Source organism: Caballeronia jiangsuensis (genome assembly GCF_046030135.1).
In the GTDB taxonomy this organism is placed as follows: domain Bacteria; phylum Pseudomonadota; class Gammaproteobacteria; order Burkholderiales; family Burkholderiaceae; genus Caballeronia; species Caballeronia jiangsuensis.
This window is the reverse complement of record NZ_JAQQDB010000050.1, coordinates 1-56,228: the sequence shown is the minus strand read 5'-3', so window position 1 is coordinate 56,228 and position 56,228 is coordinate 1. Positions and strand designations below refer to the sequence as shown.

The window sequence follows — 56,228 nt, the reverse complement described above, 5'->3', positions numbered from 1 at the left end:
CTCGCGGCATTGAAGGGACTCGATCTGAATATCCAGCGCGGCGAGTTCATCGCGCTGCTCGGGCCATCGGGCTGCGGCAAGTCGACCGCGCTGAACTGCATCGCCGGATTGCAGCCGCTGACGGGCGGCGGCATCTGGCTCGACGACAAGCGTATCGACGTGCTGCCGCCCGAAAAGCGCGGCTTCGGCATGGTCTTTCAGAACTACGCGCTGTTTCCGCATATGTCGGTGCTGGATAACGTCGGCTTCGGCCTGAAGATGCGCGGCATGCCGAAGGCGGAAGCAACGAAGCGCGCGAAAGCCGCTTTGCAGCTCGTGCAACTGATCGGCCACGACGCCAAGCTTCCCGGTCAGCTTTCGGGCGGCCAGCAGCAGCGCGTGGCAATTGCGCGCGCGATCGTCATCGAGCCGCCGCTCGTTCTGATGGACGAGCCGCTCTCGAACCTGGACACCAAGCTGCGCATCGAGATGCGCGCCGAAATTCGCCGCATCCACGGCAAGCTGGAGCGCGCGACCATCTATGTGACGCACGATCAGGACGAAGCGCTGTCGATGGCCGATCGCATCGTCGTGATGAAAGAGGGCGTCGTCCAGCAGGTGGCCGCGCCGAAGGAAGTGTATTCGCGGCCAAAGAATCTGCACGTCGCGCGCTTCATGGGTTTCCGCAATGTCGTGCAGGCAACGCTCGAAGGCACGCAGGGCGAAGCCGTCGCGGTGAACGCGAGCGGCGTGCGCCTGCTCGGCACGCCGATGGAAGGTTTCGACAGCAAGCGCGTGGCCGTCGCGCTGCGTCCCGAAGACATGGAACGCGCGGCGCCCGGCGCCGAGAACGCGTTCGATGCGCACGTCGAAGTCGTCGAATATGGCGGCCGCGATTCGCTCATCATCGTCAATACGGCGTTCGGCAAGCTCTGGGCGCGCATCGCGGGCGAATGCAGCGAAGGCGAGCGCATCTCGCTGCGCGTCGTGCCTTCGAAAACGCTCGTGTATGGAGAGGAAAAATGATCGCGCTTCCCGCGCAGCCACGCGATCCGAAGGGCTGGCTCGTCACGCCGGCGCTCTTCTTCATCATCGCGCTGTTCATCTATCCGTTCGCCTACGGGCTGATGCTGTCGTTCAGTCCGATGAACGGCGGCAGCGTCTGGGCGAACTACATCACGTTCTTCACCGATTCGTCGATGTGGCCGACGATCGTCGTCACGCTCAAGCTCGCCGTGCCCGCGACGATCATCAACGTCGGCGTGTCGGTGCCGGTGGCCTTCGCGTTGCGTCGCACGTCGCCGTGGCAGAAGTTCGTCACGACGCTGCTCGTCGTGCCGGTGACGCTCGGCACCGTGCTGATCGCCGACGGCATGCTGACGTACTTCAGCCCGAACGGCTGGTTTCCGCAGGCATTGCAGGCGCTGCATCTCTATGGCGATGAAGTGCGCCTCACGCACAACTACTGGGGCGTGCTGATTTCGCTGATCGTGTCGGGCTTTCCGTTCGCGTTTCTGCTGACGCTGTCGTATGTGACCGGCATCGACCCGACGCTCGCGCGCGCCGCCGCGACGCTCGGCGCGAGCCCGTGGCAACAGTTCCGTCAGATCTATCTGCCGCTGCTGCTGCCCGGCCTCACGATGACCGCCTGTCTCTCGTTCGTGCAGGCGTTCTCGGTGTTTCCGTCGGCGGTGCTGCTCGGCGCGCCCGCCGGTCCGACGCGCGTGATCTCGATCGCCGCGTCCGAAGCCGCGTTCGAAAACTACGACTACGCGCTCGCATCGACGATCGCGATCGTGATGGGCTTTGTGCAGTTGCTCGTCGTGGGCGGCATGCTCGGCGCGCGTCGCTTCTTCTATACGGGTCCGGTGACGGGAGGCAAGGGATAATGACGACCGATAACCGCGCGGCGTCCGGCTGGCAGGCCGGCGCGCTGACCGAAACCACGAACGGCACCGGCAAGCACATGAAACAGCAAGTGAGCCTGCGCGACAGGCTATGGAAGTTCTTCGTCTGGGCGACGATGGGCTTCTTCCTCGTCAATGTGTTGCTGCTGATCGCGACCGTCGCCGTGAACTCGGTGGCGACGCGCTGGTTCGGCACGCTGTTGCCGCAGGGCTTCACGCTGCACTGGTACGCGCAGGCATGGAGCGACTTCCAGCTTTCGAGCGTGCTCCTCGTGACGCTCGAAGTGGTGGGCGCGGTGGTGCTGCTGTCCATCGTGCTGGGCGTGCCGGCCGCGTATGCGCTCGCTCGCGTGCAGTTCCCCGGCAAGCGCTTCGCGATGCTCGTGTTCCTGCTGCCGCTGATGGTGCCGCCCGTGACCTACGGCATCCCGATGGCGACGGTCATGTACAAGTTCCATCTCGCGGGCACGCTGACCGGCGTGATCCTCGCGAATCTGGTGCCTGCGCTGCCGTTCGTCATTCTCGTGATGACGCCGTTCATCGAGCAGATCGATCCGAATCTGGAATCGGCCGCGCGCATCTTCGGCGCGAACACGTTCCGCTACTTCCGCTACGTGCTGCTGCCTCTGCTCGTGCCCGGCATGCTGGCGGCCGGCCTGCTCGTCCTGGTGCGCACCATCGGCATGTTCGAGCTGACGTTTTTCACCGCGGGGCCGACGACTCAGACGCTCGTCGTCGCGCTGTATTACGCCGTCTTCTCCACGGGCGTGCGCGCGCCGCAGTCCATCGACGCGATGGCGATGATCTACATGGCCATCACGATGGTCTGGGTGCTGATCGCGTTGCAGTTCGTGAGCCCGACGCAACTCGTGTCGCGCGTGAAGGAGCAGAAGCAGTGATGTTCACCCGCGCCTGCGCGCGGGTTCTTTTCAATTCGAAGCCGTGTCGTGACGAAATTTCGTGAAGTCGTACCTTTGGACGCCGCGCCGCGCCTGAGCATTTCGAGCGGGCCGCATGTCATCGAGATCGCGCCGGCGGCGGGCGGGCGCATCACGCGCTTCGCCACGCAAGGCGCGCGCGGGTTGCAGGACTGGCTCGTGCCGGTGACAGCCGCCAGTTGGCCGTGCGATGCATGGCCCAAGGGCGGCAGTTATCCGCTCGTGCCGTTTTCCAATCGCGTGCGCGATGCGCGCTTTGCCGCGCCGGACGGTTCCATCGTCGAGATCGCGACGTTTCCCGGCATGGCGCACGCGCTGCATGGTTTCGGCCAGTTCGCGGCATGGAGCGTCGAGCTTCAGGAGGCGGATTGCGTCGTCTTGCGTTACGTGCACGGCGAGGGCGAGCATGGCTGGCCGTGGGCTTTCGAGGCCGTGCAGTTGATCGAAGCGAATGCAGATGGCGCGCGGCTGTCGATGCGGATCGCGAACCGGTCGTCCGGCCCGATGCCCGTCGGCCTCGGTTTTCATCCTTACTTCGGCGCGCACGAAGCCGAACTTCATGCGACGACGCACTGGCGTCACGAAGCGGAGATCGCGATCGAGCCGACGGCCGAGCCGCCAGCGCATCGGCATGTGCGGGAAGCGGAGGGCTACACGCGTTATCTGAGCGGCTGGGACGGCCGCGCCACGCTGCGTTACGCGGACGGCCGCACGCTCGAACTGGAAGCCGGCGACACGCTGAACCACGTCGTCGTGCATTGTCCGGCGGGCGCGGGTTATCTGTGCGTCGAACCGGTGTCGCACGTGAGCGACGGCTTCAACCTCGCGGCGCAAGGGCTGCCCGGGACGGGCATCGCGGTCATCGAGCCAGGTAGTGAAATACGGGCGTCGCTCGTGATGGCAGCCGGCGCGACCCCGGTCCGGTACGACGGCGGCGGCGCCTGACGCGCGCCTCGACACCGGCGCGTTCGCGAACCGGGGGACAGCGCGACGCATTCGCCGGCAACGTCCCCCCGGCGATGAGGCATGCATCCCTGTTCATGGCGGCACCTCCAGATTTGCGTATCAGCGCGTGAGCGGCATGGAAAAGAACGATTCCACGAGATCGACGATGCGCCAGGTCGCGCAAGGCCGACGGCAGTGGGCGTCGAAACCGGCTTCCTTGAGCGTCTGAACCGGATCGGCCGGCCACACGTTGCTCATCGCGACGAGGAGCCGCCCGGTGACGTCGGCGTCCATGCGCAGCGTGCGCAGAAAGACGTACCCGGAATCGTTGTCGAGGCGGGTATCGAGCAGCAGCGCCTGCGGCTGCCAGCTATGCACCAGCGCGCGCACGGATTTCAGATCCTGCGAATGGATGACCTGCAAGCCTTTGAGCCGAAGTTGCACGGCGAGGGAATCGCCGATCGACTTGTCCTTGTGGGCGATCAGCACACGGCGCGATGCGTCTCCGGCGCGGGCCCGCTTGATACGCCACAACGCGAATTCGCGTTCGTTGTCGGCCAGACGGCTTGACATCTCATCCTCCATTCTCGTATTGCATTACGTGGTTGAATCGACTGCGACCAGTGTCGACGGAACGTGCCGGTCGCTAAACCCGGCACGGGAGGGGGATGCGGGGAATTTTGGGGGACTGCCGAATGTATCCCTGCGAAAGGGGGGTGGAAGTCGCGCAGGGCGCGCGTAATATCGGAACCGTTCTCGGAGCGTCGCAATGGAAAATGGCTATTTCAAAACAGTGTTGCTAGTAGAGGACGAAGGGCTCACCAGGAGCGCCATGAAAAGCCTCATCCTGGCGAACGAGCCTTTGCTCGAGATCGACGAAGCCGACGGGTTTGAGCAGGCGAAAGCCAAGCTTTCCGCCAATACCTACGATCTGATGTTCCTCGACTACCACTTGCGCGGCAACGCCACAGGCATGGACCTGCTCAACTGGATTCGCGAGGAAGAGCGCGAGATCCAGACGATCATGCTTTCCGCGCAGGACGACCGCGACACCGTGCTCGAATGCATCAAGAACGGCGCGTGCGGCTTCATCTCGAAGGGCAGCGAGCAGGGCGCGGGCGTGTTCCGCGAAGCGCTGAAAACCATCCTCAACGGGCGCGTCTATCTGCCGAACACGGTGCTCGGCAAGGGCGGCCACAGCCCGAAGCCGGTTTCGCCGCACGCGGGCGTGACGGTCGAATCGCTCGATCTGCCGCCTCGCCTGACCGAGACGCTGCGCTATTTGCTGCAGGGGCTGTCGAACAAGGCCATCGCGCGCAAGATGAATATCAGCGAAAACACCGCCAAGGAATATTCGAGCGATCTGCTCGCGCGCTTTCACGTCACGCGGCGAACGTTCCTGATCGTCGAGATGGCGCGGCGCGGGATCGAAATGCCGATGAGCAATACGTCGTCGGCGTCCTGAGCCGTCAAAGTCACCTTCTTTTCGACGCGGGCAGCCCGAAAGGCGCCCGCGTCGTCGCATCTGCGCCGCGGTTTTTTCATCGTTCCGAGGAATGCGCCCGGGGATGGTAAGGTATAGCCCGGACTATATTTGAGATGGAGTCAGCGTAGGTGATTCGCAGGATGACGTTCACAAAAATGCAAGGCGCCGGCACGGCCATCGCGGTGACAGCGGCGCTGCTTCTCGGCGCATGCGCGCCGCTTCCGCAGCAGAACGACACCGACGCAGCCGCGGCGGCGTCGGCGTCGGCGGCATCGGCCGCGCAAGCGGCTCAAGTTCCGGTCAAGCCAGCACCGCCGGCGCCGCCGGGCGAGCGGCGCATCATGGTCGGCTCCGCGAACGGCTACCATCTGATGCTCAAGACGACTCCCCCATCGCAAGTCTGCGACGATGGCGCATTCGCCGACGGCGTGCGCTACGGCTACGCGCTGACCTGGAACCGCCTCGTCAGCGAGGACGTGCGCAATGGCGGCAAGGCGAAGCGCAAATTCGACGCATCGACGGTCCATTCCCTCGACGATCAGTACAAGATCCAGTGGGACGGCAAGGAACGCGTCAACGCGTGCGCATCGGACGGTTATCTGATCGGACGCGTCGTCGGGACGCATCTGGCCGGCGTCGACATGCGCAACGGCAAGCCTTCCTGATCGGGAAAACGGGGGCTCAATCGCACGTGTGCGTCGCCGTGACGTAGCGGCCGGCGGCTGCGACGTCCCCGTAGAGCGTGTAGCCCGTGCCGTTCGCGGACGCCTGCGCGATCACCAACACCACCGACTGACTCGTCATGCCGCCGCTGGGCACGGAAACGGCCAGCGTATCGGAGCTCGGCGAGTATTCGCGCACACGCGGCGCGATCGGCGTCCATTTTTCCTTCACGCATCGGATGAAGTCGTAGGGCTTGTACTGCGACGTGCCGGACCCGAAGGGCACGGTTTTGAGCAGGGCGTCGTCGGTTGCAACGCACGCGCTCAACATGGAAGCGCCAATTGCGACAAACAAGATTGCGATGTTTTTTCTCATGATTCCGATGCCTTTTTTTGTAGTATCCGCTTAAGCTAGCGTCCCGTGCTCGTTCGACGCCAGCAAGCCTCGTGGCCGTCGATCCTACCCGCTCTCCTGACAAACCGTAAAGCGCGCGTGATCGGTCATTCGTGCCGGTTTAGCCGTCCGGAAAACCGCGCCAGATCTGATTGCAAGCTTTCGATCCGTAGTTTTCCCAATATTAGTCAAGTCGGGTCAACCGCCGCCGTTATATAGGCGTTTCATGCCTTAAAGCCTTTTGTATGGCGCGAGCGCGGGCGGCGGGAGCCGAAGTGGCGCTCTCCGACCGCGTGTGGTGCGCGGGTCCCGATAAACCGTGTTGTACCGTTGCCATCGATCGCTTGCGGCCGGTGTGCAGCGGTTGCCAGTTTGATAGAACGCATGTCTCGCACAAAGTTGCTTGCCCGGCTTCGCGCCATTTCCCCGACCGGACGTTCGTCCGGCGGCATCGATCTTCAGCGGTTCGCCGCGCCCGTGCTCACGGTCGTCATCTGCGTGCTGCTGCTGGTGGTCTTCCAGCATCTTTCGCGCTCGGTCGATTACAAGTCGGTGATCCACTCGCTGCGTCTGATGACGCCGCAAGCCTGGATGGCCGCGCTGTTCGCGACCGCGCTCAGCTTCGCCGCGCTCGTCGGGCGCGACGCGGTCGGGCTGCGTCACATCGGCGTCGCGGTGCCGCGTTCCCTGCTTTGGGTCGGCGCGACGGTCGGCTCCGCGCTCGGCAACGTGACGGGCTTCGGCGCTCTGACGGGCGGCGCCGTGCGCTGCCGCGTGTACGGCGCGGCCGAGGTCACGCCGGCGCAGGTCGGCCGCCTGACGATTTTCACGAGCGTCACGCTGGCGCTGTCCCTCGCTTTCATGGCCGCCGCCGGCATGCTGTTCGGCGCGGGCACGCTCTCGGGCATGATGCACGTGCCGCCGGCCGTGCTGCGCGTCACCGGCGCGGCGCTTCTCGCTTTGTTCTTGGCGATGGTCATCGTCTGCGGCCGCGCGCCGCGCACACTGCGTTCGCGCTGGACGTGGCTTTCGTTCACCGTGCCGGCGCGCCGCGATTTCGTCGCGCAGGCCGCGCTCGCGGTCGTCGATGTGCTCGGCGCCGGACTCGCGCTCTGGGCGCTCCTGCCGAACCCGCAAGTCGGCTTCGGCGAATTCATGACGGTTTTCTCGGCGGCGATGCTGCTCGGAATGATCGGCCATACGCCCGGCGGCGTCGGCGTGTTCGAGGCGGCGATGGTGTTCGCGCTCGGCAACAGCGCCCAGACGCCGGACGTGCTCGCCGCGCTGCTCGCGTATCGCGCGATCTATTTCGGCCTTCCGCTGATCCTTTCCGCCGGCGTGATGGCCGCGTTCGAAGGCCGCGCGCTCAAGGGCCGCTTCGGTCTGCTGAGCCCGCGTCACGTATCGCAGCTCGCGCCGTTGTTCCTCTCGATCGTCACGTTCGCGGCGGGCTCGATGCTCGTCATCTCGGGCGCGACGCCCGCGTTCAAGATGCGCATCGCGCTGCTGCAGACCATCGTCCCGCTGTGGGTGCTGGAAAGCTCGCAATTGCTCGGCTCCGTGCTGGGCGTGCTGCTGCTCTTCGTCGCGCGCGGCCTGATGCGCCGGCTCGACGCCGCCTGGTGGCTCGCGCTCGTGCTGGCCGTGGCGAACCTCGCGCTGTCGCTCGCAAAGGGTCTCGCGTTCGTCGAAGTCGGCGTGCTCGCGTTTCTCGTCGTGCTGCTCGTTCTGACGCGCGAGCGCTTCAATCGCCGCTCGTCGCTCTTCGCCGAGCGCTTCACCGCGACGTGGCTGATTTCGATCGGCGTCGTGATGGCGTTTGCCGTGTGGATCATGCTCTTCGCCTTCCGCGACGTGCCGTACAGCGGCGATCTCTGGTGGCAGTTCGCCTTCGACGAGCGCGCCCCGCGTGCGCTGCGCGCCACGCTCGCGGCGGCGGTGTTCGCGTCGGCGTTCGGCGTTTGGCAACTGCTGCGCCCGGCGGCGGGCCGCTTCGTGAAACCCGCGCCGCAGGATCTCGCCGATGCCGCGCGCATCTTCCGCGCGCAGGAACGCAGCGACGCCGGCCTCGCGATGATGGGCGACAAGAGCTTCCTCTTCTCCGAGTCGCGCGAAGCATTTCTGATGTACGCGAAGCATGGCCGCACGTGGGCCGCGCTTCACGATCCGGTCGGTCCGCGCCGCGAGTGGGCGGAACTGATCCGCAAATTCGTCGAGCTCGCGCACGCGCACAACGGCCGCGCGGCGTTCTATCAGGTCCGCGCCGATGCGCTGCCGCTCTATCTCGACGCCGGCCTCACGCTGATGAAGCTCGGCGAGGAAGCGCACGTCGCGCTCTCCGAATTCGATCTGAAGGGCTCGCACCGGTCGCATCTGCGCTATGCGCTCAAGCGCGGCGAGCGCGATGGCTTCGATACGGAAGTGATCGGGCCGGCGCACATCGCCGAAAGCATGCCGATGCTGCGCGCGATCTCCGACGACTGGCTCGAAAGCCGTTCCGCGCGCGAGAAGAGCTTCTCGGTCGCGGCGTTCAACGAGGAATACCTCGCGGCGCAGTCGGTGCTGCTCGTGCGCCAGCAGGGCGAGCCGGTCGCGTTCGTCACCTTCATGACGACCGACATGAACACCGAAGCGACCGTCGGCGTGATGCGCCATGTGTCGGCCGCGTCGCCTTATGCGATGGAGTATCTCTTCACCAAGCTCGCGCTGCATCTGAAGGAAGCGGGGTTCAAGTCGCTGTCGCTTGGTATTGCGCCGCTGTCGGGCATGGAACCGACGCCGCTGGCATCGCACTGGCATCGACTCGCGGGGCTCGTCTGGCGTTTCGGCGGCCGTTTCTACAACTTCCGCGGACTGCGCGGTTTCAAGAGCAAGTTCCAGCCGCGCTGGGAGCCGCGTTATCTGGCGGCGTCCGGTTCGGTCGGCGTATTTTTCACTTTGGCGGATCTTTCGCTCCTCGCGGGCGGTTGGCGTTCATGAAATTCCTTTGCAAGAAAGCGGCGGCGCTCGTGGTGGCCGCCGTCTGTGGTGTGTCGTTGTTCAACGCGGCGCATGCCGCCGAATCGATTCCCGGCGGACGTTACGGCCAGGTGACGCTCACGAAGCCCACCGGCGGCATGACCGGCTTCGTCGTGCTGTTCTCCGAGAAAAGCGGCTGGACGCCGGCCGATCAGGAAGCCGCCGATGCGCTCGCCGCCAAGGGCGCGATGGTGATCGGCGTCGATACGCCCCGTTACGCAGCGCGTCTCGTGGCCGACAAGACCGAGAAGTCCTGCCATAACCTCGTCGGCGATGCGGAGAACATGAGCCATCAGCTCGAACGCACCGTGCAGTCGAATCATTATTTCTCGCCGATTCTGGTCGGCACGGGGCAGGGCGCGACCGTCGCGGAAAGCTCGCTGAAGCAGGCGCCCGACAACACCGTCGCGGGCGCCGTGTCGCTCTCGGCCGACGCGCAACTCGACGCACGCTTCAAACCGTGCCCGCCGGACCCGACCATCATCCACGCGAAGGGTTTGCCCGGCTTCATGGAGCGCACGGCGCTGCAACCGGGTCAGACGAAGGCCGCCGCGCTCGTCGCGATGACGGCGCCGCGTCTGAAGAAAATCGAGCCCGCGACCGACAGCGACGTCTCCGATCTCCCGCTGATCGAACTGCGCGCCGCGCAACCGACCGATCTGCTCGCGATCGTCATTTCCGGCGACGGCGGCTGGCGCGATCTCGACAAGACGATGGCGCTCGCGCTGCAACGCGATGGCGTGTCGGTCATCGGCATCGACTCGCTGCGCTACTTCTGGAGCGAGAAGACGCCGCAGCAGACGGCCAATGACATCGCGCGCGTGATCCGCGCTTATAACGCGCGCTGGCATACGAGCCATGTGGCGCTCGTCGGCTATTCGTTCGGCGCGGACGTGATGCCGTTCGCGTACAACCGTCTGCCGGACGCGGTGCGCGAGCAGGTGTCGTATATCTCGCTGATGGGATTCTCGCCCGACGCGGATTTTCAGATCCGCGTCACGGGCTGGCTCGGCATGCACGCGAGCGAAAAGGCGCTCAAGGTGCGACCCGAATTCAACAAGCTGCCGCCGTCGATGGTGCAATGCATTTACGGCGAGAAGGAAGAGGACACGCTCTGCCCGCAACTGACGAAGACCGGCATCGAAGTGGTGAAGCTGCCGGGCGATCATCACTTCGGCGGTGACTACGACGCGCTCGCGCGTCGAATTCTCGCGGGCTGGCGCAAGCAGATCGCGGCGCGGCAAGGATAGTTCTCACACGCGTCTTCATTTGGCCGCTCGATCGTCCGATCGAGCGGCTTGTCAAATGCCACGTTCAATCAACGTGCGCGACCCGCATCACAACCTCACTTGAGCGGCCCGAGAAAATCCCGCTTGCCGATCGGCGCGCCGAGGTGGCGCAGGATGTCGTGCGTCGTGACGACGTGAAAATAGAAGTTCGGCAGCCCGAAGCCGAACAGATAATCGTCACCTGAAAACGACGGCGAAAAGTCCGGAAACTTCAACGTAACGGTGCGGGTCTCGCAGCCCGCAAACGAAGCCTTGTCGATGCTCTTCAGGAACGCGATCGTCTTCTCGATGCGCGCCTGCAGCGCTGGAAAACTGTCTTCGTCGTCCTCGAAGCGCGGTGCTTCGACGCCCGAAAGACGCGCCGCCGACAGTTTCGCCGTGTCGCTCGCGCGTTGAATCTGCGCGGCGAGCGGCAGCATGTCGGGGGCGAGGCGCGCGTTGATCACGTCGGCGTGGGCGAGGCCTTTTTCATCGGCGAAGGCGGCGCCTTTCTTCAGCAGATCCGCGCATACCTCGAGTCCGCGGATGAAGACGGGAATCGATGCGCGATACATCGTGAGAGACATGGAATTGTTCTCCTTGAGTTCTGGTTTCTACAGCGACAGGGGACACAAGCATAGCGCCGCGTACATTTGCCTGCTCGAACCGGCCGGAACGATTCACTGTGCGGCACGCCGCGCTTCCCACGCGCGCAGATCCGCCTCATAGCGCTCCAGTTCCTGTTGATACATGTCGAAGACGCACGGACTGCAACCGCTCTGGCAGCAGTCTTCCGGCAGCGGACGCTCGGGCGGCACCGGGCGCGGATCATCGGGGTGAATGGACGGATCATTCATCGCTTCATTGTGCATCGGCAACGCCTGACGGACGCGAGCGGCTAAACTTTGGCGGCGAATCGCGCTGCCCGCAATGCGATACTGCGCGCGGGGCGTCGATGCGCCCGTCATCACGTCGATCGGACCGGGGGACTCACGCGATGAATCACATCGTCAGCCTTGCGATCTCCGGCGCGCTTCTGAGCGCGTTGCTGGCCGGCTGCGTCGTGCCGCCGGAAACATCGGTCGGGCCCGGCCAGACAAGTCCGGTCGCGCAGAGCAACTGGAGCGCCGAGATCCGCCGCACGCAGGACGGCATTCCGCATATCCGCGCCGCCGATTGGGGCAGTCTCGGCTTCGGATTCGGCTACGCGCAGGCGCAGGACAATCTGTGCACGCTCGCGGACGGCTTCGTCACGTATCGCGGCGAGCGATCGGCCTGGTTCGGTCCGGATGCGCGCCCGCCAGCCACCGCGACCTTCGGTCAGCCGCGCAATATCGACGCGGATTTCTTCTTTCGTCTGGTCGGCGATCATGCGGCCGTCGAGCGTTCCCGTCAGGCGCAGCCCGCCGAACTGCGCAATCTGATCGATGGTTTCGCGAACGGCTACAACCGCTATCTCGCCGATCTGAACGCCGGCAGCTTTCCGAACGCGCACGCGGCATGTCGTGGCAAGCCGTGGGTCGACAAGATCAGCGCCGACGACATCTACCTGCGCCTGATCGCGGCCAATCTCGCGAGCGGCTCGGCGCGCTTCGTGACGCCAATCGCGATGGCGCATCCACCGAAACCGGCCACGACGGCGCCGCGCAGCGACACCGACGCGCCCGCGGTATCGGACACCGCGCAAACGGCGCTCGAATCGTTGCGCTTCTCCATCGGCGAGAATCCGGGCATCGGCAGCAACGCGCTCGCGTTCGGCGCGCCGATCACGCGCGACAAACGCAGCATTCTGTTCGGCAATCCGCACTGGTTCTGGCGCGGCCCCGACCGTTTCTATCAGGCGCAACTGACGATTCCCGGCCAGTTGAACGTGGCGGGCGTGTCGTTTCTCGGCGTGCCGCTGATCGTGCTCGGCTTCAACGAGAACATTGCGTGGACGCACACGGTGTCGAGCGCGCGGCGCTTCGGTATCTTCCAGTTGACGCTCGATCCCGCCGATCCGACGCGTTATCTCGTCGATGGCCAGAGCGAAGCGATGACGCCCGTGCCGCTCACGGTGCGTTCGCGCCGCGCCGACGGCACCTACGAATCGGTGTCGCGCACGCTGTACAGGACGCGCTTCGGTCCGGTGGTCGATCTGTCGCCGATGGCGCAGGGACTCGGCTGGAGCGCACAGCGCGCGTATGCGCTCGCGGACGTGAACATCGACAACACGCGCTCGTTCCAGAACTTCTTCGCGTGGAATCAGGCGCGCTCGCTCGCCGATTTCATGACGATCCAGAAGCGCTACGCCGCGATGCCGTGGGCGAACACCTTCGCGATCGGGCGCGGCGACGACCGTGTCTGGTTCGCCGACATCGGTCCGATCCCGAACGTGCCCGACGCGCTCGGCGAGGCGTGCACGACGCCGGCCGGCCGCGCGTTCGCGGCCCGCGTGCCGGGCGTGCCGTTTCTCGACGGCTCGAAGAGCGCGTGCGCATGGCGCGTCGATCCGGCGAGCGTGCAGCCGGGCACGCTGAGCGTCGAACAACTGCCGAACGCGACGCGTGGCGACTACGTCGGCAATTTCAACGACAGCTACTGGCTCACCAATGCGAATGCGCCGATGTCGGGCTATCCGCGCATCGCGGGCGCGACCGGCGTCGAGCAGTCGCTGCGCACGCGTTACGGGCATCTGCTCGCCGCGCGCCTGCAACGCGAGCGCGGCGGCGTGACACGCGAGGCGCTCGAATCGGCCGTGCTGGAGACGAACTCGATGTCCGAGCGGCTCTTCCGCAAGCCGCTGCTCGACGTGGTCTGCACGGTCAACGAAGCCGTCGGCCCGCTGCACGAGGCTTGCGAGGTCCTGCGCAACTGGAACGGCACCGCGGATATCGATGCGCGCGGCGCGAATCTCTGGGACGAGTTCTGGCTGCGCGCGACGCGTATCGCGCCGGAGCGCCTGTACGAGTCGGGCTTCGATCCGAACAAACCGCTCGGGACACCGGCAGGCTTCAATGCCGACAACCCCGCGGTGATTCAGGACTTGCGCCAGGCGCTGGGGGGCGCGGCGCTCGCGCTGAAGCTGAACGGCTTCGCGCTCGATTCGCGGCGCGGCGACATTCTCTACACGACGCGCAACGGCGCGCGCGTGCCGCTCTACGGCGGCTGCGACGAGGAAGGCTACTTCACGATCGTCTGCGCGCGTCGTCCGCTCGATTCGAAGGGTTATCCGATGGACATCAGCGGCCAGGGCGACAGCTACGTGCAGGTCGTCACCTTCGGCGAGAACGGCGTGGAAGCCGACACCATGCTCTCGCACGCCGAATCCGACGATCCGGCCTCGCCGCACTCGGGCGACGCCACGCGCGCGTTCGCGGCGAAGCGCTGGTTGCGCTTCCCGTTTTCCGATCAGGCGATCGATTCCGATCCAGCCGCGACGCGCGTCGTCGTTTCGGGAACGCGCGATGGCGCAGCGGGCACGCCCGCGCGCTAAAAAATCACGCAAATGGGGCAAACACGCGCCGCGGCCGCGCCAGCCGGGGGCAAAACGCGTCTATCATTGAAGTTTGTCTCGAATGGAAACACGGTCATGACTATCGGCGAAAGCACGCAACACGACGAAACGGTGCGGCTCGATTCCGCCGCGCTGCGCGAGTTCGTGGAGCGCAAATGGAACGACGAAATCGTGCCCGCGCTGACCGACTACATCGCCGTGCCCGCAAAGAGCCCGATGTTCGACAGCGACTGGGCGCGCCACGGATTTATCGAGCGCGTGGTCACGGATGCGGTCGACTGGATCAAGACGCAACCGGTGAAAGGTCTGACGGTCGAAATCGTGCGCCTGCCCGGGCGCACGCCGGTCATTTTCTTCGAAACGCCCGCCACGCGTAGCGGCAGCAACGAGACGGTCGTGCTGTATGGCCATCTGGACAAGCAGCCGGAGTTCGAAGGCTGGCGCAGCGACCTCGGTCCGTGGACGCCGAAGCTCGAAGACGACAAGCTCTACGGCCGCGGCGGCGCCGACGACGGCTACGCCACCTACGCCAGTATTACCGCGCTCGCGGCGCTGGACGCGCAGGGCGTCGAGCGGCCGCGCTGCGTGGGCATCATCGAGACGTGCGAGGAATCGGGCAGCTACGATCTTCTGCCTTACATCGACGCGTTGCGCGACCGGCTCGGCGACGTCGGCCTCGTGATCTGTCTCGATTCCGGCGCGGGCAACTACGACCAACTGTGGCTCACGACATCGCTGCGCGGTCTCGTCTCGGGCGATCTCGAAGTGCAGGTGCTGGACGAGGGCATTCACTCGGGCGGCTACGGCGGCATCGCGCCGTCGACGTTCCGTATCATGCGGCAACTGTTCGAGCGCCTCGAAGATTCGGGCACCGGCAATCTGCTGCCGGAAGGCTTCCACTGTCCGATCCCGATGCTGCGCCGGCGCGAAGCCGAAATGACCGCGCGCATCCTCGGTGACGATGTCTGGAAGAAGCTGCCGTGGAGTTGCGGCGCGGACGGCGGCAGCGTTCTGCCGACCACCACCGATCCTCGCGAAGCGCTCCTCAATTCCACATGGCGTCCGTCGCTTACGGTGACGGGCGCGTCGGGCCTGCCGCCGCTCGCGGATGCGGGCAACGTGCTTGCACCGCGCACGGCGTTCAAGCTGTCGCTGCGTTTGCCGCCGCTCGTCGACGCGGATAAGGCAGTCGTGAAGTTGCAGCGCCTGCTCGAAATGGATCCGCCGTACAACGCCAAGGTGACGTTCAAGCCCGAAGCGGGCGCCGCGACGGGCTGGAATGCGCCGGACCTCGCGCCTTGGCTGCGTTCGTCGTTGAACGAGGCATCGAAACGTCACTTCGGCGCGGATGTCGCTTACATCGGGCAGGGCGGCACGATTCCGCTGATGAACACGCTGAAGGAAGGATTTCCGCGTTCGCAGTTCATGGTGTGCGGCGTGCTCGGCCCGAAATCGAACGCGCACGGTCCGAACGAATTCCTCCACGTTCCGTATGCGAAGAAGCTGACGGCGTCGGTCGCGGAAGTGATTGCGGCGGCGCCCTGAGCTTCGGTCGCCGGTCGAAGTCATGGAAAGCCCGGTTCGACCGGGCTTTTTTGCGCGCCTTTTCAGCGATTTTGTAAAAACAAACTGGTAAGGCCAGTTGATCGTCTGTAAAGTGATAGGCCCGCGCGTGCTTCGAAAATCGAACGCGCGAGCCATTAACTACGGAGACGAGTGCCGCAATGAATGCATCCCCCACGTCCACCCCTTCCGCCACCGAACAGCGCATCGCCGCCGACACGCTGCACGCCTATGTCCGCGCGATCTGGGAATCAGCCGGCAGCGCGCCGCGCGAGGCGGAACTGGTCGCGGATCACCTCGTGATGTCAAATCTGTCGGGTCACGATTCGCACGGCGTCGGGATGATCCCGCGTTACGTCGCGTCGCTCGGCGAGGGCCAGTTGAAGCTCAACACGCACGCGGAAATCGTGCGCGATGCCGGCGCGGTGCTGACCATCGACGGCCGCAAGGGCTTCGGGCAAGTGGTCGCCTACGAAGCGATGGAGCACGGCATCGAGCGCGCGAAAAAGCTCGGCGTGTGCGCGGTGGGCTTGCGCAACGCGCATCACATCGGGCGTATCGGCCATTGGGCGGAGCAGTGTGCGAAGGCGGGGCTCGTGTCGTTCCATTTCGTGAATGTCGCGGGCGATCCGCTCGTCGCGCCCTTCGGGGGCATCGACCGGCGTTTCGGCACGAATCCGTTCTGCGCCGCCTATCCGCGCGACGGCAAAAGCCCGCTCGTGCTCGACTTCGCGACGGCCGGCATCGCTTACGGCAAGACGCGCGTCGCGTACAACAAGGGCGTGAAGGTCGCGCCGGGCATGCTGCTCGATCACGAAGGCAAGCCGACCATCGAACCGAAGGTGATGCACGAAGAGCCGTTCGGCTCGCTGACGGCGTTCGGGCTGCACAAGGGATCGGGCCTCGCCGCGCTGTGCGAGATTTTCGGCGGGGCGCTCTCGGGCGGCTATACGACGCACGAGGAGACGCTGGAGAAGTCGAGCGCGATCATCAACTGCATGACCTCGGTGATCGTCGATCCGAATGCCTTCGATGCGCCCGCCGCGCAGGCCGAAGCCGAAGCGTTCCTCGAATGGATGAAGGCCTCGCCGCGCGCCGAGGGCGTCGACGCGATCTACGCGCCGGGCGAGCCGGAAGAAGCGCGTCGCGCGGATCGCACGGCGAACGGCATCGCGATCGATCCGACAACGTGGAAGCAGATCCGCGATTCGGCAACGAAATCGGGCATGGCGGAAGCGGAAATCGAGAAGTTCGCGGCAGCGCTGAAGTAAGGCCTGAAGTCGCGTGCGCGGCAAATTGGTCAAGCCAGTTTGCCGCGCAGATCACGATTTGCGATCAGCGGACCATGTCCTTTTCGATCCATTCGATAACGGACGTGCGTTTCGGCTGCCAGCCGAGCACCTCGCGCGTGCGCTTGCTGCGCACGCGGCTATTCGAGCCGAGACCGTACGACGCCATTTCATAACCCCATTCCTCGATCGCTTCCTCGAGCGGCCAGTCTTCCGGACCGCGCAGATCGAGCGCGCGCGCCATCGCGGTGGTCATGTCGCGAAACTGCGCTTCGCCGCTTTCGACGAAGTAAAACGTGCCCGCTGGCGATTTTTCGAGCGCCAGACGGTAGATATCGACGACATCATCGATATGGACGTTCGACCAGATGTTCAGACCGCGCCCGACGTGACGCACGATGCCGCTCTTCTTCGCCTGACGCTCCAGCCGCGGCAACTGCACGCTCGTCGCATTCGGCACGGCACCGTGGCCGTAGATCAACGTGTTGCAGAGCACGGCCGAACGCACGCCGCGTTTGGCGGCGTCGAGCACGAGCGTGTCGATCGCCACGCGCGGCGCCTTGTCGGGCGTCGGTGCGGGCAGGTCGTCCTCGGAGTAGATTTTGTCCGATGCCTCGCCGCCCGACGCATCGCCGACGATGCTCGATCCGCTCGTATGCAGGAACGGCTTGTTCGTGCCTTCGAGCGCGCCGATCAGCGTCTCGACCGCGGCGCGATGATCGCTGCTCGCCGCATTGATGACGGCATCGGCGGCACGCGCTTCGGTGACCAGCAAGTCCGTGTCATCCAGACTACCGATCACCGGTTCGATATTCAGGTGCTTCAGGTCGTCGGCCTGTTCAGCGCGCCGGATGAGCCCGCGCACGCGATGACCGTCACGCGCGAGTCCCGCCGCGATTGACCCGCCGATAAAGCCGCCCGCGCCAGTAATGAAGATGTTCATGTTCGTGCTCCGTTGAATGGTCAAACTACGATGAGCACAGTATGAGGCGCTTCGACTTTCGCAAAAACGGTGATAGTCTCAAATGAAACTTGACTCGAAATCAACAATCCACCGACTGAGTTTTCCTACACCCGAACCGACGATGCCACCGATCGAAACCATCAACGCTCCCGGTCTGCCGATTCCGGCGGGACATTACAGCCACGCGACACGCGCCGGCAATCTCGTCTGCGTGTCCGGCCAGTTGCCGATCCGCCCGGACGGCACGCATACCGGCGACCTGCCATTCGAAGAGCAGGCCGAACAGACGCTATCCAATCTGCGCACCGTGCTCGAAGCGGCGGGCGCGAGTCTCGCGGACTGCATCGAAGTGACCGTGTATCTCGTCGGCGTCGAACACTGGAAGGCGTTCAACGAGATATACGCGCGCCACTTCGGCGCGTGGAAGCCGGCGCGCGCCGTCGTGCCGGTCGGCGCGCTGCACTATGGCTATTTGCTGGAGATCTCCGCGCGCGCCTGGATCGAGCGCGGCTAGCCGTTACGCGAGGTCCAGCGACTTCGTCAGGTCGCCGAGCGGCGTCTGGCCGTTCGCGGCGAACGCGCGATCCCGCGCGGCCACGCCGTCGAGCGGCGGCAGATCGTGCACGCGCGAGATGAAGCGCAGGATCGAGTTCGTGTCATACGCGGTGTGATCGACGTAGCCCTTCTTCGCGAACGGCGAGATCACGAGCGCCGGAATGCGCGAACCCGGCCCCCAGCGATCGCCCTTCGGCGGCGAAACGTGGTCCCACCAGCCGCCGTTCTCGTCGACGGTGACGATCACGACCGTGTTGTCCCACTGCGGCCCGCGCCGGATGTGCTCGATCACGTTCGAGATATGCCGGTCGCCCGACGCGACGTCCGCATAGCCCGCATGCATGTTGAGATTGCCCTGCGGCTTGTAAAACGTAACGGCGGGCAGTCGGCCCGCGTCGATGTCGGCGAGCAGCTTGTTCGTCGATGGATCGTCGCCCAGGCCCGCGTCGCGCAGATGCTGCACGCGCGCCGCGCTGCCCGGTGCGTAGTTCGCGAAGTAATTGAACGGCTGATGGTGATACTGGAAATCCGGCACCATGCCGGTATCGCGATGCTCCAGCGCGTATTGCCAGGCGCCGCTGTACCAAGCCCAATCGATATTCTTGTCCGACAGACGGTCGCCGATGGTCGCGTAAGTCTGCGGCGGCAGCACGAGCGCGTTCGACCGGTCCGCGTAACGCGGATCGCCGCCCTGCGGGGGCGGCACATTGCTCGGCTGATAGGGCGGGAACATGGTGTTGACCGCGTAACCGTCGGCGGTGAGAGCGCCGTCGCGCACGAATTTCGGGGGGCCTTCGAGCGCGGATTTCGGTGAATCCGGCGCAAGTTTCAGACGCGAGCCCGTGGGATCGTCGCCTTCGATGACCGCGAGCAGTTTGGCCGCCGGACTGCCTTTGGCATCCGGATAGAAGGGCGCTTGCGCGGAAATCAGGAAAATATGGTTCAGCCATGAGCCGCCGAACGCCGACATGAAGAAGTTGTCGCAGAGCGTGTATTGCTGCGCGAGTCCCCACAGCCTCAGCGTGTCAGGCGAGTTCTGGTAGTGGCCCATCACGAGGCCGCCCGAGTCGCCCCACGCCGCGAACTGATTGTTGCGGCCAGCGTTGATCTGCATCTGGTTCTGATAGAACCGGTGCACCAGATCCCGCGTGATGACCGAATTGGGAAGCGGCGCGCCGCTCGCGTCCATGATCTGGAAGGGCGCGTTGCTCAGATCGGTGATCTGCTGCTCGGTAATCGCAAAGCGCTTGCCGCCTACTTCCTGCGCCTGCGGCACGAGCCCGCCCCAGATCTTCGGCAGCGTGGGCATGGGCGTGAGGCCGTCGCGATCGAGCTGCGTGTAATGCGATGCGGGCACCGCCGAGAGCGGATATTGCACGCCCGGATAGTTGCCGTAGAGATTCGTGAAGCTGCGATTCTCCGCGTAAATCACGACAATGTGCTGAACCTTCGCCGCGAGCGTGCGGTCGAGTGCAACATCGGCTGCGGTTTTGGGGGTGGTCGGCTTGTTTTCGAACAGATTGCATCCGCCGAGCGACAGCCCTGCGAGACCCACCCCCGCCGCAAGCAGCCGCCGCCGCGCGGGGTCCGCCGGTGCGTCGCCGGCCGGGGTGTCAATGCTGGAGGGAAGCTCATGCTGCGGATGGTCCTTCTCATTCATCGCCTGACTCCTCGTGAACATGCCGCGCACGTCCGATGACGCGCGCCTGCATTATCGACGCCGAAAGATGACGCGCCCATTACCCGGCGCCCCGACTTTGCCGCGTTGCTACGCGCGGCTCAACTGAGTGGGGATGATGCCGTATCGCCCCGCCGTGCGAAACCCGGCCGAACGGCATAGGCAAAAAACAGCAATGTCGTGCGAATCGGCCTATGTCTTTCAGCCGACTGGAAAGCGTGAACGAGCGTGACTAACATCAACTGAATACGAGCTTTGCTCCGACAAGAACGAGTGTCGCGGCGAGCACGTGGCGCAGCAGCGCTTCCGGCGCCCTGGAGGACAGCATGCTGCCGATGGCAATGCCCGGAATCGAACCCACGAGGAGCGAGGCGAGCAGGTTCCAGTCGACCGAGCCGAGCATCCAGTGGCCAGCGCCGGCAATCAAGGTGAGCGGCACGGCGTGCGCCACGTCGGAGCCGACTATGCGAACCGTCGCGAGACGCGGATACAACAGGAGCAGCACGGTCACGCCGATCGCGCCCGCGCCCACGGACGTGATCGAAACCAGCACGCCGAGAATCGCGCCGGTGAAGACCGTCCAGGCCGCGGTGCGCACAGGGTGTTCGGGGCGGCCATGTCCTTTCTTGTACGCGAAGCGCGCGAGTTGCGGCCGAAAGACCAGCGAAATAGCGGTGATGAGGAGCGCCGTGCCGAGTATCAACTGGATGAGCCGCGCGGTGCCGGGCGATGCAATGCCGTGCGAGTGCAGGAAAAACAGTGTGATGGCCGCCGCCGGCACGCTGCCCGCCGCGAGACGGCCGGTGATGCGCCAGTCGACCGAGCCCTTGATGCCGTGCACGAGCGTACCGGCGGTCTTGGTCGCGGCCGCGTATAGCAGATCGGTGCCGACGGCGGTCGCCGGATGGATGCCGAACAGCAGGACGAGCAGCGGCGTCATCAAAGAGCCGCCGCCCACGCCCGTCAGGCCAACCAGGAAGCCCACCGCCAGCCCTGAGGCAGAATAAAGTAAGTCGATATGCGGAAATGACATTGCGCGCGGAGAACCCGTCAGGCGTGGTTGGGTCGAAAAACCGTCGATGATAGCGGGTAAGTGGCTCACTTGCTGCACGAGAGCACTGCTCGGCCGAGCGATTGCGTCATCCCGGGAGCTTCGAGCGCGTTCCCCGAGCGGCTCAGAAAAACCCTTCAGATTACTTTCAGGAAGGTGCAATGAATACACAGGAACAGTCGCAAGAGCAGCAACGACAGCAACAACAAGCGCAGGAGTCGCAGCCGCGACTCGCGGACGAAGCGTTCATCCCCACCGAGCATGCCAACATGCCGAGCGAACGCCAGTTCGTTCTTAAATCCGGCAACACATTCGCCGTCTACGATGCGAACGGCGACATTCGCGGTGGCGACGACGGCCTCTTTGTCAACGACACGCGGGTGCTCTCGGAACTCGTGCTGACATTCGGCGGGCGCGCGCCGTCGCTGCTTTCCGGGAGCGTATCGAGCGATAACGCCGTATTCACGGCGCATCTGACCAACCGTCCGCTGCCACCGATCGGCGGGGCCCATACGCCGGAGGGCGTGATCCACGTCGAGCGCAAGCGTGTGCTCTCGGGACACGTGCTGCACGAGAGCATCGTGCTGACGAACTACGGCACGGAGCCGTCCACCGTGCCGCTTTCGATCTCCTTCGCGGCGGATTTTCTCGATATGTTCGAGGTGCGCGGCGCGAAACGCGGCAAGCGCGGCACTTTGCGTGCGCCCGCGATCGAGAACGGCGAAGTCGTGTTGCGCTATGTCGGCCTGGACGAAGTGGAGCGCACGGCGCGCATCCAGTTCACGCCCGCACCGGACGTGCTGTCGCCCACGCGCGCCGATTACGCGTTGCATATCCAGTCGGAAACCGCGATCTCCGTGTATCTGTCGGTGACGGCAGTGACGCACGCGCTCTCGGACGCCAGCGAGGAGAGCAAGCGCAACGCCGCTGAAGCCGCCGAATGCGCGCCCGAATCGGGGCGTCCGGCGATCCGCGAGGCGCTCGTCGAGGCGCATCGCCGCATGCGCGACAGACGCCGCGCGAGCGCGCGCGTGCGTTCGAGCAATCCGCTTTTCAGCGAATGGATCGACCGTTCGCTCGCCGATCTCGGCCTGCTCACCACCGATCTCGAAACCGGCCCTTATCCGTACGCGGGCATTCCGTGGTTCTCGACGGCATTCGGCCGCGACGCGATCATCACGTCGCTGCAAATGCTCTGGCTGCATCCGACGCTCGCGCGCGGTGTGCTGCGCTTCCTCGCCGCTCATCAGGCACGCGAGGACTCGGCGTTCCGCGATGCCGAAATCGGCAAGATCATGCACGAGACGCGCAAGAGCGAGATGGCCGCGACCGGCGAGGTGCCGTTCGCGCTGTATTACGGCGGCGTGGACAGCACGCCGCTCTTCATCGTGCTGGCGGGCGCCTATGCCGAACGCACCGGCGACAGTGCGCTGATCGACGAAATCTGGCCGTCGTTGCAGCTCGCGGCCCAATGGGTCGCCCGCCATTGCGACAAGAATCCGCACGGCCTGCTCGACTATCAGCGCGCATCGGAGCACGGTCTCGCGAATCAGGGCTGGAAGGACAGTCAGGATTCCGTGTTCCATGCGGACGGGAAATTTCCGGTCGGTCCGATCTCGCTCGTCGAAGTGCAGGGTTATGCATCGACGGCCTTCTCCACGATGGCGCGCCTCGCCCGCGAACGCGGCGAAGACGAAAGTGCGTCCGACTACGAGCGCCGGGCGCGTCACATTCGCGAGCGTGTCGAGGAAATGTACTGGATGCCGGAGATGGACTTCTACGGCATCGCGCTCGACGGGAAGGGCGAACTGTGCCGCGTGCTGTCGTCGAATGCGGGACATCTGCTTGCGTTCGATCTCGTCGAACGCAAGCGCGGCGAGGCCGTCGCGCGGCAGCTCGAATCCACGCTCTTTCATACCGGCTGGGGCGTGCGCACGCTGGCGGCGGGGCAACCGCGCTTCAATCCGATGTCGTATCACAACGGCTCCGTATGGCCGCACGACACCGCATTGTGCGCACGCGGTCTCGCGCGTTACGGCGACCGTAGCGCGGCCGTGGGGCTGCTGCAATCGTTGTTCGAAGCCGCGGTCACTTTCGACATGCGTCTGCCGGAGCTCTTCTGCGGATTCACGCGTCAGCGCGGCGAACGGCCAATCGCGTATCCGGTCGCGTGTCTGCCTCAGGCGTGGGCGGCGGGCGCGCCTTTCATGGTTCTGGAAGCATGTCTGGGCATGACCGTCGATGCGGTGAACGATGAAGTGCGCATCGACAGGCCGGCGTTGCCCGAAGGCATCGACTGGCTGGAAATCGGCGATCTGCGCCTTGGCGACAAGACCGCGACGATCACGTTCCGGCGCGTCGGCGGGCAGGTGATTCCGTCGGTGGAAGGAGATGTGCGCGTGGTTGCGGTGCTTTGATGCAGGAAGCGCACAGCGCCACGGTGGCGCTGTGCGTGTGATGCGCGCTTAAACGGCCACGCTGCCGACGTAGTTCTCGGCAAGCGCGGTCGCGGCCGCGCGGGACGTCGTCACGTGTTCCAGTTCGGCCACCTGCAGACGCTGCTCGAAAGGCGACGTGTCGTCGAGCTTGTGCAGCATGCGCGTCATCCACCACGAGAAATGCTCGGCGCGCCAGACGCGCTTCAGCGCCGTCTCCGTGTAGCGCGCAAGCTTCTCGGTGCCGCCTTCCTTGTAGAAGTCGTCGAGCGCGGCGTTCAGCACGCGCACGTCCGACACCGCGAGATTCAGGCCCTTCGCGCCGGTCGGCGGCACGATGTGCGCGGCGTCGCCCGCGAGGAAGAGCTTGCCCGACTGCATCGGCGTGGACACGAAACTGCGCATGCCGACAATGTTCTTCTGGAAGATCTTGCCTTCGGTGATCTGCCAGCCATCGGCGCTATCGACGCGTGCGTGCAGTTCGGCCCAGATACGGTCGTCGGACCAGCCGTCGACCGTATCCTTCGGATCGCACTGGAAGTACATGCGCTGCACGCCCGGCGAGCGCGTGCTGATGAGCGCGAAGCCGCGATCGTGGCGTGCGTAGATGAGCTCGTCGGAGGAGGGCGGCGCTTCAACCAGAATGCCGAACCAGCCGAACGGATAGATGCGCTGATAGTCCTGCCGGACCGCCTCGGGAATCGACTGGCGCGCGACGCCCTGCGAGCCGTCGCAGCCGATGATGAAGTCGCATTCCAGTTCTTCGTCCCGGCCTTCGTGCTGATACTTGATGCGCGGTTTGCGATCGCTGCCTTCCTGAAAGTCGTGCAGCGACACGTTCGATACGTTGAACTTCAACGCACCGTTCGCCGCGAGCCGGGCCGCGACCAGATCCTTGATGACTTCGTGCTGTGCATAGACCGTGATCGAATGCCCGGTCAGCTCCGTCAGCGCGATACGGCGGCGCTGACCTTCGAACGCGAGCTCGAAACCATGATGCAGCGCGCCTTCGGCCTGCATGCGCGCGCCGAGACCGGCCTGATTGAGCGTGTCCATCGTGCCTTGTTCGAGCACGCCGGCGCGAATCGTCGATTCGATGGCGTTCTGGCTGCGCGCTTCGAGCACGACGGATTCGATGCCGCGCAGATGCAGCAGATGAGAGAGAAGAAGCCCGGCGGGGCCCGCGCCGATGATGCCGACCTGAGTACGCATGTTGTCTCCGTGAGGCAGTGGTGATGTTGTGCGTACAGTGTCGGCAGAGCGGCCTTATGCCGCAACGCGATACGGAGGATACGGTCTATCTAATTTTGAGATAAAGGCCCGAAAATGGCCTGAAAACGGATGAACTGCGGGTAAATCCCTACGGCGTGCGGACGCAACCAGGCCGCCCGCACGTCACGCAGGGTTACTCGGCTGACTCTTCCTTCAACTGATTGCGCCGATATTCGCCCTGCCGGGTGAGCATCCAGCCCGGATATTCCGCGGGCAAGTGGCTAACTTCGTCGAGTGCCGCGAGCTCGTCCTCATTGAGCCGGACTTTGGTGGCCGCGATATTGTCGTCGAGCTGTTCGATGCGTTTCGCGCCGATGATCACGCTCGACACCACCTTCTGATGCAGCAGCCACGCGAGCGCGATCTGCGCGACCGACACGCCCTTGGCCTCGGCCATGCGCCGCATTACGTCGACGCAGTCATACGCGCGCTCGACATTGACCGGCGGGAAGTCGAACTTGGTGCGCCGGCTGCCTTCTTCCTTCGCGCCGTCGCGCGTGAACTTGCCCGAAAGCAGGCCGCCCGCGAGCGGACTCCACACCATCAATCCGACGCTTTCGCTCTGCAGCAGCGGCACGATTTCACGTTCGAGATCGCGGCCCGCGATCGTGTAATACGCCTGCAGCGATTCGAAGCGCGCGAGCCCGAGCCGCTCCGAGATGCCGAGCGCCTTCATGATTTGCCACGCAGCCCAGTTCGACACGCCGATGTAGCGCACATGCCCGTGCTGCACGAGATTGTCGAGCGCGCGCAGCGTTTCCTCGATCGGCGTCGCCGGATCGAATCCGTGAATCTGGTACAGGTCCACGTGATCCAGTTGCAGCCGCTTCAGGCTGGCTTTCACCCCGTCGATGATGTGATAGCGCGACGCGCCGCGCGAATTCGTGCCCTTCGTTCCGGTCTCGCCGAGAATTTTCGTCGCGACGACGACGTTTTCGCGCGGCACCTTCAGATTCTTCAGCGCCTGACCGGTGATGATTTCCGACTGGCCGTCGGCGTAGACGTCGGCGGTGTCGATGAAATTGATGCCCGCGTCGAGCGAGCGGCCGATCAGCTTGTCCGCGTCCGCCTGTTGCAACTGGCCGATGTTGTCCCAGATCCCGCCCGTCCCGCCGCCGAAGGTCATCGTGCCCAAGCACAGTTCAGAGACGAAAAGACCGGTATTGCCGAATTTCCTGTAGCGCATGGTTGCTCCCGATTGACTGGAAAGGCGCGGCATCGCTCGACCCGAGCGAACGATCCGGCCGGCAATGCAGTATCGTCCCGGCGCGCGGCGGGTCCATAGCCTGATCCTGTTCAATCCTTGCCTGTTCCTGCAAACGCTGGGGTGGGCCGCGAGCAATCCCGCGCCCGCGCGAGTAAGCTAGTCAGACTTCCTCTCATCCGAAAATCGTCCTTTAATCATGGCTCTGAACGACACGCCCGGCCTCGCCGGAAAAGACAGTCACGACCAGGCAAAGGAAATACGCCACGACGGCGCGCCCGACCCGGGGCTGGATCAGGCGCGGCTGGATCTCGTCGCGCTGCTCGATCGCTTCACCGCCGGTTGCGAAGGCTCGGTCGAAACGCCGGTGCCGGGGTTGGCGCTGCATCGGATCATGAATCCGGGCGGGCCGAAGCACGGCATCCAGACGCCCGCGCTCGCGCTGATCGCGCAGGGCAGCAAGCGTCTCATGGTCGGCGACGAAGTCTATATCTACGATCCGATGCATTACCTGGTGTCGTCGGTGGATCTGCCCGTGTGCGGACAGGTGTCGGTTGCGAGCGAGTCGGAGCCGTATCTCGGCATGCGGCTCGAACTCGATGTGGAGGAAATCACGTCGCTGATCCAGGACGAGAACCTGCCGCCCGCGATGTCGGCCGACGCGTCGCGCGGTCTCTACGTGAACCGCCTCGGCAACTCGATGCTCGACGCCGTGCTGCGGCTCCTGCGCCTCGTCGATACGCCCGAGGACGTGCCGATCCTGGCGCCCCTCGTGAAGCGCGAGATTCTCTATCGCCTGCTGATGAACGGCTCGGGCGCGCGCCTGCGGCAGATCGCGCTGCAGGACAGCCAGACGCAGCGCATCGCGAAGGCCATCCAGTTGCTGCGCCAGCATTTCGACCAGCCGTTGCGCGTCGAGGATATCGCGCGGGACGTGCACATGAGCGTGTCCTCGCTGCATCATCATTTCAAGGCTGTCACCGCGATGAGCCCGCTGCAATATCAGAAGCAGTTGCGGCTCCAGGAGGCGCGCCGCCTGATGATGCTCGATATCGTCGATGCCGCCACGGCCGCGCATCGCGTGGGCTATGAAAGCGCCTCGCAGTTCAGCCGCGAATACAGCCGGCTCTTCGGCGCGCCGCCGTTGCGCGACACCCGCCGCTGGCGCGACGCGACCGCCGCCGCTGTCGGCGCCTGAACGCGGTTTTCACAGTCCGGGCGACGAAATTTCGATGAACCTCTGGCAAGGCGCGCGCGAATGGTCTTGAATGGATTGCCGACTGGCGATGCGACGGCGCTGCCGCATCGATTTATTTCATCGTCCGCGGAATAGTGCAGCGCTTCCGAACGTTCTACGGATACTTCTACAAAAAAGGAAAGATGAAATGAAGAAGCGCATCCAGATGTTCGCCGCTGCCGCAACAGTCGCCACCGCTTTCGCTTCACTTGCTTCATCCGCGTATGCTGCGGCGCCGAAAGAAGCGAACGGCATGTTCGTCGATGAAAACGGCATGACGCTCTATACCTTCGACAAGGACACCAAAGGCGGCGCGAGCGCCTGCACCGGCGGCTGCGCGCAGGCGTGGCCGGCGGCGATGGCGACCGACGCCGACAAGGCGAGCGGCAAATGGACCACGGAAGCCGCCGACGGCGGCAAGCAGTGGGCCTACGACGGCAAGCGCGTTTATCGCTTCGCGAAGGACACGAAGCCCGGCGACAAGAACGGGGATAATTTCCGCGATGTCTGGCACGTCGTGAAGCCCTGAGCTTCTTCGGACGCGCAGTCTGAAAGACACATCGCGAGAGGCGGGTTCGCGGAATAAATCGGTGAGCCCGCCGGTCTATGAAATCAAGGGTAACGATCATGAAACGAACGATCGGAGTGACGGCGCTCCTGATCGCGCTCGGTCTCGCACTCGGCGCGGCGGGTTGTGCGAGCGGCACGCAAAGTGCGCCGAATTCGTCGGGCGCGCCGAGCGGGCCGGCCGGAGGAGGCAGCTACTGATGTCGAACGCCTCTCACGGTTGCGTCAGGCACGCGGGCGTACGGCCTTGAGCTTCGAGAGCGATCTTCTCGCGCTGCTGCCGCAGTTGCGCCGATACGCGCGCGCGCTGACGGGCGACCGCGCCTGGGCCGACGATCTCGTGCAGGACGCGACCGAGCGTGCGCTCAATCGCGCCAAATCGTTCCATCAAGGCACGAACCTGCGCGCGTGGCTGTTCACGATCATGCGCAACCTGTATATCGACCAGTTGCGCGGGCGTCGCGATATCGCCGTCGACGATGAAACCGCGCCCTGGCGGCAGATGGCCGCGCCGCGAGGCGAAGTCGATGGCCTCGTGCTGCGCGACGTGCAGCGCGCGCTTTATTGTCTGCCGGTCGAGCAGCGTGAAGTGATGCTGCTCGTGTGCGTCGAGGAAATGAGTTATCAGGAGGCATCCGTGGTGTTGAACGTGCCGACCGGAACCGTGATGTCGCGCTTGTCGAGAGCGCGGGAGCATATGCGCGTTCTGCTCGGCGAAGAACCCGGCCGCAAGACGTCGCCGTCGTCACTGAAAGTGGTGAGCCGATCATGACCAGCCAAGACCGTCCGTTCGAAGGCGGCGACCGTATGGGTCCCCCCAAACCCGATCGCGATCTGCAGGCGCTGTCCGCCTTCATCGACGACGAACTGCACGGCGACGAACGCGACGCCGTTGCTGAACACATCGCGAGCGATCCCGCGAGCGAGGCCACTGTTGCCGCTTATCGCGCGCAGGACAATGCGCTGCGCGCGCTCTTCGCCGATCAGAGCGAGCCGCAGGTCGTACGCTTGCGGCCGCGCGCGCGCGAGCGTTATCTGATCGCGGCGTGCTTTCTGGTCGTCGGGGTTGCGTGCGGATTCCTGATGCACATGCTACTGCCCGCGATCGGCGAGAGTCCGCGTTTCGCGGAGCGCGCGGATATCGCCTACGCCGTGTACGCGCCCGAGCAGCGGCACGCGGTGGAGGTGGCGGCGTCGCAACAGGATCATCTCGTGACGTGGCTGTCGAAGCGGCTGAATCGCGCAGTGACGATTCCGTCGCTGGCCGAATACGGCTTTCAGCTCGTGGGCGGCCGCCTGTTGCCCGACGAGGAAGGCCCGGCCGCGCAGTTTATGTATCAGAACGCAGCGGGCGAGCGGCTCACGCTCTACATGACGACGGCGACGATCCGGCGCAACGACAGCAAGATCAGAACGCTCAAGGACGGGCAGCGCACGACGTTCTATTGGGCGTGGGATCGCGTCGGCTATGCGCTCTCGGGTCAGATCGGCCAGGAAAAGCTGCAGGCGATCGCTTATGACACATGCAAGGAACTGGGCGGCGATCCGAAGAACTGGTGAACCGGCGATCAAAAGAGAAGGCCGCAGCGATCGATTTCGCTGCGGCCTTTTTCACGCGTGAAGCGGCTTAGTAGTAACGATGCGGCGGCGGCGCGACATGATGATGGCGCTCCCATTCCTGGCGCTGCCAGTAACGATGACCGTCCCAGTAACGCTCGCCGTGCCAGCCCACCGACACACGATGCGGCGGATTGTGATGCATGTCGGCGGAGGCGACATTAGTGAGACCCATGCCGAGTGCGGCAGCCAGGGAAGCGATAAGCAGGCTCTTCTTCGTCTTGTTCATCATGATGTTGGCTCCTTGATCGTTTGCTTGCAGTCGAAACCGCGAGTCAGGAGGTAGCAGTTTCGCAATAGTTCAGTGCGTGTTGCGCGAGAGTCAATCGCGGTAGTAATCGTGATGATGGTGATACCCGCCACCGTCCGGCACGACGATGCAGCCCGAGAGCGCGCTACTCAACAACACGCCCAGCGCTGCAAGGATCGCTAGCTTCTTCATTGGTTTCTCCCTGTGAATCCATGGAAACCAATTTAGCGGTTCGCAAAATGACAAGCCGTGTTCGTTTGTAAGCAAACGTGTAATCTGAAATATTTGCGACGGGCGGCTGTAAAGGCACGGCGTCGGGCGTCTCGGCGTTGCATGCGGACGCACGACGCGTTATCCTGAACTCCGATTCGGAATGTCGGAGTGAATATGTCTCACATCAGCACGGGCGTCGAGTACGCGCTGCACTGCATGCTCTATCTCGCGGAGCCACCGCACGGCGTGCGCGAGGCGAGCGTGCGCGATCTCGCGGAATTGCAGGGCGTGCCCGCGGAGTACGTCGCGAAGCTCTTCACGAAGCTGCACAAGGCGGGACTCGTCGTCGCGACGGAAGGTGCGCGCGGCGGCTTTGCGCTTGCGCGCCCGTCGAGCGAAATCAGCGTGCTCGATGTCGTGGATGCGATCGACGGCGACAAGCCGCTCTTCGATTGCAGGGAGATTCGGGCGCGCTGCGCGGTGTTCGGCGACGACGCGCCGCCCTGGGCGACGAGCGGCGTGTGCGCCGTCCATGCGGTGATGAAGAACGCGGAGAAGCGCATGCGCGAGGCGCTCGCGGCGGATCGGTTAGCGGATCTCGCGGGCCGCGTGCATGCCAAGGCGCCGCGCAGGTTCGGGCCGCAAGTCGTCAAGTGGCTCGACGAGCGCACCAGCCAGCGGCGCGCGGCGAAAAGCTAAAGCCGAGCGAACTCAGCGAACGATCTTCGGCTTCATGTTCGGCGTGAGTGAAACGCCGACCACGCGACCATCGCGCACGCCGCAACGGCTGTCCATGCGCGTCCATTGCGCCTTGCCGCGCGCCTTCGCGAACGCGCGCATCACGATGATCTTGTCGACCGGAATCGGGTCGCCGACACTGAAGATCGGAGTATCGTCGTCGATTGTCGCCGAGAGCACGCGGCGGTCGGGCACGATGAGCGTGTCGTACTTCGGCGCGTTCTCCACCCAGCGGTCGAATGCAGCGACGCATTGCGCGACGGCGTCGGGTACGTGGAGCTTCGTCAGATACGAATAATCTTCGGGCAGGTCCGGCGTTTCCTGCGCCTGGACGAGCTGAAACATCGACGCCGACAGCGCGAGCGCGAGCAATGCGGGAGCGAGAATGGTCTTCATGCGATGGGCGATGGAAAGGGGCGTTCGGGCAGAGCGCGGATCGCGTGAACGGCGCTGTGAGTGCGATGCGCGCGCCTGCGCAGGAATGGCGCGGAGTATACCGTGTGAAGTTTTGTGACGTCGAGCGTATCGCGCATTTCGAATGCTGATCGAAAGCATTGCGCGGCGCGTTGTATCCTTCGATGGGGACGAACACAACACACCGACGAGGTACGCGATGAAAGCAGCGCGGTGGTCGCAACAGGACGGAACAGGGCTCGAGCATCTCGTTCTGAACGAGGCGCAGGATGGCATCGTGATCGAGAGCGCGGTCGTGGGCGAGGACGAGACGCATGCCTTCGGCCTCGTCTATCGCATCGAATGCGATGCGCGCTGGCAAGTTACGCGTCTCGCGCTGAAGCTCGCGGGCGGCGCAGCGCTCGATCTGCATCGCAGAGACGGCAACAACGGTGACGCGCATGTGTGGACCGACGCGAACGGCGAGGCGCAAGAGCGACTTCACGGCTGCATCGACGTGGACATCACCGCGACACCGTTCACCAATACGCTGCCGATTCGCCGTCTGCAACTCGCGCGCGGCGAGCGCCGCGTGATCCGCGTCGTCTACGTGCGCGTGCCGGAGTTGAGCGTGAGCGCGGTCGAGCAGGCGTACACGTGCCTCGAGCCGAATCATCGCTATCGTTACGAAGGGCTCGACACGGGCTTTACGGCCGATATCACCGTCGACGAAAGCGGCCTCGTGCTCGACTATCCCGGACTCTACAAGCGCGTCGCGTAATAATGCGGTTCATTGCTTGACCTGATCCGAGATCCGAACGATGAACGATACGACTTCACCCCGTCTTACGAGCCTTTCCCACGGCGGCGGCTGCGGCTGCAAGATCGCGCCCGGCGTGCTGGCCGACTTGCTCAAGCGCGCCACGCCGTTGCCGGCGTTTCCCGATCTGCTCGTCGGCAACGATACCGCCGACGATGCCGCCGTCTACAAGCTCAACGACGAGCAGGCGATCGTCGCGACGACCGATTTCTTCATGCCGATCGTCGACGATCCGTTCGACTTCGGCCGCATCGCCGCGACCAACGCGCTTTCCGATGTCTACGCGATGGGCGGCAAGCCGATTCTCGCGCTCGCGCTCGTCGGCATGCCGATCAACGTGTTGCCGCATGAAGTCATCGCGCAAGTGCTGAAAGGCGGCGAAGCGGTCTGCGCGGAAGCGGGCATTCCGGTCGCGGGCGGCCATTCGATCGATTCCGTCGAGCCGATCTACGGACTCGCCGCGCTCGGCATCGTGCATCCGTCGCGCGTGAAGCGCAACGCGGCCGCGCGCGCGGGCGACGTCCTTGTGCTCGGCAAGCCGCTCGGCGTCGGCGTGCTGTCGGCCGCGCTGAAGAAGGACAAGCTCGATGCCGCCGGCTACAAGGCGATGATCGACGCGACGACCAAGCTCAACCGCCCCGGCGCCGATCTCGCGCAGCTCGACGGCGTCCATGCGCTCACCGACGTCACCGGCTTCGGCCTGCTCGGTCACACGCTCGAACTCGCACGCGGCGCGAAGCTCACGGCGCGCATCCGCTACGCGGACCTGCCGTGGTTGCCGCAGGTGCGCGAGTTCGTGCGCGCGGGCATTTTCACGGGCGCGTCGGGACGCAACTGGAACGCATACGGCGGTGAAATCACGTTGAACATCGAAGGCGACGAGGCCCGCACCTTGCTCACCGATCCGCAAACCTCGGGCGGCCTGCTCGTGTCGTGCGCGCCGGAAGCGGTGAACGACGTGCTCGCGATCTTCCGCGCGGACGGCTTCGACGATGCGACGGTCATCGGTGAAATGGTGGACGGCGCAGGCCGCGTCGACGTGATCTGAACCAATGAAAAAGAGCGCATGAAGGAAGAATCCCCGAAAGCCATTTTCTACGCGCTTGCCGCGAACTTCGGCATCGCCGTCTGCAAGTTCGGCGCGGCTGCCTTTACCGGCTCCGGCGCGATGTTCGCCGAAGCCATCCATTCCACCGCCGATTGCGGCAATCAGCTGCTGCTTCTCTTCGGCCTGAAGCGCGCGCAGACGCCCGCGAATGCGCTGCATCCGCTGGGCTCGGGGCGCGAGATCTATTTCTACGCGCTGATCGTCGCGCTGCTGCTGTTCTTCGTCGGCGGCGTATTTTCGGTGTACGAAGGCGCGCATCGGCTGATGCATCACGAGCCGTTGTCGAATCCGATCGTCGCGCTCGTGATTCTCGGCATCTCGGTCGTGCTCGAAGCGTTCTCGCTCGCGGGCGCGATCCGCGAAATCCGCAAGGGCGCGCCCGACAAGACCTTATGGCGATGGTTCCGCGAGACGCGCGAATCGGAACTGCTCGTTGTAGCGGGCGAGGATGTCGCGGCGCTGCTCGGCCTCGCCATCGCGTTCGCCGCCGTGCTCATGACGATGCTCACCGGCAATCCGGCATACGACGCCGCCGGCTCGATCGGCGTCGGCGTGCTGCTGATGATCATCGCGTTTCTCGTCGCGCGTGAAGTGAAGTCGATGATCGTCGGCGAATCCGCGAGCCCGGAAGTGCGCAAGGCGATCGACGCGCACTTGCGTGCGCGTCCCGAGATCACGCGCATCATCAGCCTCATCACGCTGCAATGGGGCAAGCATGTCGTGGTCGCGGTGCAGGCCGAGATGATCGACTACGCGAGCGGCCGCGCGATGATCGATGCGATCAACATCATCGAAGACGATCTGCAACATGCGTTTCCGCAAGTGCGATGGGTGTTCTTCGAACCCGATATCGCACGCGATCGCGGCGAGCCGGCGGCGTTGTAAGGTCACGAGGGGCACAAGGGGCAGGACGGGGCAGGAGCGCCGCGTGCTACCGAAACAAGGGTCGTTCAGGACCGCTTCTGCCGTATCGACGGCACCGCGTTAACATATGTGGTGCGCGTCGTCCGCATCGAGTCCCTGACATTTCGTGATCTTCATCCGACCCATGCGCAAATTGCTCCTAGCAGTACTGCTCGTCGTCGTGTCGAGCGTTCTTCCGATCTTTTCCCAATCATCCTTCGCCGCTGCCGATTCCGCGCAGCACGCGTCGCAAGCGGGCGTCGCGCTGACGCCCCAGCAGGCGCGCGATGCGCTCTCGGTGCTCAACGATCCCGCGCGCCGCTCGCAGGTCTCCGATACGCTGCGCGCCATTGCCGCGGCAGGCGCGCTGGCCGCGCCCGCCAGCGCGCCGCAGTCCGCATCGGCGGCGGCTGCGGCGCCGGCATCGGGCGCATCGAGCGTGCTGGCCCATTCGCTGACCGCGAACGGTCTCGCATCGCAACTGTCGCGGCAGGCAGGGCACTGGCTCGTGCAGATCGGCGCGGGGCTGCGGCATTCGACCGTGGCGCTGCTCGATTTCGGCTCCGTCGTTTCGTGGTGGCGCGACCGGACCTCGAGCGCGGATGCGCGCGCGCTCGTCGGCCATGTCGTGTGGACCGTGCTTGCGTCGCTCGTTCCCGCGCTACTGCTCGAATTCCTGTGCCTGCGCCTCTTGAAGCGGCCGCGCGCGCGGATCGCGGCACGCGGCGTCGCCGATGCCGAGGAGCAGGATCCCGATCTCGTGCGCGAACAACGCGCGGCCGAGCGTGCGGAAGACGCCGCGGCGCGCAGCGGCGACGAGACCGCCATGCATCTCGCCGAGCGCAAGGCCGATACGGCGCGGGGCCAGCGTCACGCCGCGCGGCACTGGACGCTGTTGCAGCGTCTGCCGAGCGCGCTACTGTACGGCTTTCTCTCGCTGGTTCCGCTCGTCGTTTTCATCGGTGTCGTCACGTTGCTCATGTCGATCTTCATCGACGACAACACGCCCGAAGCGCGCGTCGCGGGATCGCTCATCGACGTCTATCTGGTCTGCCGCGCGATCGTGATCGTGAGCGGATTTTTCATCGCGCCGCGTGCGCCCGGCCTGCGCCTCATCCAGATCCGCGATTTCTACGCGATCTATCTGCATCGCTGGGTGCAGCGCATCGTGTGCATCGCGGGCGCCGGGATTGCGCTGGCCAACGCCGCCGAGCCGCTTGGTCTGTCCGGCGATGCGCGCATCGCGATCCTGAAGATCGTTCTGCTGATCGTGCATCTGATGATCGCGTTTGTGATCTTCCAGAGCCGCACGTCGGTGGCCGAGCGTATCCGCGAGCAGGCGCGGACGAATCGTTCGGTGAGACTCTTCGGCAACTGGGTCGCCGATGTCTGGGCGGGCGTCGCGATCTTCTTCGTGATCGCGCTGTGGTTCGTGTGGGCGCTCGACGTGCAGAACGGCTACCGAACGCTGTTTCATCTGGGCGGCGTGTCGTTGCTCGTGCTGGTCGGCGCGCGTGTGCTGGCGATCGTCGCGTTCGGCGCGCTCGGCCGCGTTTTTCATCACGGCGACGAGGACGATCTCACGACCGATTCGATCGTGCGCCGCCGCGCCTATCGCTATTACCCGGCGTTGCGGCGTATCGTGCAGACGCTGATTTCGGTCGTCACGGTGGTCGCGCTCCTCGAAGTGTGGCACGTGAACATCCTGCATTTCTTCACTTCGGGCGGGGTCGGCAACCGGCTCGCGTCGGCGCTTCTCACGATCGTGGTCGCGGCCGTGTTCGCCGTGCTGGTGTGGGAGGCGGCGAACATCGTCGTCGAGCAGCGGCTCGAACAATGGACCGCGAGCGGCGAGCGTCTGCGTGCCGCGCGCCTGCGCACGCTGCTGCCGATGATGCGCTCCGGCCTCTTCATCGTGATCGCGATGGTCGTCGTTTTGACGGGCCTCTCCGAGATCGGCGTGAACACCGCGCCGCTGCTCGCGAGCGCGAGCATCTTCGGCGTGGCGCTCGGCTTCGGCTCGCAAAAGCTCGTGCAGGATCTCATCACCGGCATCTTCCTGCTGATGGAAAACGCGATGCAGGTCGGCGACTGGGTGACGCTCGCGGGCGTGTCGGGCACGGTCGAGTATCTGTCGATCCGCACGGTGCGTCTGCGCGGCGGCGACGGCTCGCTCTACACGGTGCCGTTCAGCTCGGTATCGACGGTGAACAACACGAATCGCGGCATCGGCAATGCGGCCGTGCGCGTATCGATCGCGCTCGGCCAGGATGTCGATCGCGCGATCTCCACGCTGAAGGAAATCGGCGCGGCGCTGCGCGAGGACGAAGCCTTCCGCGACGGCATTCTCTCCGACTTCAGCTTCTGGGGCGTCGATGCCGTCGACGGTTCGACCGTCACGCTCGCCGGCCAGATCCAGTGCCGCGACAGCGCGCGCTGGCCGGTGCAGCGCGAGTTCAACCGGCGCATTCTCAACGAGTTCACGGCGCGCGGCATCGAGATCGCGAATCCGCAGCGCAACTTCGTGATCGTCAACGGCGGCAATGCTGAAGGCACTCCGGAAAGCGTTCAGGACGCGGAAGAAGCGGGCGCGGATCAGCGCGGCGAGCCGTCGAAGGCCGCGCAGCATCCGACGAGCGAGGCGGCGGGCTCGGCGAACGTCGCGTCGAATGCGCCGCCGCCGCGGACCTCGCAAAGCGGCACCTGATCCTATAATCGTTCGGCCCTGAATCGCGCCCTCTCACGGGCGCGATTTTTTTCGAAGGTCGAACTTTTACGAGGATCACGCCTGCCATGAGAGTCGCCGCATCGGAATCGAAAGAGACATCGAACAGACTGGGGCGCGCGGTCGTCGCCATGACGATCGCCGTGGGTGCAACAGGCCTCGCGGGGTGCGCATCCGCGCCGCACGCGTCCGATAGCGCGAGCGGCGTGCGCGCTGTCAAGGTCATGATCGTCACGATGTTCGCGCCCGAAGGCAAAGTGTGGCTTGACAAGCTCGGCCCCTGGGACGCGATCAAGGTGGCCGGACTGTCGCCGGACTACGCCGACGTACATTGCAATCGCGACGATGTGTGCGTCGTCACGACCGGCATGGGCCACACCAACGCGGCCGCGTCGATGATGGCGCTCGCGTTCTCCGATCGTTTCGACTTGCGCAACACGTACTTTCTGATCGCGGGCATCGCGGGCATCGATCCGGCGCAGGGCACGGTCGGCTCGGCGGCTTGGGCCAAGTATCTCGTCGATTTCGGCCCGCAATGGGAACTCGACGCGCGCGAGAAGCCGGCCCGCTGGCCGAGCGGATTCATCGGCATCAACACGAAGGGGCCGAACGACAAGCCGGCGCCCGACTATCGCACGGAAGTCTTCGCGCTCAACGCGACGCTCGCCGACACGGCCTACGCAATCTCGCGCAACGTCGCGCTCTCCGACAGCGACCAGGCCAAAGCCGCGCGCAAAAAATTCAACTACGCGCCGGCGAACCGGCCGCCACGCGTGATCCAGTGCGACACGCTCGCGGGCGATACGTGGTGGTCGGGCAAATACATCGGCGAGCGGGCGCGCGCATGGACGCGGCTTCTGACGGACGGGCGCGGCGTGTACTGCACGACGCAACAGGAGGACAACGCGACCTACGAGGCGCTCAAGCGGGCGGCGAGCGTGCAGCGGGTGGATTTGTCGCGCGTGGCCGTGCTGCGCGCCGGTTCCGATTTCGATCGCCCCTACAAGGGCCAGCCGGCCGTCGACAATCTGCTCAATTACGCGGAGCAGGGCGGCTTTGCGCCGGCCCTCGAAAATCTGTACCGGACCGGTAATCCTTTGGTGCAGGAGGTTGTTACACATTGGGACGCGTGGAGTAAAGGTGTCCCGCAACGGTAACAAGCGACGTTACAAAACCAGGTAACACGGCCCGTAACATCAACGTAGCAAGGTATAGGTAACTATTACTCATCCGTGGAGGGATCGGTAAAGATCGTTTTGATGGTTATTTTTCGGGTTTTTCATCAGAGGAATAATCCCAAAAATAGCTGTTGCGGACGTCAACCGATTCCCGCAATCCCCCGTTATTGCTGGCGGCAGGTAATTATTCCGACTAAAACCAAGCCGCCCCGATTAAGCGCCGTAAACATAAGAAGAATAGACCGTGCGCGGTAAATCCAGTTGAAATTGCCAGACCGAAAAAATTACCGATCGAAAGTGTTGTTTGCAACAAAATATTATTGAGACACCCTTGCTTTAGATTCAGACCGTACTTAGAATCCGTCTCACAGTGGTTGTTACAAGATGTAACGCACTGAAACAAAGATTACGCAGGACGTAGCCGGGCAGAACGAGTCCGGTGAGGCACAAAAAAGATATCGGCAAAAAGCCGGCGGGAAATTCGGGGATTTACTGGAAGTTGCAACCATGAACGGTCGCGAAACGCTGGAATCGATCCGGGAAATCAACTTGTCTTACATCATGCTCGCGCAGCGTCTGTTGCGCGAGGACCGGGCCATCGGCATGTTCCGGCTCGGTCTGTCGGCGGAACTCGCCGATCTGCTGTCGGGCCTCACGCTCGCACAGGTCGTCAAGCTCGCGTCGTCGGATAACCTGCTTTGCGCATTCCGCTTCAACGATCACACGATGCTGTCGGCCTTGACGCAACCCGCGAAGAACGCGGACATCGCGCCGACGCACGCGGCAATCCTGCTGGCTGGCCAGCCGGCCGAACAGTTCGCTTAAGTGATGACGGAGCGAGCCATGCTGAAGAAGAGCCTCACCGAAGACGCCCAGGAAGTGTTCCGCGCCATCGCGCTGATCGAGCTCGGCGCGCGCATGCAAGTGCTGGAGAGCGAACTCACGCTCTCGCGCGATCGCATGATCCGCCTTTATCGCGAAGTGAAGGGCGTATCGCCGCCCAAGGGCATGCTGCCGTTCTCGGCCGACTGGTACATGACGTGGCTCGCCAATATCCACGCATCGCTTTTCTATAACACCTATACGTTCCTGAAGAACGAAGCTGGCTGTTCGCATCTCGATGCGTTGACCAAAGGGTATCGGCTGTACCTCGAGCACTGTAACCATAGCGGTGCCGAGGCGGTACTCGACCTTACGCGGGCCTGGACTCTTGTGCGCTTCTTCGACGCGGGCATGCTGCAGATGACACCTTGCTGCCGCTGCACCGGGAAGTTCGTCGCACACAAACATGATTTGCAGAACAACGTGGTGTGCGGGGCCTGCCAGCCGCCGTCACGCGCGGGGAAGACCAAGAAAGCGGCGGCCGCAAGACAGGCCAGTCAAGAAGCCGCGCTGGAGGTAGTGATGTCGAAGAACGAAGTGCCGGAGCATGCGGAGCACACGGCACTCGGTAACGTAGCGGCGTTGCAGCCGCAACGGGCAAGCCTGGTCGCACAGGCTGCTTAGGCGGTAGCGGCCGCCGGCCATCCTCCGGGGACTGTCCGCGAGGATGGTGGATGACCGGCTTGCCGCTACCGTGTTTTACTTTTTTCTTTTCCCGAATTCCCGAGCCCGGCGCACCTCGATGCGCCGGGCTCTTTTGTTTTCCGCCCAAGTAAAATGCTTCGATGGCACGCGCTCTCGAAGGTATCGGCTTGGCTTTTGCACAACAGGGTTTTCTGCTGACTCGTCACTGGCGCGACACCGCGGCCGGGACGGAAGTCGATTTCTGGCTCGCCACCGACGACGGCCCGAAAAGAATCCGCATCGCGTTGCAGACGAGCGTCGCGTTCATTCGCGCTGAAGATCGCGCGAAGGCCGAGCCGATCGTCGCCGGCGTGCGGGACGCTTATCTGCGCGAGCTGCCGCTCAGGGATTTTCGCCAGAAGCCCGTGCTCGGCCTTTATTGCCCGCAATATCGCCAGTTGCTCGCGCTCGAGAAGAACCTGCGAAGCGCGGGCGTCGATGTCTTCGAAGCCGATATCCGTCCGCATGAGCGCTATCTGATGGAGCGATTCATCACGGCGCCGGTGTCGTTCGATGGCGTCGCCGGCGACGGTTACATTTCCAGCGAACTGAAGCCCGCGCCGGATTACCGGCCGTCGCTGAAAGTCGTTTCGCTCGATATCGAAACCAGCGCGAAAGGCGATCTCTATTCGATCGCGCTCGAAGGCTGCGGCGCGCGTCAGGTCTACATGCTCGGTTCGTCGAATGGCGCAGAAGAGCAAACCGATTTCGCGCTCGAGTATTGCGAAAGCCGCGCCGACATGCTGCGGCGTTTCAACGCGTGGATCGCGCACTACGATCCGGACGCGATCATCGGCTGGAATGTCGTGCAGTTCGACCTGCGCATCCTCCAGCGACATGCCGACGACTACGGCGTGCCCCTCACGCTCGGCCGCGACGGCAGCGCGGTCGAATGGCGCGAGCATGGCATGAAGCGCAATCACTTCTTCATCTCGATCGCGGGAAGGCTCGTGATCGACGGCATCGAGGCGCTGCGCTCGGCGACGTGGAACTTTCCATCGTTCAGCCTGGAATACGTCGCGCAGTCGCTGCTGGGCGAAGGCAAGGCGATCGACAGTCCCTACGCGCGCATGGACGAGATCGAGCGGCGCTTTCAGGAAGACAAGCCCGCGCTCGCCCGTTACAACCTGAACGACTGCGAACTGGTCACGAAAGTCTTCGAGAAGACCGAACTGCTGCCGTTTCTGCTCGAGCGCGCGACCGTCACCGGCTTGCAGGCCGATCGCAGCGGCGGCTCGGTTGCGGCGTTCACGCATCTTTATATGCCGCGGATGCATCGGCTCGGCTATGTCGCGCCGAATCTCGGCGACGTGCCCGAGGAAGCGAGCCCCGGCGGCTTTGTGATGGACTCGCGCCCCGGCCTCTACGATTCCGTGCTGGTGCTCGACTACAAGAGCCTGTATCCGTCGATTATCCGCACGTTTCTGATCGATCCGGCCGGGCTCGCGCAAGGCATGGCCACGTCGGACGATGCCCAAACCGTGCCGGGGTTTCGCGGCGCCCGCTTTTCACGCGACACGCACTGCCTGCCCGCGATCGTCGCGCAAGTGTGGGAAGGACGCGAGGCGGCGAAGCGCCAGCACAACAAGCCGCTGTCGCAGGCACTGAAGATCATCATGAACTCGTTCTACGGCGTGCTGGGATCGAGCGGCTGTCGCTTCTTCGATCCGCGTCTCGCATCGTCGATCACGATGCGCGGTCACGAAATCATGCATCGCACGCGCGAGCTGATCGAAGCGCGCGGATACAGCGTGATTTACGGCGACACGGATTCGACCTTCGTGTGGCTGCGGCGCGCGCGCGATGAAGAAGACGCGACGCGCATCGGCCGCGCGCTCGTTGCGCATGTGAACGAATACTGGCGCGAGCATCTGCGTGAGACGTTCAAACTCGACAGCGCGCTCGAACTGCAATTCGAAACGCATTTCAAGCGTTTCCTGATGCCGACCATCCGCGGCACGGAAGAGGGCAGCAAAAAACGTTACGCAGGACTGACGACGCGCGCCGACGGAAGCGAGGAAATCATCTACAAAGGGCTGGAAACGGTGCGCACCGACTGGACGCCGCTCGCGCAGCGCTTCCAGCGCGAGCTTTATATGCGCGTCTTCAAGGGCGAGGCGTATGAGGCGTATGTGCGCGATTACGTGGGCAGCACGCGGCGCGGCGAACTCGACGAACTGCTCGTGTATCGCAAGCGGCTACGTCGCACGCTCGGCGACTATCAGCGCAACGTGCCGCCGCACGTGCGCGCCGCGCGCATCGCCGATGAATACAACGCGCGCGCCGGCCGCCCGCTGCAATATCAGAACGGCGGCTGGATCAGCTATGTGATGACGACCGCGGGTCCCGAACCGGTGGAAGCGCGGCACGCGCCGATCGATTACGAGCACTACGTGAGCAAGCAGCTTCAGCCGGTCGCGGACGGCATCCTGCCGTTCCTGCGCGACGACTTCACCGCGCTGATGTCCGGCCAGAAAGAGCTGTTCTAGGCTAAAAACGCACGCCGAAACCCGCCTCGATGATGTCCGCATCGCGGTCATAACGCGTGACCATGCGGTTCCACGTCACGCGCGCGAGCCATCGATTCGTGAGCCGGTAACTCGCCGATACCGAAACAAGGCCCGAGAAGCGGCCATCGCCGGTACGGTTTTGCGGGAGATCGTCGTTTTGCGTGATCGACAGATACGGTCCCGCGCCGACGCCGAGCGTGAGTTTGTCGTCGAAGAACGCGCGTGTCGCCCAAATCTGCGCGGCGAGGCCGTCGCGACGCGACTGCACATGCCCGCCTTCATGCAGATACGAGGCGGTGAAATCGATGTAATGCCACAGTCCGCGCCGATATTCGATGCTTTCCGCCAGATTCGTTTCAGAGTCGAGGCTGTTCAGGATCGTCGTGCCGAGCATCACGGTGACTTCGTTGTTCGTGACGTTCGTCGTGCGCGACACGGGGCGCGCGCGCGATCCGCGTCCTTCGGGCGCGTCGAGCTGATAGCCGATGCCGAAGAGCAGCGCGGTCGTGTCGGGGCCGCCGAACGCCTGCACGCGATTGAGCTTCATCTCCGCGATCCAGCGGTTGTCGAAGTAATACGCCGCGCGCAGCGTAAACATGCCGCCCCAGCCATGCGTGTTCGAATATTCGCCACCGGCCTGCGCCTGGCTGGTATCGAAATAGCGATACGGACCCGCGCCCGCCGACAATTCCAGCCGGTCGTTCCAGAGCGGCAGGCGTCCCCAGATCTGCACGGACTGCCCGTCACGATGATGATCGGGGATATGGCCTTCGTTCAGCCACGAAAAACTCCAGGCGGCATAGCGCCCGAGTCCTTCGCGATAGCTGGCTTCCCAAGAATAGGTGTTCTGGCTGCTGCTTTTGAGCGGGCCGGCGAGGAAGGAAAATTCCTGGGCGTGCGCCGCCTTTGTCGCGATGGCGAGTGCCGCGCAGACGATCATCCACGCGGCGGTTCGGCAAGGTCGTGCTTTCCTGGAGGGTGTCATCGGCGAAGTCGGATTCGCAAGTCCGGCAACTTTCGTATGGGCCTGTTCGAGCAGGATACAGACATAAGAAGATTCACGCAGAAATCTGAGTCATTCCTATTTACTCCGATGTTGGAGTCAAACGTTTGCGCGCTCGCCGCGACGGATAATCGCTCGGCCTACGTTCGCAGCCACTCACACGCGGGGTTACGTCTTTCGTCCAGCTTGCGTAGATTGATTTCATTCCAGTGCAATCGAGCAAGCGAGGTCAGCGATGGACTCCACTCCAATCGAATATCGAGGCTGTGAGCTTTCGGTCATCGTCCGGCACGTGTCCGGGCAATTCGCGGCGACGCTCTTGATCGAGCGGCCCGGCGGCGTGCGGCGCGCGATCGGACCGCTTCGCGCGTTTCCGACGGCGCAGGCCGCCGCGAGCTACGCGATCGAATGCGGCAAGGCGGAACTCGACGGCCGCCTGACGGCGCGTGAGCCGCGCGTCGCGATATCGGGTTGAAGGCGTCGCGCCTGGAATATCGAACGATCGCGCTGCTGATGCTCGCGCCGCTTCTTTCGTCCTGTACGACGCTGATTCACGAAACGTGCGCGACGGGCGAGCAGCGCGTCGTGAACGACCTCGTCTATTTCGGCACCGCAAAGCCGGTGGATTTCGTCACGCCCGCGGAATTCGACGACTTCCTGCGCACTGAAGTCACGCCGCGCTTCCCGCAAGGCTTCACGACATGGCGCGCGAGCGGGCAATGGCGCGCGGCGGATGGCTCGATGGTGCATGAACCAACCTGGGTGCTGAGCCTCGCCCATCCCGACGACGCAGCCAGCGACAAGGCCATCGGCGAAATTCGCGAACACTATCGCGCGCGCTTCGAGCAGGAATCGACGCTGCGCGTGCGGCACACCGCCTGCGCGTCTTTCTAGTCCGGTTTCGCGCCACTCGGCACCTCTGCGTTTCCGCAAAAACTTCTCAAAATCGGCCGATTCCTAGCGTCGATCATCGTGGCTGCATCAATAATTTACAAATCCACGGACGAGGCCCGATATGCTCCGACGCTTCATGCGGGCGGACGGCCTGCACGCTTTTCCCCGATTTCCATCTTTTCGATTGTCAAACCGCCATGGTGACTCTGGTCAGCTATTTCTCCGATCGCAACGCAACGTCATCGCGCGACAACCACGATGAATACTGTCGCCGCATGAATGTGAGGCATCGCTTCGAGGCGATGTCGAGCTGCGTCGATTCGATCGAGTTGCGCACGCTCTACAAGTTCCAGCTCGTGAGCGACATGTTGCGGGAAACCGAAGAGGGTGAACTGGTCATCTTCGCGACTGAAAACGCGCTGTTCGTCCGCTTTCACGACTTCGAACCGATCATGAGCGGCCGCGACGTGCTGCTGACCAAAGGACATTTCGGCGTCAACACCGAAATGTTCGTGCTGAGAAACACTGAAGAGAACCGGCGCATCGCGCGAGGGTTCGCCGCGCGATGCCGCCAATACTACGATTACGGCGATTTCGTCACCGAAGAAGCTTTGCTCGACGATCTGCCGACCGTGCCTGACTGGGATGATCTGAACGGCGTGGTGCCGATCGCATCGATGTGGTCGAGCCAGCATCCGGATTTGCGCGGCAGGGAAGTCATCGCCGTTTCGCTCGTCTATACGCCGCGTCTTTACAGCAAGTGCGGCCCGCTGTGGCGCGCGATGTTCGCACGTCATCTGAATGCGTGCCACGCGTCGGGCGAACTGCGCGTGTTCGAAAGCGCGGCGCCGCTGTCGAGCGATTCGAACGAGCCGCTTTCCGTGTATCAGCCGGGGCGCTCCATCGCGGTCGTGATGCTCTACACGCCGAACATCGCGAGCTATGCGCGTTACGGCGAAGCGAGTCTGCGCGCCTATTGCGAGCGGCATGGCTATACGCTGTATGTGCATCGCGACGTGCCGCCGGACTTCGGGCGCGACGCTTGTGGCAACTGGGCCAAGCCGTTCCTACTCCAGAAGTACCTGCCGCAGCACGACTGGGTCTTCTGGATGGACGCGGACATCATCGCGATGAATCAGACGGTGAAGCTCGAGAAGTTTATCGAAGGACGCGAGCGCGTACTGACCGCGGACATTTGCGGCTGGCGTTTCAACTCGGGCGTGATGGGCTTCCAAAACACGGAACAAAACGCCCGCGCACTCGATGACGTGCTCGCGAAGGTACGTGAGATCGAGGACGTCAAATACACGTTCTCGAGTCAGGGCGACCAGTTCGTCTTCATGGAGCAACTGATCGCGCACGGCCTGTGCCCCGACATGGACTCGCCCGAACTCGTGAGTTTCAGGGAGCTCAACACGCCGTGGTACTACGCGGACCCGAGCACGTTCCTGTGCCATTTCCACGGCCTGAGCACCGAGATGCGGACCTTGTATATGTCGATGAACGCCGTGCCGGAAGGCGGTTTCGAGGCCATCGAACGAGAAGCGCCGCGCGCGGCTTACGGCGCCACGCCGCGCACGCAAATCCTGATTCGCACGCCCGCCTGATGTTCGGCTTACGCGCCAGCCATCTTCCTCATGAGACGCGCGCGCGGGTCCACCGCCTCCTGTAGCGCCGGCTCCGGCGCGAGATCCCATGCAAAGCCACGTGCACGGACGCGGCGCGTCGGCTTGGCGTTCTGACGCCGGCGCACCAGCGAGCGCACGGCGCGAGCGAGCGCGAGGTCGATTGCTCCGCGCCAGTCGCGCGCGATCGATGTCGCCACGACCTTGTTTTCCCGATTCAACTGCACTTCCACCTGACAGCGCTTGTCGACGCCGCCACGCGGCCCGTTGATGTCGGACAAGCTGACAGTCGCCTTCGAGATCAGCCATGCTAGGCGTCGAAAGACGAATTCGCTGCGCGCCTTCGCGAGTTCGTGCATCGCAATGGCTTCGGGATCGCGGGACTTGAACAGGACTTTCATTGACGCCTCCTCGTTGAACATGGGATCAGCGTAAGGCGCGAGCGCGTTGCGAAAAAGCAGAAGTAACGGAACACGAACTTCGAAAAAACCGAAGTTACGTTCCTGCGCGCGCAAGCACTTGCTGCGTCAACGGATGATGCCGCCCGCGCCGCGAAATGATCGCGTGGACTTCCTCCTTCACGTCGGGCGAGCGGCCGAGCCAGCGCAGGCCGCGCAACAGCGGCGCATCGCCCGCGCCGAATTCCGCGAGCGGAAACACGCCGAGGCCGCGCGCACCGAACACGGCCATCAATGCACTATCTTCAAACTCGCCGACGATGCGCGGCGCGATGCCCTGCGTCTCCAGCCAGCGATCGAGCCGCGCGCGCAGCGACGAGTGGCCAGTCGGCAGAAGAATGGGCAGCGAGGCGAGGCTCTCCGGAAAGTGATCGATCGCGCTCTTGCGCACGATGGAAGCCGGCCCGTACCAATCGACCGGCGACGCGATGAGGCGCTCGCTCGTAAGCCGCAGATTGTGGTTATGCGGCGCGGGATGGCTCGCGAGCACAAGATCCAGCCGGTGCAGCGCCAGTTCGGCGAGCAGTTCGTCCGTTTCGCCTTCGTGACAGAGCAGGCGCAGCGAGGGATTGGCGAGCACCGGCGAAAGCAGCGCATGCGCGGCGAGCTTCGAGATGCCGTCCGACAGCCCGACGGCGAGACGCGCGAGCGTACCGCTCGCCGCTTCCCGCACTTCATCCTGGATCATCTGCCCGAGCTGAAAGATTTCTTCGGCGCGCGCGAATGCGGCCTGTCCCGCTTCGGTCATGGTGACGCCGCGTCCCGCCGGTTTGAGCAGTTGATGCCCGAGCGATTTTTCCAGCTCGCGCACTTGCGCGCTGATGGTCTGCACGGCCATGTCGAGCCGCTCCGCCGCGCGTGCGAACCCGCCTTCCTTCACGACGACCCAGTAGTAATGCAAATGTCGATAGTTGAGCATGCGTCGCGCGTCCTCGCAGTTCCGGTAATGATCCAATACTTCGAAAAACCCGAAGTTTGATTTCGATTATCGCTGATTTTTTCGATTGCGAAAAACGACGATCATGGCGCGATACATCCAGTCAATCGAACCTTCCCTCGCTCATGGAATATCTACTCTCGCTCGCCGCCGATCCCGCCGTGTGGGCCGCACTCGTCACGCTGATCGTGATGGAAGTCGTGCTCGGCATCGACAATCTCGTCTTCATTTCGATACTCAGCAACAAACTGCCCGTCGCCCAACGTGCGCGCACGCAGCGCATCGGCATCATGCTTGCGCTCGTGATGCGGCTCGCGCTGCTCGGCACGGTCGCGTGGATCGCGCAACTGACCACGCCGGTCTTCTCCGTGTTCGATCATGCGTTCTCGTGGCGCGACCTCATCCTGCTCGCGGGCGGTCTGTTCCTCGTCTGGAAGGCGACCAAGGAGATGCACCATCACGTCGGAAAGAACCACGACGAGGCCGCCGGTGTCGCGTCGAGTCTCGGCAGCATCACGGCGTGGTCGGCGATCGGCCAGATCCTGCTGCTCGACCTCGTGTTTTCCGTCGACAGCATCATTACAGCGGTCGGGATGACCGAGCATCTGCCGATCATGTTCATCGCCGTCATTTTCGCGGTCGCGACAATGCTGTTCGCCGCTCAACCGCTCTCGCGCTTCATCGAGCGTAATCCGACAGTCGTGACGCTCGCGCTCTCGTTCCTGCTCGTGATCGCGATGACGCTGATCGCCGAAGGTTTCGGAACGCACGTGCCGAAGGGATACATCTATGCGGCGATGGGCTTCGCGGGATTCGTCGAAGGCCTGAATCTGCTTGCGCGGCGCGTGAAGGGCAAGCGGGACGCGAATGTGCAGACGGAAAACCGCGCGCGTCTGGATGGCGTGTCCGGATGACCTTCGAACGGGGCGCGCGGCGCTTATCCACAGCTTTGGTGCACAAGGCTGTGGACAAACGGGGGAGCCGCGCGCTATCAGCCTGATGTGGCTGAAGAAATCCGTAATGCTCCCGCGATGAAACGATCATCCGCGCAGCTTCGACCCGACTGTGCGCCGGCTCGCAGTTCACGCACGTCCGATCGGGAATTCCGCTTGCTTCTCGCACGGCAAGTGACTACGTTATGCGATAGCGAACGCCTGATTTCTTTCGGTTCCCGAAATATCCACCGATGAAATTGCGCTTCGCGCACCGCGATCAATCGTCGGCAGAAAAGAAACGATAAGACAAGAACAACGGTCGCCCCGATTGATCAGACGCCTCGGAATGCAGGCCACAGGAGGGACGAATGAGCCCGCATTGGGAGATCGGCACGGCGAGCGTCGGGTTCGAGCCCATCGCGCCGCAAGCGCTCGCATCCGTCGCGCGCATCGATCCATATATCGTGTGGGCCAACGCAACGCATTATCGCGACCTCGGCGGCACGCCGCGCGGCCGCGTGCCGATCGCCATCGAGATGAAGCAGGGCGGCGATACCGCGCGGCAATTCGCGCAGACCATCGAGCGTAACGGCTGGCAGGAGTGGATCTGGATGTCGGCGCTCTATCGCGATCCGCCCGCCGCGCTGGAGGCGACGCGCTTTTGCACCGCTCACGTTACGCGCGAGTTCTACGCGCATCTGAACACCGACCTCGCGGGCAAGTTCGAACGCTTCACGGAAGCGCTCGTGATCACGTCGCATGTCGATGCGGCCGTGGAACAGGTAGCAGCCGAGCATGCGCCGATGCGTGAAGGGCTTGGTAACGCGATCGTCGGCGTATGCGATGAAGAGATCGCGTTCACGCACGCGCGTTTCTCCGAGGACGCCACCGGCACGCGCACACGCTTTCAATGCTTCTGGAATCAGAACGACGCGGCCGAACCGGCAGCCGGTCTCGGCTACGGAAGCGAGCTGCTCAAACATCAGATGGACGCGATGCTGAACGATGCGCGTCTTCATGCCGAGACGGCGCAGACGGCCGGCGGCGCACGTGTCTACGGCTTCGCGCATGACGGCCCGGCCGCCGCCGAGCTTGCGGGGCGCTATCCTTCGCGCGCGTTGCGGCGCGCCGCTTCCGCAGACGACGACGGCAGCCACGACGCGCCCCTGCCCATGATCGGCGTGAAGCTCAAGAGACGCTGCCGCACGATGCGCGACGCGTTCGGCCCCTGTCCCGATGCCGAAGTGCTCGACGCCGTCCGCTACGTCGTGCAGCGCGCGCAGGACATCGGCGGGGCGGGCTGTCATGCGCTCGTCAGCCTGAATGCCGGAAATGTCGCGTGGCAGCAGGACGGCAGTTCGCTCATCGAAAGCGCGCTCGACGAATTGATGGACACCGGCGCCTGCTCCGTCGTGCTTCCATCGGGCAACGTCGATTTGTCGCACTGCCGTGGGGCGCTGACGATCGCGGATCGCGCGGAGTCGGCATTGCGCTGGCCCGTGCGCGCGCATTCCGCATCGCCGAGTCTCGCGGAGATCTGGTGTTCGAGCGATGCCGGCGCACCCGCCGTCGATGTGCAGATCGTGCCGCCCGAGGGCATCGCGAGCGCGTGGCTCACGCTTGGCGATATTGGCACATACACGCGTGGCGGCGATGCAATCTGCACCGTCGTGCATCTCGGCCGGGGCGCGCGCGGCGAAGGACACATGATCCTCGTCGCGCTCGCGCCGACCGCCGCACGCAGCGGCATGCGCCGCGCGGAGGCGGGCGAGTGGCTGATTCGCCTGAGGAACAACGCGTCCGCGACGGTCACCGCCTATGCGTGGATGCAGTGCGACGAATCGTTCGACGAGACGCCGCTCGTCGTTCCGTCGCATTCGCGCGATGACGGCAAGTAGCGCTCAACCGCGCGAATGGAGCGCGATGATCTCCTGAAGATCGAGGTCGTGCTCCAGCGAGTGCAGAAGCTCGTCGTGAATCTCGCCCGCGCGATGCATGCGCAGCAACTCCGCGCGCCCGGCCGCGATCGCGGCGAGCACGACGTCGTAATGCGCATGGCGCGCGTCGGCCGGGAATTCCTCCATGTCCTCGAAGCGTCTGGTAAGTCCCGCGCGATACGAGTATTGCTCGAGCAGACGCGGATGGATCACGTTGCCGTCCGCGTCGTGCACGAGCGGCTGAATCGCCTCCAGTTGCGCGGACTCCAGGCGCGCCCATGCCTGCGGCTCGGTGAGATGTCGCGATGAGCGCTCGTGGCCGCGCGTCAGCGAAAGCAGGGCGATGAGCGGGCCAATCGTCGCGCCCTGCAGCAGCACCGTGACGAGGATCACCGCGAAGCCGGCGAACAGGATGAGATCGCGGCCCGGCATCGTTTCGGGCAAGGAGAGCGCAACCGCGAGCGTCACCACGCCGCGCATGCCGGCCCAGCTCACGACGGTGGCCGCGCGCCAGTCGGGAACGGCGGCGCCGGCTTCGGGGCCGTTCCCGCGCTTGCGTCCGGAGACTGTCCACGCGATCCATTTCACCGCCTCGGCGCCGAACACCCACACGAAGCGCGACAGGATCACGACGGCGATCACCGCGGCAGTCGCGGGCCCGAGCAGCGAGAAAGCATCGCCGACGCCGCCGAGCCGCACCGCGATGCCCCGCAGCGACAAGCCGATCAGCACGAAGACGAGCGCTTCCAGCACGAACACGACGACCTGCCAGAAAGCCGTGCCGCGCATGCGCTGCGCCGCCGTGAACACTTCGTGCTGATGCCAGCCGACGACCATGCCGCACGTGACCGTCGCGATGACGCTCGACACGCCCAGTTCTTCGCCCGCGATATAGCTGACCCACGACGTCAACATCGACGTGGTGATGACGAGGTAATCGTCCTCGAGCGCGCGCATGATTTTGACGGCGATGAAGCCCGCAATTATCCCGACCACGACGCCGCCGATCGCCAGTCCCGCGAAGCTCGCGACGGCGCGCGGCGCGCTGAACACGCCGCTCATCGCGGCGACGAGCGCGAAGCGAAACAGCACGAGGCCCGCGGCATCGTTGAGCAGGCTTTCGCCTTCGAGCAGCACCATCAGACGACGCGGCAGCGCGACGCGTTCGAGCACGGCCTTGGCGGCGACGGCATCGGGCGGCGAGACGACCGCGCCGAGCGCGAAACACGCGGCCCACGGCAGCTCGGGCACGACGAGATGCACCGCGATGCCGACGACGAGCGTCGTGAACGCCACCGCGCCAATCGCGAGCAGCAGGATGCCGCTCAGATTGCGCTTGAAGTCGTCCCACACGAAGAAGTACGCGCCGTACATCAGAAGCGGCGGCAGAAACACGATGAGCACGAGCTCCGGGTCGAGCTCGATATGCGGCAGGCCCGGCACGAACGCCATCGCGACGCCGCCGACGAGCAATGCAGCAGCGGGCGGCAAGCGCAAGCGCTTGGCGAGCACTTCGAGCGCGATGATCGCGATCAGCGAGACGAGCACCAGATTGAATGCCGTGGCGGCGTGCATGAATTGTCCTCGGGTTGTGCGGTGAGTTCTTGCGCTGAAATGCGCGGCGGCCCACGCAGATGCCGCGCATCGCGCTGCTACGATCGACGCGGGGCCGGGCCGCGAGCCGGGGACATCGTATCTGAAAGGAAGGGAAAATGAGACGAAAGTCGTCAGGCGTGGCGGTGGCGGCGGTGCTGGTGGGCGTCGCCGTGGCAGCCGTGCTTTATATCGCGAGCTTCGGCAGGTCTCGTCACGCCGATGCGCCCGTGCCGACGTCCTCGGCGCTCGCCGCACAGGACGGCGCGGCGAGCGCGGCGGGTTTCGGGAACGCGCCGAAACAACCCGAAACCGTGCAGGGCGATCAAACCGCCGCGCGCTGACACGCGGCGTCCAGTCTTTGTCGCAGGTATCGAAACCTGTCACGCGCGACAGGAATATGCCTTGCTCGCCGTCTGACGATGCCAATGGAGGCACGTCGGGAGCATATCGCGATGGGACACCATCCAGAGCAGGTTCCAGCCGCCGCGCTGCCCGTCGACGGGCGCGGCATGATCGGCAACATGAAGACGGCGGCGCTCGTGTCGCTGTGCGGCGCGATCGACTTCATGTGCTTTCCCCGCATCGACTCGCCGACGCTCTTCGCCGGGCTGCTCGATAGCGAACGCGGCGGCGCTTTTTCGATCACGCCGCGCACGCCTCATGCGAGCCGCCGCGCCAACGTCAAGCAGATGTATCTGCCTGAAACGAACGTGCTGCTCACGCGTTTCATGACCGACGAAGGCGTGTGCGAACTGCTCGATCTGATGCCGGTCGCATTGAATGCAGCCCGCGCCGATCAAGTGCCGAACTGCGTGCTGCGCATCGTGCGGCTCGTGTACGGGCGCATGACGCTCGACGTGCGCTGCGATCCGCGTTTCGACTACGCGCGCGCGACGCACACGGCGCAGGCGGTGGAGAAGGGCGTCGATTTCATTCGCGCGGATGGCTCGCCGCCCGTGCGCCTGATTGCGAACGTGCCGCTCTCGATCGACGGGCAAAGCGCCTGCGCGACGCTGGATTTCGAGGCGGGCGACTGCGCGTGCTTCGCGCTCGGCGACGCGCACGGCCTTGCCGATATCGAAGCGAATCACGATGCGATCCTCTCCGACACCATCGATTACTGGAAGGCGTGGTCGTCGCGCTCGACGTATCGCGGGCGCTATCGCGAAGTCGTGCTGCGCTCGGCGCTGACGCTCAAGCTCCTGAGCTCGGAGGAATTCGGCGCGATCGTCGCCGCGCCGACTTTCGGCCTGCCCGAGGCGCAGGACGGCTCGCGCCGCTGGGATTACCGCTTCACCTGGATCCGCGATGCCGCGTTCTCCGTGTACGCCTTGCTGCGCCTCGGCTACACCGGCGAGGCGGAACGCTTCATGAAATGGATCGCCGAGCGCAGCCGCGATTGCAGCCTGCACGGCCAGTTGCGCGTGATGTATTCGGTCGATGGCGCCGACGCGCTCGCGGAAAGCCCATTGACGAGCCTCGTGGGCGACATGCCGGGACATGTCGTGGTCGGCAACGAGGCGCGCGATCAGATGCAGCTCGATGTCTACGGCGCGCTGCTCGATTCGGTCTACCTCTACAACAAGTACGGCGCGGCCATTTCCTACGATGGCTGGCGGCACGTGACACGCACGGTCGATTACGTCGTCGAGCACTGGCGCGAGCCCGACAACGGCATCTGGGAGTTCCGCAACGGCACGCGCGCGCTTCTGCATTCGCGTCTCATGTGCTGGGTGACGCTGGACCGCGCGTTGCGCCTTGCCGAGAAACGCTCGCTGCCCGCGCCGCTCGCGAACTGGTTCAAGACGCGCGACGAGATTCATCGCGACATCCACGAACAGTTCTGGAACGACGACATCAGGAGTTTCGTGCAGACGCCGGGCTCGGCCACCCTCGACGCGTCCGCGCTGATGATGCCGCTCGTGCGCTTCATCGGCCCGAAGGATCCGCGCTGGATCGGCACGCTCGATGCGATCGGTCGCGACTTGCGCGTCGATCCGCTGATCTTCCGCTATACGCGCGGCTCTACGCTCGACGGCCTGCCCGGCACGGAAGGCGGCTTCTCCGCCTGCTCGTTCTGGTATGCGGAGGCGCTCGCGCGCGCGGGGCGCGTGGACGAAGGGCGGCTCGTCTTCGAGAAGATGCTGGCGTATGCGAATCATGTCGGCCTTTTCTCGGAGGAAGTGGCGACGAGCGGCGAGGCGCTCGGCAATTTTCCGCAGGCGCTCACGCATCTCGCGCTCATCAGCGCGGCGTATCAGCTCGACCGGAATCTCGACCGCGTGCATGTTCCCTGGACCTGATCGATCTGCGTGTATCCTTTCAGCTCACTCTGAGCATGAACGGAGGACAGTCCGATGAACGGCAAGACGGTCATGGCGTGCATCGACGCGGCGCATGCGTCGCTCAAGGGACATGCCGACGAAATCGCGTCGCTCGATCAGGCGATCGGCGACGGCGATCACATCATCAACCTGCTGCGCGGCATGGATGCGCTCACCGGCATGCGCGCGCAGATCGAAGCCGAAGCCTTCGCGCCCGCGCTCAAGCTCGCGGCGACGAAGGTGCTGTCGACGGTCGGCGGCTCGTCCGGGCCGCTCTTCTTCTCGATGCTGACCGGCATGGCGAAAACATCCACCGACGATGCCGGCGTCGACGGTTTCGCGCGCGCGTTCGCGGCGGGCGTCGAAGCCGTCGGTCAACGTGGCAAGACGCGCATCGGCAGCAAGACGATGATGGACGTGCTGATTCCCGTCGCCGAACGTTTCACCGCAATGGCCGATGCGCTCGCTTCGACGCAGGACGTGCTGGAAGAACTGCCGCGCATCGCGGAAGAAAACATGCTTGCGACGCGCGACATGCTCGCCACAAAGGGACGCGCGTCGTTTCTCGGCGAGCGCTCGCGCGGTCATATCGATCCGGGCGCGCGATCGAGCCAGCTCATGATCGAAGCCGTCTGCGCGCGGCTTGCGCAAGGCGACGCCTGAACACAAAAAGGAGCAGGGGACATGAAGAAATTCATCAATCGCGTCGATGACTATCTGACCGAAAGCCTCGCGGGTTTCGCCGCGGCGCATGCGGACCTCGTGACGGTCAGCTTCGATCCGCTCTACATCGTGCGCAAGGCGCCGAAGCCGGGCAAGGTCGCGATCGTCTCGGGCGGCGGATCGGGTCATGAGCCGTTGCATGGCGGCTTCGTCGGGCACGGCATGCTCGATGCCGCGTGCCCCGGACAGGTCTTTACATCGCCTACGCCCGATCAGATGATGGCCGCGGCCCAGGCGGCGGACACGGGCGCGGGCGTGCTGTTCATCGTGAAGAATTATTCAGGCGACCTGATGAACTTCGAGATGGCGTCAGAGCTGTGCGAGATGCCGAACGCGTCGGTGCTCGTCAACGACGATGTCGCCGTCGAGAACTCCAGCTTCACGACAGGACGGCGCGGCGTCGCGGGCACGGTGATCGTCGAGAAGCTCGTCGGCAGCTTCGCGGAAACCGGCGCCGATCTGCAGGCCTGCCGAACGTTCGGCGAGCGCGTGACGGCGCGGATCGCATCGATGGGCGTGGCGTTTTCGAGCTGCACGGTGCCCGCCGCGGGCCGGCCGACCTTCACGCTCGGCGACGATGAAATCGAGATCGGCGTGGGCATTCACGGCGAGCCGGGACGCAGACGCGCGAAGTTCGAGACGGCGAACGCGATCGCGGATGAATTGCTCGCGGCGATCGTCGATGACCTGAAGCCCGCGGCGGATGCGCCGTTGCTTTTGCTTGTCAATGGGCTGGGCGGCACGCCGTTGTCGGAACTCTATTTGCTCTACAACTCGGCGCGGACGTGGCTCGATGGGCGCGGGTTGAGCGTGGCGCGCTCACACGTGGGCGCGCTGACGACATCGCTGGAAATGGCGGGTGCGTCGATCACGCTCTGCGCGCTCGATGACGAGATGATGAGGCATTGGGACAGTCCGGTGCATACGGCGGGATTGCGTTGGGGAATGTGAGCATCGATAGCGTGGCGTGGTCATCGGACGTCGTAATAAAAGGAGTTCGCGCGGCGGGAAGGGTATATAGTGAGCAGGCCGGTCTCACTACGTGGACCGGTCTTTCAGAGGTAGTCATGCGATTAGATATAAAGAAGGCAGTCCCTCTCGCGGCAAATGAGAGTGCTTACAACCGGGAGCGTCAGGCCCGGCTTCTCACGCTCAAAACCGAAGACGCCAACCGGGCGGACCAGAGGCGCATCAGCTATGCGCTCATCGATTCCACCGCAAGCAAGTGGCGATTTCCGCCAACGCCATAAGAGGCCGAGGCTGACTATGGCGCTTCATTTTCCGAATCCGAGCCGAAGCTACGATGCGGCCAGGCATTGCGTGTTTTTCTGGGGTTACGACGACTCGCGGGAAATCACGTTCGAGGTCGGCGGCGCAACGCTCAAAGGCCTGCAACCGGCGCTCGGGTCCGATGAACGGTCGTTTCTCGTGGCATTCGACGAGTTCCGCGAAAAGCTGCTTGAAATCGCGCAAAAGCGATACGTTCGCGGCCCGCAGAATCGATATTCGATTTGATGAGGCTTCGGTCCGGCCTGGCCGCTGACGGCTGTGCAAACCGATCAAGGTATTGTCTTTCATGCAGCGAGTGATCGAGTATCGCGGGTTCGAGATTCACGTCGAATTGACGCCGGCCGGTGAAGACACGTTCAACGTGATTTTCCAGATCAAAGGCGGCACCAACCTCGGCGTACTGGGCGCGCGAGGAGGCCGCATACCGCTGCGCAACGGGCCGTTCACGGAACGATGGGCGTACCTGGTTGCCGAGATTGCAGGACAAGCTGCGATCGACGTGTTGCTTGGACCGGACGAGTGATTCCAGGTTTTCTCGTTTCGCTCCGAGCACGAACTTAGGAACCCTTATCATAAG

The 56,228-nt window shown here is 64.2% G+C and carries 53 protein-coding genes (1 of these 53 running past the window's edge); 38 read left to right on the top strand and 15 right to left on the bottom strand.

Annotation, left to right across the window (positions count from 1 at the left end):
• The 4 genes in view from PQR08_RS33750 to PQR08_RS33735 are tightly spaced (at most 48 nt apart) and all read left to right on the top strand, a layout consistent with a single transcriptional unit that may run on beyond the window.
• Positions 1-1,005, top strand: the 3' portion of a protein-coding gene (locus PQR08_RS33750) for an ABC transporter ATP-binding protein (RefSeq protein ID WP_238291844.1). 72 nt of this gene lie to the left of the window's left edge; 1,005 of the gene's 1,077 nt are visible here — the last part of the coding sequence; its start codon lies beyond the left edge, outside the window; the stop codon is at positions 1,003-1,005.
• The gene (locus PQR08_RS33745) at positions 1,002-1,868 is read left to right on the top strand and encodes an ABC transporter permease (protein WP_035501965.1); all 867 of its coding nucleotides are present in this window, start codon (positions 1,002-1,004) and stop codon (positions 1,866-1,868) included. Before PQR08_RS33750 ends, PQR08_RS33745 begins: the two co-directional genes overlap by 4 nt.
• Positions 1,868-2,785, top strand: coding sequence for an ABC transporter permease (locus tag PQR08_RS33740; protein ID WP_187606358.1), 918 nt, complete (start codon positions 1,868-1,870; stop codon positions 2,783-2,785). Before PQR08_RS33745 ends, PQR08_RS33740 begins: the two co-directional genes overlap by 1 nt.
• A gap of 48 nt (positions 2,786-2,833) precedes the next feature.
• Complete coding sequence (locus tag PQR08_RS33735) at positions 2,834-3,769, top strand: aldose epimerase family protein (RefSeq protein WP_250484604.1); 936 nt, start codon at positions 2,834-2,836, stop codon at positions 3,767-3,769.
• 120 nt (positions 3,770-3,889) lie between these two features.
• Here PQR08_RS33735 and PQR08_RS33730 read toward each other — a convergent pair whose 3' ends face one another.
• Positions 3,890-4,342, bottom strand: coding sequence for a response regulator transcription factor (locus PQR08_RS33730; protein WP_035502017.1), 453 nt, complete (start codon positions 4,340-4,342; stop codon positions 3,890-3,892).
• Positions 4,343-4,538: 196 nt separating this feature from the next.
• Between PQR08_RS33730 and PQR08_RS33725 the strand changes: the two genes are divergently transcribed.
• The gene (locus PQR08_RS33725) at positions 4,539-5,234 is read left to right on the top strand and encodes a response regulator transcription factor (protein WP_035501961.1); all 696 of its coding nucleotides are present in this window, start codon (positions 4,539-4,541) and stop codon (positions 5,232-5,234) included.
• 161 nt (positions 5,235-5,395) lie between these two features.
• Positions 5,396-5,920: a hypothetical protein gene (locus PQR08_RS33720; protein ID WP_250484605.1), complete on the top strand. Its 525-nt coding sequence runs from the start codon at positions 5,396-5,398 to the stop codon at positions 5,918-5,920.
• 16 nt (positions 5,921-5,936) lie between these two features.
• On the opposite strand, the gene PQR08_RS33715 is transcribed toward PQR08_RS33720, so the two are convergent.
• Positions 5,937-6,248: a hypothetical protein gene (locus PQR08_RS33715; protein WP_238291840.1), complete on the bottom strand. Its 312-nt coding sequence runs from the start codon at positions 6,246-6,248 to the stop codon at positions 5,937-5,939.
• A gap of 447 nt (positions 6,249-6,695) precedes the next feature.
• Between PQR08_RS33715 and mprF the strand changes: the two genes are divergently transcribed.
• Together mprF and PQR08_RS33705 are read left to right on the top strand one after the other, a co-directional pair.
• Complete coding sequence (mprF, locus tag PQR08_RS33710) at positions 6,696-9,290, top strand: bifunctional lysylphosphatidylglycerol flippase/synthetase MprF (protein ID WP_250484606.1); 2,595 nt, start codon at positions 6,696-6,698, stop codon at positions 9,288-9,290.
• On the top strand, positions 9,287-10,579 hold the full coding sequence (locus PQR08_RS33705; protein ID WP_250484607.1) for a virulence factor family protein: 1,293 nt from the start codon (positions 9,287-9,289) through the stop codon (positions 10,577-10,579). The genes mprF and PQR08_RS33705 overlap by 4 nt, the downstream gene beginning before the upstream one ends.
• A gap of 95 nt (positions 10,580-10,674) precedes the next feature.
• Here PQR08_RS33705 and PQR08_RS33700 read toward each other — a convergent pair whose 3' ends face one another.
• A complete protein-coding gene (locus PQR08_RS33700; protein ID WP_187606352.1) occupies positions 10,675-11,184 on the bottom strand; it encodes a DUF1993 domain-containing protein in 510 nt (169 codons plus the stop codon).
• Positions 11,185-11,277: 93 nt separating this feature from the next.
• On the bottom strand, positions 11,278-11,454 hold the full coding sequence (locus PQR08_RS33695; RefSeq protein ID WP_408163782.1) for an oxidoreductase-like domain-containing protein: 177 nt from the start codon (positions 11,452-11,454) through the stop codon (positions 11,278-11,280).
• A 140-nt stretch (positions 11,455-11,594) separates the two neighbouring features.
• Here PQR08_RS33695 and PQR08_RS33690 point away from each other — a divergent pair, with 140 nt between their 5' ends.
• From PQR08_RS33690 to PQR08_RS33680, 3 genes are all read left to right on the top strand, one after another.
• Positions 11,595-14,072: a penicillin acylase family protein gene (locus tag PQR08_RS33690; protein WP_250484609.1), complete on the top strand. Its 2,478-nt coding sequence runs from the start codon at positions 11,595-11,597 to the stop codon at positions 14,070-14,072.
• Positions 14,073-14,168: 96 nt separating this feature from the next.
• The gene (locus PQR08_RS33685) at positions 14,169-15,638 is read left to right on the top strand and encodes a M20 family metallopeptidase (protein WP_250484610.1); all 1,470 of its coding nucleotides are present in this window, start codon (positions 14,169-14,171) and stop codon (positions 15,636-15,638) included.
• Between the two features lie 179 nt (positions 15,639-15,817).
• Positions 15,818-16,927, top strand: a complete 1,110-nt coding sequence (locus PQR08_RS33680) for a malate/lactate/ureidoglycolate dehydrogenase (RefSeq protein WP_250484611.1) — start codon at positions 15,818-15,820, stop codon at positions 16,925-16,927.
• A 64-nt stretch (positions 16,928-16,991) separates the two neighbouring features.
• Here the strand turns inward: PQR08_RS33680 and PQR08_RS33675 are convergent, their stop codons facing one another.
• Complete coding sequence (locus PQR08_RS33675; protein WP_250484612.1) at positions 16,992-17,888, bottom strand: NAD-dependent epimerase/dehydratase family protein; 897 nt, start codon at positions 17,886-17,888, stop codon at positions 16,992-16,994.
• Positions 17,889-18,030: 142 nt separating this feature from the next.
• On the opposite strand from PQR08_RS33675, the gene PQR08_RS33670 reads away from it, so the two are divergent.
• Positions 18,031-18,423, top strand: a complete 393-nt coding sequence (locus PQR08_RS33670) for a RidA family protein (RefSeq protein ID WP_238213967.1) — start codon at positions 18,031-18,033, stop codon at positions 18,421-18,423.
• A 3-nt stretch (positions 18,424-18,426) separates the two neighbouring features.
• Here the strand turns inward: PQR08_RS33670 and PQR08_RS33665 are convergent, their stop codons facing one another.
• Both PQR08_RS33665 and PQR08_RS33660 read right to left on the bottom strand, forming a co-directional pair.
• Positions 18,427-20,124 carry an acid phosphatase gene (locus tag PQR08_RS33665; protein ID WP_250484613.1) on the bottom strand — a complete coding sequence of 566 codons (1,698 nt, stop codon included), beginning with the start codon at positions 20,122-20,124 and terminating at the stop codon, positions 18,427-18,429.
• Positions 20,125-20,380: 256 nt separating this feature from the next.
• Positions 20,381-21,175 (bottom strand): sulfite exporter TauE/SafE family protein, encoded by a 795-nt coding sequence (locus PQR08_RS33660; RefSeq protein WP_035501945.1) that lies wholly within the window; start codon positions 21,173-21,175, stop codon positions 20,381-20,383.
• A 179-nt stretch (positions 21,176-21,354) separates the two neighbouring features.
• On the opposite strand from PQR08_RS33660, the gene PQR08_RS33655 reads away from it, so the two are divergent.
• Entirely contained in the window at positions 21,355-23,610 is a 2,256-nt protein-coding gene (locus PQR08_RS33655) for an amylo-alpha-1,6-glucosidase (protein WP_250484614.1), read from the top strand.
• Positions 23,611-23,658: 48 nt separating this feature from the next.
• On the opposite strand, the gene PQR08_RS33650 is transcribed toward PQR08_RS33655, so the two are convergent.
• Both PQR08_RS33650 and PQR08_RS33645 read right to left on the bottom strand, forming a co-directional pair.
• Positions 23,659-24,840, bottom strand: coding sequence for a 4-hydroxybenzoate 3-monooxygenase (locus tag PQR08_RS33650; protein WP_250484615.1), 1,182 nt, complete (start codon positions 24,838-24,840; stop codon positions 23,659-23,661).
• 193 nt (positions 24,841-25,033) lie between these two features.
• The gene (locus tag PQR08_RS33645) at positions 25,034-26,086 is read right to left on the bottom strand and encodes an aldo/keto reductase (RefSeq protein ID WP_250484616.1); all 1,053 of its coding nucleotides are present in this window, start codon (positions 26,084-26,086) and stop codon (positions 25,034-25,036) included.
• A 217-nt stretch (positions 26,087-26,303) separates the two neighbouring features.
• Between PQR08_RS33645 and PQR08_RS33640 the strand changes: the two genes are divergently transcribed.
• The 5 genes from PQR08_RS33640 (at position 26,304) to PQR08_RS33620 (ending at position 29,468) form a co-directional block, all read left to right on the top strand.
• Positions 26,304-27,302, top strand: coding sequence for an AraC family transcriptional regulator (locus tag PQR08_RS33640; RefSeq protein WP_187606340.1), 999 nt, complete (start codon positions 26,304-26,306; stop codon positions 27,300-27,302).
• 187 nt (positions 27,303-27,489) lie between these two features.
• The gene (locus PQR08_RS33635) at positions 27,490-27,870 is read left to right on the top strand and encodes a COG4315 family predicted lipoprotein (protein WP_250484617.1); all 381 of its coding nucleotides are present in this window, start codon (positions 27,490-27,492) and stop codon (positions 27,868-27,870) included.
• Between the two features lie 98 nt (positions 27,871-27,968).
• On the top strand, positions 27,969-28,109 hold the full coding sequence (locus PQR08_RS33630) for a hypothetical protein (protein ID WP_187606338.1): 141 nt from the start codon (positions 27,969-27,971) through the stop codon (positions 28,107-28,109).
• Positions 28,110-28,155: 46 nt separating this feature from the next.
• Positions 28,156-28,680 (top strand): RNA polymerase sigma factor, encoded by a 525-nt coding sequence (locus PQR08_RS33625; protein WP_187606337.1) that lies wholly within the window; start codon positions 28,156-28,158, stop codon positions 28,678-28,680.
• On the top strand, positions 28,677-29,468 hold the full coding sequence (locus tag PQR08_RS33620; RefSeq protein WP_250484618.1) for an anti-sigma factor family protein: 792 nt from the start codon (positions 28,677-28,679) through the stop codon (positions 29,466-29,468). The genes PQR08_RS33625 and PQR08_RS33620 overlap by 4 nt, the downstream gene beginning before the upstream one ends.
• Positions 29,469-29,535: 67 nt before the next feature.
• Here the strand turns inward: PQR08_RS33620 and PQR08_RS33615 are convergent, their stop codons facing one another.
• A complete protein-coding gene (locus tag PQR08_RS33615; RefSeq protein ID WP_187606628.1) occupies positions 29,536-29,754 on the bottom strand; it encodes a hypothetical protein in 219 nt (72 codons plus the stop codon).
• Between the two features lie 408 nt (positions 29,755-30,162).
• Between PQR08_RS33615 and PQR08_RS33610 the strand changes: the two genes are divergently transcribed.
• Complete coding sequence (locus PQR08_RS33610; RefSeq protein ID WP_250484619.1) at positions 30,163-30,687, top strand: RrF2 family transcriptional regulator; 525 nt, start codon at positions 30,163-30,165, stop codon at positions 30,685-30,687.
• A gap of 12 nt (positions 30,688-30,699) precedes the next feature.
• On the opposite strand, the gene PQR08_RS33605 is transcribed toward PQR08_RS33610, so the two are convergent.
• Positions 30,700-31,122, bottom strand: a complete 423-nt coding sequence (locus tag PQR08_RS33605) for a BspC domain-containing protein (RefSeq protein WP_250484620.1) — start codon at positions 31,120-31,122, stop codon at positions 30,700-30,702.
• 217 nt (positions 31,123-31,339) lie between these two features.
• Here PQR08_RS33605 and PQR08_RS33600 point away from each other — a divergent pair, with 217 nt between their 5' ends.
• From PQR08_RS33600 to PQR08_RS33565, 8 genes are all read left to right on the top strand, one after another.
• Positions 31,340-31,900: a putative glycolipid-binding domain-containing protein gene (locus PQR08_RS33600; RefSeq protein WP_187606333.1), complete on the top strand. Its 561-nt coding sequence runs from the start codon at positions 31,340-31,342 to the stop codon at positions 31,898-31,900.
• Positions 31,901-31,940: 40 nt separating this feature from the next.
• Positions 31,941-32,987 carry a selenide, water dikinase SelD gene (gene selD, locus PQR08_RS33595; protein ID WP_187606332.1) on the top strand — a complete coding sequence of 349 codons (1,047 nt, stop codon included), beginning with the start codon at positions 31,941-31,943 and terminating at the stop codon, positions 32,985-32,987.
• A gap of 18 nt (positions 32,988-33,005) precedes the next feature.
• On the top strand, positions 33,006-33,932 hold the full coding sequence (locus PQR08_RS33590) for a cation diffusion facilitator family transporter (RefSeq protein ID WP_250484621.1): 927 nt from the start codon (positions 33,006-33,008) through the stop codon (positions 33,930-33,932).
• A gap of 163 nt (positions 33,933-34,095) precedes the next feature.
• Positions 34,096-36,657 (top strand): mechanosensitive ion channel domain-containing protein, encoded by a 2,562-nt coding sequence (locus tag PQR08_RS33585; protein WP_250484622.1) that lies wholly within the window; start codon positions 34,096-34,098, stop codon positions 36,655-36,657.
• A gap of 149 nt (positions 36,658-36,806) precedes the next feature.
• The gene (locus PQR08_RS33580; RefSeq protein WP_408163787.1) at positions 36,807-37,832 is read left to right on the top strand and encodes a purine-nucleoside phosphorylase; all 1,026 of its coding nucleotides are present in this window, start codon (positions 36,807-36,809) and stop codon (positions 37,830-37,832) included.
• A 528-nt stretch (positions 37,833-38,360) separates the two neighbouring features.
• Positions 38,361-38,678, top strand: coding sequence for a flagellar transcriptional regulator FlhD (gene flhD / locus PQR08_RS33575; RefSeq protein WP_014250878.1), 318 nt, complete (start codon positions 38,361-38,363; stop codon positions 38,676-38,678).
• A gap of 18 nt (positions 38,679-38,696) precedes the next feature.
• Positions 38,697-39,359, top strand: a complete 663-nt coding sequence (flhC, locus tag PQR08_RS33570) for a flagellar transcriptional regulator FlhC (protein ID WP_035501929.1) — start codon at positions 38,697-38,699, stop codon at positions 39,357-39,359.
• 161 nt (positions 39,360-39,520) lie between these two features.
• Complete coding sequence (locus PQR08_RS33565) at positions 39,521-41,908, top strand: DNA polymerase II (RefSeq protein WP_250484624.1); 2,388 nt, start codon at positions 39,521-39,523, stop codon at positions 41,906-41,908.
• Between the two features lies 1 nt (position 41,909).
• Here PQR08_RS33565 and PQR08_RS33560 read toward each other — a convergent pair whose 3' ends face one another.
• Positions 41,910-42,914, bottom strand: a complete 1,005-nt coding sequence (locus PQR08_RS33560; protein ID WP_250484625.1) for a hypothetical protein — start codon at positions 42,912-42,914, stop codon at positions 41,910-41,912.
• 253 nt (positions 42,915-43,167) lie between these two features.
• On the opposite strand from PQR08_RS33560, the gene PQR08_RS33555 reads away from it, so the two are divergent.
• From PQR08_RS33555 to PQR08_RS33545, 3 genes are all read left to right on the top strand, one after another.
• The gene (locus PQR08_RS33555; RefSeq protein WP_250484626.1) at positions 43,168-43,407 is read left to right on the top strand and encodes a hypothetical protein; all 240 of its coding nucleotides are present in this window, start codon (positions 43,168-43,170) and stop codon (positions 43,405-43,407) included.
• The gene (locus tag PQR08_RS33550) at positions 43,404-43,826 is read left to right on the top strand and encodes a DUF3574 domain-containing protein (RefSeq protein ID WP_250484627.1); all 423 of its coding nucleotides are present in this window, start codon (positions 43,404-43,406) and stop codon (positions 43,824-43,826) included. Before PQR08_RS33555 ends, PQR08_RS33550 begins: the two co-directional genes overlap by 4 nt.
• Before the next feature lie 197 nt (positions 43,827-44,023).
• Positions 44,024-45,433, top strand: coding sequence for a glycosyltransferase family protein (locus PQR08_RS33545; RefSeq protein WP_250484628.1), 1,410 nt, complete (start codon positions 44,024-44,026; stop codon positions 45,431-45,433).
• Positions 45,434-45,441: 8 nt separating this feature from the next.
• Here the strand turns inward: PQR08_RS33545 and PQR08_RS33540 are convergent, their stop codons facing one another.
• Positions 45,442-45,852 carry an HPF/RaiA family ribosome-associated protein gene (locus PQR08_RS33540; protein ID WP_238291804.1) on the bottom strand — a complete coding sequence of 137 codons (411 nt, stop codon included), beginning with the start codon at positions 45,850-45,852 and terminating at the stop codon, positions 45,442-45,444.
• A 94-nt stretch (positions 45,853-45,946) separates the two neighbouring features.
• Positions 45,947-46,828, bottom strand: coding sequence for a LysR family transcriptional regulator (locus PQR08_RS33535; protein WP_250484629.1), 882 nt, complete (start codon positions 46,826-46,828; stop codon positions 45,947-45,949).
• Between the two features lie 143 nt (positions 46,829-46,971).
• Between PQR08_RS33535 and PQR08_RS33530 the strand changes: the two genes are divergently transcribed.
• Both PQR08_RS33530 and PQR08_RS33525 read left to right on the top strand, forming a co-directional pair.
• Positions 46,972-47,760, top strand: a complete 789-nt coding sequence (locus PQR08_RS33530; RefSeq protein WP_035501920.1) for a TerC family protein — start codon at positions 46,972-46,974, stop codon at positions 47,758-47,760.
• Positions 47,761-48,149: 389 nt separating this feature from the next.
• Positions 48,150-49,679, top strand: a complete 1,530-nt coding sequence (locus PQR08_RS33525; RefSeq protein WP_250484630.1) for a hypothetical protein — start codon at positions 48,150-48,152, stop codon at positions 49,677-49,679.
• A 3-nt stretch (positions 49,680-49,682) separates the two neighbouring features.
• Here the strand turns inward: PQR08_RS33525 and PQR08_RS33520 are convergent, their stop codons facing one another.
• Positions 49,683-51,293 (bottom strand): Na+/H+ antiporter, encoded by a 1,611-nt coding sequence (locus tag PQR08_RS33520; RefSeq protein ID WP_250484631.1) that lies wholly within the window; start codon positions 51,291-51,293, stop codon positions 49,683-49,685.
• A gap of 137 nt (positions 51,294-51,430) precedes the next feature.
• Between PQR08_RS33520 and PQR08_RS33515 the strand changes: the two genes are divergently transcribed.
• The 6 genes from PQR08_RS33515 (at position 51,431) to PQR08_RS33490 (ending at position 56,174) form a co-directional block, all read left to right on the top strand.
• Entirely contained in the window at positions 51,431-51,655 is a 225-nt protein-coding gene (locus tag PQR08_RS33515) for a hypothetical protein (RefSeq protein ID WP_250484632.1), read from the top strand.
• A gap of 111 nt (positions 51,656-51,766) precedes the next feature.
• Positions 51,767-53,617, top strand: coding sequence for a glycoside hydrolase family 15 protein (locus tag PQR08_RS33510; RefSeq protein ID WP_250484633.1), 1,851 nt, complete (start codon positions 51,767-51,769; stop codon positions 53,615-53,617).
• Positions 53,618-53,671: 54 nt separating this feature from the next.
• Positions 53,672-54,301 (top strand): dihydroxyacetone kinase subunit DhaL, encoded by a 630-nt coding sequence (dhaL, locus tag PQR08_RS33505; protein WP_408163770.1) that lies wholly within the window; start codon positions 53,672-53,674, stop codon positions 54,299-54,301.
• Positions 54,302-54,322: 21 nt separating this feature from the next.
• On the top strand, positions 54,323-55,312 hold the full coding sequence (gene dhaK / locus PQR08_RS33500; RefSeq protein ID WP_250484635.1) for a dihydroxyacetone kinase subunit DhaK: 990 nt from the start codon (positions 54,323-54,325) through the stop codon (positions 55,310-55,312).
• Between the two features lie 315 nt (positions 55,313-55,627).
• Positions 55,628-55,876 (top strand): DUF1488 family protein, encoded by a 249-nt coding sequence (locus tag PQR08_RS33495; RefSeq protein ID WP_187606315.1) that lies wholly within the window; start codon positions 55,628-55,630, stop codon positions 55,874-55,876.
• Positions 55,877-55,937: 61 nt separating this feature from the next.
• On the top strand, positions 55,938-56,174 hold the full coding sequence (locus PQR08_RS33490) for a hypothetical protein (protein WP_250484636.1): 237 nt from the start codon (positions 55,938-55,940) through the stop codon (positions 56,172-56,174).
• Positions 56,175-56,228 lie beyond the last annotated feature (54 nt).

Excerpts from the sequence above, each read along its gene's own strand:
- PQR08_RS33745 (WP_035501965.1), top strand. The coding sequence starts at position 1,002 with ATGATCGCGCTTCCCGCGCAGCCACGCGATCCGAAGGGCTGGCTCGTC.
- PQR08_RS33740 (WP_187606358.1), top strand. The coding sequence starts at position 1,868 with ATGACGACCGATAACCGCGCGGCGTCCGGCTGGCAGGCCGGCGCGCTG.
- PQR08_RS33730 (WP_035502017.1), bottom strand. The coding sequence starts at position 4,342 with ATGTCAAGCCGTCTGGCCGACAACGAACGCGAATTCGCGTTGTGGCGT.
- PQR08_RS33725 (WP_035501961.1), top strand. The coding sequence starts at position 4,539 with ATGGAAAATGGCTATTTCAAAACAGTGTTGCTAGTAGAGGACGAAGGG.
- PQR08_RS33720 (WP_250484605.1), top strand. The coding sequence starts at position 5,396 with ATGACGTTCACAAAAATGCAAGGCGCCGGCACGGCCATCGCGGTGACA.
- PQR08_RS33715 (WP_238291840.1), bottom strand. The coding sequence starts at position 6,248 with ATGTTGAGCGCGTGCGTTGCAACCGACGACGCCCTGCTCAAAACCGTG.
- mprF (WP_250484606.1), top strand. The coding sequence starts at position 6,696 with ATGTCTCGCACAAAGTTGCTTGCCCGGCTTCGCGCCATTTCCCCGACC.
- PQR08_RS33705 (WP_250484607.1), top strand. The coding sequence starts at position 9,287 with ATGAAATTCCTTTGCAAGAAAGCGGCGGCGCTCGTGGTGGCCGCCGTC.
- PQR08_RS33700 (WP_187606352.1), bottom strand. The coding sequence starts at position 11,184 with ATGTCTCTCACGATGTATCGCGCATCGATTCCCGTCTTCATCCGCGGA.
- PQR08_RS33695 (WP_408163782.1), bottom strand. The coding sequence starts at position 11,454 with ATGAATGATCCGTCCATTCACCCCGATGATCCGCGCCCGGTGCCGCCC.
- PQR08_RS33690 (WP_250484609.1), top strand. The coding sequence starts at position 11,595 with ATGAATCACATCGTCAGCCTTGCGATCTCCGGCGCGCTTCTGAGCGCG.
- PQR08_RS33685 (WP_250484610.1), top strand. The coding sequence starts at position 14,169 with ATGACTATCGGCGAAAGCACGCAACACGACGAAACGGTGCGGCTCGAT.
- PQR08_RS33680 (WP_250484611.1), top strand. The coding sequence starts at position 15,818 with ATGAATGCATCCCCCACGTCCACCCCTTCCGCCACCGAACAGCGCATC.
- PQR08_RS33675 (WP_250484612.1), bottom strand. The coding sequence starts at position 17,888 with ATGAACATCTTCATTACTGGCGCGGGCGGCTTTATCGGCGGGTCAATC.
- PQR08_RS33670 (WP_238213967.1), top strand. The coding sequence starts at position 18,031 with ATGCCACCGATCGAAACCATCAACGCTCCCGGTCTGCCGATTCCGGCG.
- PQR08_RS33665 (WP_250484613.1), bottom strand. The coding sequence starts at position 20,124 with ATGAATGAGAAGGACCATCCGCAGCATGAGCTTCCCTCCAGCATTGAC.
- PQR08_RS33660 (WP_035501945.1), bottom strand. The coding sequence starts at position 21,175 with ATGTCATTTCCGCATATCGACTTACTTTATTCTGCCTCAGGGCTGGCG.
- PQR08_RS33655 (WP_250484614.1), top strand. The coding sequence starts at position 21,355 with ATGAATACACAGGAACAGTCGCAAGAGCAGCAACGACAGCAACAACAA.
- PQR08_RS33650 (WP_250484615.1), bottom strand. The coding sequence starts at position 24,840 with ATGCGTACTCAGGTCGGCATCATCGGCGCGGGCCCCGCCGGGCTTCTT.
- PQR08_RS33645 (WP_250484616.1), bottom strand. The coding sequence starts at position 26,086 with ATGCGCTACAGGAAATTCGGCAATACCGGTCTTTTCGTCTCTGAACTG.
- PQR08_RS33640 (WP_187606340.1), top strand. The coding sequence starts at position 26,304 with ATGGCTCTGAACGACACGCCCGGCCTCGCCGGAAAAGACAGTCACGAC.
- PQR08_RS33635 (WP_250484617.1), top strand. The coding sequence starts at position 27,490 with ATGAAGAAGCGCATCCAGATGTTCGCCGCTGCCGCAACAGTCGCCACC.
- PQR08_RS33630 (WP_187606338.1), top strand. The coding sequence starts at position 27,969 with ATGAAACGAACGATCGGAGTGACGGCGCTCCTGATCGCGCTCGGTCTC.
- PQR08_RS33620 (WP_250484618.1), top strand. The coding sequence starts at position 28,677 with ATGACCAGCCAAGACCGTCCGTTCGAAGGCGGCGACCGTATGGGTCCC.
- PQR08_RS33615 (WP_187606628.1), bottom strand. The coding sequence starts at position 29,754 with ATGAACAAGACGAAGAAGAGCCTGCTTATCGCTTCCCTGGCTGCCGCA.
- PQR08_RS33610 (WP_250484619.1), top strand. The coding sequence starts at position 30,163 with ATGTCTCACATCAGCACGGGCGTCGAGTACGCGCTGCACTGCATGCTC.
- PQR08_RS33605 (WP_250484620.1), bottom strand. The coding sequence starts at position 31,122 with ATGAAGACCATTCTCGCTCCCGCATTGCTCGCGCTCGCGCTGTCGGCG.
- PQR08_RS33600 (WP_187606333.1), top strand. The coding sequence starts at position 31,340 with ATGAAAGCAGCGCGGTGGTCGCAACAGGACGGAACAGGGCTCGAGCAT.
- selD (WP_187606332.1), top strand. The coding sequence starts at position 31,941 with ATGAACGATACGACTTCACCCCGTCTTACGAGCCTTTCCCACGGCGGC.
- PQR08_RS33590 (WP_250484621.1), top strand. The coding sequence starts at position 33,006 with ATGAAGGAAGAATCCCCGAAAGCCATTTTCTACGCGCTTGCCGCGAAC.
- PQR08_RS33585 (WP_250484622.1), top strand. The coding sequence starts at position 34,096 with ATGCGCAAATTGCTCCTAGCAGTACTGCTCGTCGTCGTGTCGAGCGTT.
- PQR08_RS33580 (WP_408163787.1), top strand. The coding sequence starts at position 36,807 with ATGACGATCGCCGTGGGTGCAACAGGCCTCGCGGGGTGCGCATCCGCG.
- flhD (WP_014250878.1), top strand. The coding sequence starts at position 38,361 with ATGAACGGTCGCGAAACGCTGGAATCGATCCGGGAAATCAACTTGTCT.
- flhC (WP_035501929.1), top strand. The coding sequence starts at position 38,697 with ATGCTGAAGAAGAGCCTCACCGAAGACGCCCAGGAAGTGTTCCGCGCC.
- PQR08_RS33565 (WP_250484624.1), top strand. The coding sequence starts at position 39,521 with ATGGCACGCGCTCTCGAAGGTATCGGCTTGGCTTTTGCACAACAGGGT.
- PQR08_RS33560 (WP_250484625.1), bottom strand. The coding sequence starts at position 42,914 with ATGACACCCTCCAGGAAAGCACGACCTTGCCGAACCGCCGCGTGGATG.
- PQR08_RS33555 (WP_250484626.1), top strand. The coding sequence starts at position 43,168 with ATGGACTCCACTCCAATCGAATATCGAGGCTGTGAGCTTTCGGTCATC.
- PQR08_RS33545 (WP_250484628.1), top strand. The coding sequence starts at position 44,024 with ATGGTGACTCTGGTCAGCTATTTCTCCGATCGCAACGCAACGTCATCG.
- PQR08_RS33540 (WP_238291804.1), bottom strand. The coding sequence starts at position 45,852 with ATGAAAGTCCTGTTCAAGTCCCGCGATCCCGAAGCCATTGCGATGCAC.
- PQR08_RS33535 (WP_250484629.1), bottom strand. The coding sequence starts at position 46,828 with ATGCTCAACTATCGACATTTGCATTACTACTGGGTCGTCGTGAAGGAA.
- PQR08_RS33530 (WP_035501920.1), top strand. The coding sequence starts at position 46,972 with ATGGAATATCTACTCTCGCTCGCCGCCGATCCCGCCGTGTGGGCCGCA.
- PQR08_RS33525 (WP_250484630.1), top strand. The coding sequence starts at position 48,150 with ATGAGCCCGCATTGGGAGATCGGCACGGCGAGCGTCGGGTTCGAGCCC.
- PQR08_RS33520 (WP_250484631.1), bottom strand. The coding sequence starts at position 51,293 with ATGCACGCCGCCACGGCATTCAATCTGGTGCTCGTCTCGCTGATCGCG.
- PQR08_RS33515 (WP_250484632.1), top strand. The coding sequence starts at position 51,431 with ATGAGACGAAAGTCGTCAGGCGTGGCGGTGGCGGCGGTGCTGGTGGGC.
- PQR08_RS33510 (WP_250484633.1), top strand. The coding sequence starts at position 51,767 with ATGGGACACCATCCAGAGCAGGTTCCAGCCGCCGCGCTGCCCGTCGAC.
- dhaL (WP_408163770.1), top strand. The coding sequence starts at position 53,672 with ATGAACGGCAAGACGGTCATGGCGTGCATCGACGCGGCGCATGCGTCG.
- dhaK (WP_250484635.1), top strand. The coding sequence starts at position 54,323 with ATGAAGAAATTCATCAATCGCGTCGATGACTATCTGACCGAAAGCCTC.
- PQR08_RS33495 (WP_187606315.1), top strand. The coding sequence starts at position 55,628 with ATGGCGCTTCATTTTCCGAATCCGAGCCGAAGCTACGATGCGGCCAGG.
- PQR08_RS33490 (WP_250484636.1), top strand. The coding sequence starts at position 55,938 with ATGCAGCGAGTGATCGAGTATCGCGGGTTCGAGATTCACGTCGAATTG.